Raw genomic sequence first — 56,558 nt, 5'->3', positions numbered from 1 at the left:
TCTACCTGGACGACGACGAGGCCGCCGAGGCCTGGGCGCGCATCGCGGGCCTGCCCGCCGAGCGGATCCAGCGCCTGGGCATGGAGGACAACTACTGGTCGACCGGCGCCCCGGGCCCGGCCGGCCCCTGCTCGGAGATCTACGTCGACCGCGGGCCCGAGTACGGCCCCGACGGCGGCCCGGCCGTCGACCGCGCCGGCGACCGGTTCCTGGAGATCTGGAACCTCGTCTTCATGCAGTACGAGCGGGGCGCGGGGGAGGGCAAGGACTTCCCCATCCTCGGCGAGCTGCCGAAGAAGAACATCGACACCGGCATGGGCCTGGAGCGGGTGGCCTTCCTGCTGCAGGGCGTCGACAACATGTACGAGATCGACGAGGTGGCGCCGGTGCTGCGCCGCGCCGCCGAGCTCGCCGGCGTGACCTACGGGGCCAAGCACGACGACGACGTCCGGCTCCGCGTGGTCGCCGACCACGTGCGCAGCGGGCTGATGCTCATCGGCGACGGCGTCACCCCCGGGAACGAGGGTCGCGGCTACATCCTGCGCCGGCTGCTGCGCCGCGCCGTCCGGTCGATGAAGCTGCTCGGCGTCGACGAGGCGACGCTGCCGGAGCTGCTGCCGGTCTCCCGCGACGCCATGGGCGCCAGCTACCCGGAGCTCGTCACCGACTTCGCCCGCATCTCCTCGGTCGCCTACGCCGAGGAGGAGGCGTTCCGGCGCACCCTGACCTCGGGCACCGCGCTGTTCGACACCGCGGTGCGCGAGGCCAAGAGCCAGGGGACGCCGTCGCTGTCCGGGGAGCAGGCGTTCTCGCTGCACGACACCTACGGCTTCCCGATCGACGTCACCCTCGAGATGGCCGCCGAGCAGGGCGTGACCGTCGACGAGGCGGGTTTCCGCGCGCTCATGCAGCAGCAGCGCGACCGGGCCCGCGCCGACGCCCGCGCCAAGCGCACCGGCTCGGTCGACGTCCTCGCCTACCGGCGCATCCTGGCCGAGCACGGGCCGACGGACTGGCTGGCCTACGAGACGCTGCGCACCGACTCCCGGGTGCTCGCCGTCGTCTCGGAGCTGACCGACTCCGATGGCGCGGAGACCGTCGCCGGGCCCGGCGAGGTCACCCGGGTCGTGCTGGACCGGACGCCGTTCTACGCCGAGTCCGGTGGCCAGGTGGCCGATGCCGGCGTCCTCACCTGGGACGGCGGCCGCGCCGAGGTGCTCGACGTGCAGCGGCCGGTCAAGGGCCTGGTCGCCCACCAGGTCCGCGTGCTCGAGGGCGAGCTGCGCGCCGGCGTGACCCTCACCGCCGAGGTCGACCGCGAGTGGCGGCTCTCGGCCTGCCAGGCGCACTCCGGCACCCACGTCGTCCACGCGGCGCTGCGCGAGGTGCTCGGCCCGCAGGCCCTGCAGTCCGGCTCGTACAACCGGCCCGGGTACCTGCGGCTGGACTTCGCCTGGCAGGGCGCGCTCAGCACCCAGCAGCGGACCGACATCGAGGACGTCGCCAACGCCGCCGTCCGGGCCGACCACGCGGTCAGCGCGAGCTGGATGACGCTGCCCGAGGCGCAGGCCATCGGTGCGCTGGCGCTGTTCGGCGAGACTTACTCCGAGCAGGTTCGCGTCGTCGAGATCGGCGGGCCCTGGTCCCGCGAGCTCTGCGGTGGCACCCACGTCCGCGGCAGCGCCCAGATCGGCACGCTCGCCCTGACCGGCGAGTCGTCGGTCGGCTCGGGCGCCCGCCGCGTCGAGGCTGCCGTCGGCCTGGAGGGGTTCCGCTACCTGGCCCGCGAGCGCGACCTGGTCCGGCAGCTCGGCGAACTGCTCAAGGCCCCCACCGACGGGCTCGTCGACCGGGTCAGCGGGATCCTCGCCCGGCAGCGGGAGACCGACCGCGAGCTGGCCGAGCTGCGCGCGCAGCAGTCCGTCGCGGCCGCGGGGACCCTCGCGGCCGGGGCCACGGACGTCGACGGCGTCGCCGTGGTCACCGGTGCCCTCGAGGGCCTGGACGGCGGCGACCTGCGCACCCTCGCCCTCGACGTCCGCGGCCGGCTGGGCGAGCGCCCGGCGGTGGTCTTGCTGGCCTCGCAGTCGGGGGGCAAGGTTGCCCTCGTGGCGGCTCTCACGCCGGCCGCGCAGGAGCGTGGGCTGTCGGCCGGGGACCTGATCAAGCAGACGGCGCCGGTCGTGGGCGGCCGTGGCGGTGGCAAGGCCGACGTCGCCCAGGGCGGCGGCACCGACCCGGGCGGCATCCCCGCGGCCCTGGCGGCCGGCGAGCAGGCGGTCGCGACCGCCGCACGGAGGTGAGCTGAGATGCCCGAGCAGCGTTGGGACCCCGAGGAGACCGGCCCGGTCGGCGAGCGGACGGTGCAGCGACCGGCCGTGCCGCCGACGCGGCCCAAGCCGCCGACGCAGGAGCAGCCGGCGCCCCATCCCACCACCGAGATCGACCTGCGGGGTGCGGGCTTCCCGCCGGTCCGCAACGAGACGACCGAGATCGACCTCTCCCGCGGCCTGCCCGCGGGCCTGCCGCCGCTCCCGCTGCGCCGCTCGCGCCAGGGCCGGCGGCTCGGGCTCGACGTCGGCACGGTGCGCGTCGGCGTGGCGCTGTCGGACCCGACCGGGATGCTCGCCAGCCCGCTCGAGACGGTCCAGCGGGCCCGGGACGAGTCGGACCTGGACCGCATCGCGGCGCTGGTCGTGGAACACGAGGTGACCGAGGTGATCGTGGGAGAGCCGAGGCACCTGTCGGGTGCGTCGGGCGCCTCGGCCAAGGAGGCGCGTGCCTACTCTCGGGCACTGGCCGGGCGCATCGGAGACGTGCCCGTGCACCTCGTCGACGAAAGGCTCTCCACCGTGACTGCAGCCGGGACCCTCCGGGCCCGCGGGCTCGACAGCCGCCAGCAGCGCCCCGTGATCGACCAGGAGGCGGCCGTCGTGATCCTCCAGACCTACCTGGACGCCCAGCGGAGCCGCTCGTGACGTTCCCGACCCCGCCCGGTGGGCGGGGCCAGGACGGCGGGTCGGCGCCGGCCGGGCAGTCGCTGAGCGCCTGGGCCGCCGGGCTCCCGCGCCAGCAGGCCCCGGTCCGCCCCGCGCCCGCCGAGTGGGCGCCGCCTCCGCCCGCCCCCGCCCGGCGCCGCGCCGGTGTGATCGACCGCCTCGACGCCCCCGACTTCCCGCTCGCGGACTACGCGCGCGCCTCCGCCGACGGCGCCGACGACGACCGCACCGGTCGGATGCCCGGTATCGGCGACGGCCCCCCGCCGCCCCCGCTGCCGGAGTCCACGACCCCCGGCGCGCCGCTGCCCCCGCGCCCCCGCAGCACCTGGTCGCGGATGCAGCGCCGCACCGACGCCGGGCGCCACGCGTCCCCCGACGAGGAGCCGACGGTCGCCCACCCGGCCGTCCCCCCGGCCGGCGGTGACGTCCGGGCCGCCACCGCGCACGACGACGACACCGAGGGTCACCCGCTCCTCGACGAGCAGACCGGTGGCCTCGACGTCATCGTCACCGACGACCGCGCGCGGCGGTCCCGCCGCTCGCGCCGCGCCGAGCACCACGACGAGCACGCCGACGAGCACGCCGACGACTCCGCCGACGACTCCGCCGACGACCACGACCACCCCGCCGACGACCACGGGGACTCCGCGCGTCCCCGCCGGCGTCGTCGTCCCGTCGCCGTCGTCCTGTCGCTGGTCGTCCTGGCCGCCCTCGTGGCCGGGATCGTGTTCGGGGGCAAGGCGCTCATCGACCTCGTCAACCCCGCCGACGAGGACTACACCGGCCAGGGCACCGGCAGCGTGCAGATCCGCATCGCCGAGGGCGACACCCTCAGCGACATCGGGAGCACGCTCGTCGAGGCCGACGTCATCGCCTCCGTCGGCCCGTTCGTCGACGCGGCCGAGACCCGGCCGGCGGCCACGGGCATCCAGCCGGGCGTCTACGGCATGCGGCAGCAGATGAGCGGCGCGGCGGCCCTGGACCTGCTCCTGGACCCGGCCACCCGGTTGTTCTCCCGCGTCACGATCCCCGAGGGCTTCACCGTGCAGCGGGTCCTCACCCGCCTGTCGGAGGAGACCGACACGCCGATCGAGGAGCTCACCGCCGTCGCGGCCGACCCGGTCGCCGTCGGGCTCCCGCCCTACGCCAACGGGCTGCTCGAGGGCTGGCTGTTCCCGGCCACCTACGACTTCGAGCCCGAGACCACGCCGCAGCAGGTGCTGCAGATGATGGTCGCCCGGTCGGTGCAGACCCTCGACGAGCTCGGCGTCCCCGAGGCCGACCGCCTGCGGGTGGTGACCGAGGCCAGCCTGGTGCAGGCCGAGGCCGCCTCGCCCGAGGACATGGCGATGGTGGCCCAGGTGCTGGACAACCGCCTGGCCATCGGCATGAAGCTGCAGCTGGACACCACGGTGAACTACGCCAGCGGCAAGAGCGGCATCACCACCACCGCCGAGGACCGGGCCAACCCGTCGCCGTACAACACCTACTACAGCGCGGGCCTGCCGCCGGGGGCGATCACCAATCCCGGTGAGGAAGCGCTGCGGGCGGTGCTGAACCCCACGCCGGGCGAGTGGCTGTACTTCGTCGTGGTGAACCCCGACACCGGGGAGACCCGCTTCGCGGTCACCGACGCGGAGCACGCCGCGAACGTGGCGCTGTTCCAGCAGTGGCTGCGGGAGAACCCGAGCTGATGCGGGCGGCCGTCCTCGGCCGCCCGGTGACGCACTCGCTCTCCCCACTGCTGCACCGGGCGGCGTACGCCGCGCTGGGCCTGACCGACTGGACCTACGACGCGCTCGACGTGGGCGCCGAGCAGCTGCCCGACCTCATCGCCGGGCTCGGCCCGGAGTGGCGCGGCTTCTCGGTGACCATGCCGTGCAAGCAGGCCGCCGTCCGTGCCGCCGACGAGGTGGACCGGCTGCCGGCGCTGCTCGGCGCCGCCAACACGCTGATCCGCACCGCGGATGGCGGCTGGCGGGCGGAGAACACCGACGTCGGCGGGGTCGGCATGGCTCTGCAGCTGGGCGGTGCGGAGCGGACACCACATGCGGCGATCCTCGGCGCCGGGGGGACGGCGGTCGCGGCCGCCGTCGCGCTCGCGTCGCTCGGTGCGGAGCAGGTGGACGTCGTCGTGCGCGACGCGGCACGCGCCGGGGAGGTCACCCGCGTGCTGGACGCGCTGGGCGTGGCGTCGGCGGTGCACCGGATGGCCGGCGCCGTGGTCACCGCCCCCGTGGTCGTGAGCACCGTGCCGATCGACGGGCAGCCGGACCTCGTCGACCTGGGCTGGCGCGGCGGGCAGACCGTGCTCGACGTGCTCTACGCCCCCTGGCCCACCCCGCTGGCCGGCGCCGTCACGGCCGCCGGTGGGCAGGTGATCAGCGGCCTGGAGGTCCTGTTCTGGCAGGCCACCGCCCAGGTCGAGCTCATGACCGGGCACCCGGCGCCGATCGAGGAGATGCGCCGGGCGCTGGAGTCGCGCCCGGGAGCGGGGCACTGAGCGCCCTGGGCACCCCCGGCGTGCCGCTCGAGCCGCCGGTGGTCGCGGCGGTGGCGGCGGGCTGTGCACTGGTGATCGGCCCCTGGCTCGCCCGGCGCGTCGTCCGGCTCTCCTCCGGCGACGAGGAGGCCCGGCCGCGGCCGGTGGGCACCCTCGCCGCCGTCGTCCTCCTCGGTGCGCTGGTCGCCGGGGTGGTGGAGCTGACCGGGGTCCGTCCCGCCGCGGTGGCGCTGGCCTGGGCGGCCGGTGCCGGGCTCGTCCTGGCGGGCGTGGACCTGGCGGTGCACCGGCTGCCCGACCGGGTGCTGCTGCCCGCGGTCGCCGCCTGCGCGACGGCGCTGCTGATCGACGCGGTCGCCACCGGCAGCTGGCCGGCGCTGGCCCGTGGCGCGCTGGCCGCCGGGGTGGCGTTCGTGCTGGCCGCCGCCGCCCGGATCGCCTCTCCCGAGGGGCTGGGCTTCGGCGACGTGAAGCTGCTCGGCCTGCTCGGGTTGCTGCTGGGCTGGGCCGGGTGGGGCGTGCTCCTGGCCGGGGTGTTCCTCGGTCTGCTGACCGGTGCGGTGGCCTCGCTGGTGCTCGTCGCCACGCGGCGGGCCGGCTGGCGGTCCGCCGTCCCGTTCGGGCCACCACTGCTGGCCGGTGCCGTCCTGGCGCTCGCGACGGCCGCCCCGGCCGGTCTCGGCTGACGGCGTCACTAGGATCGGCGGCATGTTGCGCTGGCTGACCGCCGGTGAGTCGCACGGCCCTCAGCTCACCGCCATCCTCGAGGGGCTGCCGGCCGGCGTCGCCGTGCAGACCTCCGACCTCGACCTCGACCTCGCCCGGCGTCGCCTGGGCCACGGCCGCGGCGCCCGGATGTCGTTCGAGCAGGACGAGGTCTCCCTCACCGGAGGGGTCCGCCACGGCCGCACGCAGGGTGGGCCGATCGCGGTCCAGGTCGGCAACACCGAGTGGCCGAAGTGGCAGACGGTGATGGCCGCCGACCCGGTCGACCCCGAGGTCCTCGCCGGCCAGGCCCGCAACGCGCCGCTGACCCGCCCTCGGCCCGGTCACGCCGACCTGCCCGGCATGCAGAAGTACGGCTTCGACGACGCCCGGCCGGTGCTGGAGCGGGCCAGCGCGCGGGAGACCGCGGCGCGGGTGGCGCTCGGGGCGATCGCCAAGGCGTTCCTCCGCCAGGCGCTGGACGTCGAGGTGGTCAGCCACGTCGTCGCCATCGGCCCGGTCGTCGCCCCCGACGGCGTCGTCCCCGGCCCGGGCGACAACCCGCGGATCGACGAGGACCCGGTCCGCTGCGCCGACCCGGCCACCAGCGCGGCGATGGTCGCCGAGATCGACGACGTCCGGAAGAACGGCGACACCCTCGGCGGGGTCATCGAGGTCGTCGTCCACGGCCTGCCGCCGGGCCTGGGCAGCCACGTGCACTGGGACCGCCGGCTGGACTCGCGTCTGGCCGGTGCGCTCATGGGCGTGCAGTCGGTCAAGGCCGTCGAGGTCGGCGACGGGCTGGAGACCGCCCGCCGTCGTGGCTCGGTGGCCCACGACGAGATCGTGCTGGCCCCCGGAGAGGGCGGCGAAGCCCGGATCCAGCGGCTGTCCGACCGCGCCGGCGGCATCGAGGGCGGCATGACCAACGGCGACGTCCTGCGGGTGCGCGCGGCGATGAAGCCCATCTCCACGGTGCCGCGGGCGCTGGCCACGGTCGACACCGAGACGCGGGAGCCGGCGGTGGCCATCAACCAGCGCAGCGACGCCTGCGCCGTGCCCCGCGGCTCGGTCGTGATGGAGGCGATGGTCGCCCTGGTGCTCGCCGACGCGGCGCTGGAGAAGTTCGGCGGCGACTCGGTGGCCGAGACCCGCCGCAACGCCCGGGCCTACCTCGACGCCCTCCCGATCCGGTGACGCGGCCGGTCCTCGTCCTCGTCGGACCGCCCACCTCGGGCAAGACGACCGTCGGCCGGGCCGTCGCGCGGGCGACCGGCGTGACGTTCCGCGACACCGACGCCGACGTCGAGGCCGCGACCGGCAGCAGTGTCGCCGACCTGTTCGTCGACCGCGGCGAGGCGTACTTCCGCGAGCTGGAGGAGGCCGCCGTGGCCCGCGCGCTCGCCGAGCACGACGGCGTGCTGGCCCTGGGCGGGGGCGCGGTGCTCTCCGACGCCACCCGCGCGCTCCTGGTCGCGCACGGCCGGGCCGGCGGCGCCGTCGTCCGCCTGGACGTCGACCTCGCGTCGGCGGCCCGGCGTGCCGGCTTCAACCGCGACCGCCCGCTGCTGGCGGTCAACCCGCGGGCGATGCTGCGCACGATGCTCGAGGCCCGTGACCCGCTCTACGCCGAGGTCGCCACCGCGACCGTGCCGACCGGCAACCGCTCACCCGAGGAGGTCGTCGCCGACGTGCTCGCCGTCCTGCCGAGAGAGGTGACCCGGTGAGGCGGGTGACCGTCCCCGGCGACAAGCCCTACGAGGTCGTCATCGGCCCCGGCGCGCAGACGGAGCTGGCCCTCCTGCTGGCCGGCACCGCGCGCGCCGTCGTCGTGCACGCCCCGCCGCTGGCCGCGCTCGCCGGCGCCGCGGTCGAGACGCTGCAGACCGCCGGCGTCGCGGCCGAGGCCGTCGTCGTCCCGGACGGCGAGGCCGCCAAGACCGCCGAGGTCGCCGCGGGTGCGTGGGAGGAGTTCGGCCGGCTGGGGCTGACCCGCACCGACGCGGTCGTCGGCGTCGGCGGCGGAGCGGTCACCGACCTCGCCGGGTTCCTCGCCGCGACGTGGGTGCGCGGCGTCCGCGTGGTGCACCTGCCCACCAGCCTGCTCGGCATGGTCGACGCCGCGGTCGGTGGCAAGACCGGCATCAACACCGGCGCGGGCAAGAACCTGGTCGGCGCCTTCCACCCGCCGGCGGGGGTGCTCGTCGACACCGACGTCCTCGCCGGCCTGCCCGACGCCGAGTTCGTCTCCGGGCTCGCCGAGGTGGTCAAGTGCGGCTTCATCGCCGACGGCCGGATCCTCGAGCTGCTGGAGGCCGACCCCACCGGCCGGCGCGACACCGCCGAGCTGATCGAGCGCTCCGTGCAGGTCAAGGCCGACGCCGTGGGCGAGGACCTGTTCGACACCGGCCGCCGCGAGTTCCTCAACTACGGGCACACCCTGGCCCACGCCATCGAGCGGGTCGAGGACTTCGGCTGGCGGCACGGCGAGGCCGTCGGCGTCGGGCTGGTGTTCGCCGCCGAGCTGGGCGCCCGGGCGGGGCTGCTGAGCCGGGCCGAGGCCGACCGGCACCGGACCCTGGTCGAGGCGATCGGCCTGCCCGTCCGGTACGCCGGCGACTGGGCGACGCTGCAGGGCGTCATGCGGATCGACAAGAAGGCCCGGGGCGCGTCGCTGCGCTTCGTCGTCCTCGACGGCATGGGCAACCCGCGCATCCTGACCGACCCCGACCAGGCATGGCTCGACGCGGCATGGGCCGCGGTCGCGGCCTGACGACCGAGACGGAGACAGCGTGACCATCCAGGTGCTCAACGGCGCCAACCTCGGCCGGCTCGGCACCCGCGAGCCGGAGGTCTACGGGACGACGACGCACGCCCAGCTGGTCGAGCTGGTCGAGGCCGCCGCCGCGCAGCTCGGGCTGCACGTGCAGGTGCGCCAGACCGACGACGAGGGCCAGCTGCTGCGCTGGGTGCACGAGGCCACCGACGCCGGCGACCCGATCGTGGTCAACCCCGGCGGCTGGACGCACACCTCCGTGGTGCTGCGCGACGCCCTGGCCGCGGCCACCGCGCCGGTGGTGGAGGTGCACATCAGCAACGTGCACGCCCGCGAGGACTTCCGCCGGCACTCCTACGTCTCGCCGGTCGCCTCCGGGGTGATCGCCGGGCTCGGGATCGACGGCTACGTGCTGGCGCTGCGCTGGCTGGCCGCCCGGGACGCGCGGTGAACACCGCCGGCCGCCGGGAGCGCCTCCGCGCGATCGCCGCCGAGCGCGGGCTGGACGCCGTCCTCGTCACCGACCTGCTCAACGTCCGCTACCTGACCGGGTTCACCGGCTCCAACGGCGCGCTGCTGCTGCGCACCGGGCAGCCCGACCTCTTCGGCACCGACGGTCGCTACACCACGCAGGCCGCCACCCAGGTCCCCGACGTCGAGGTCGTCGTCGAGCGCGGGACCGTCGCCGCCCTCGCCCGGGCCGCCGTCCGCGGGGGAGCGGGGCGGATCGGGTTCGAGAGCCACGTCGTCACCGTCGACGGGCTGGCCGGCCTGGAGGAGGTGCTGGCCGACGCCGCCGGCGGCACGGTGCCGGAGCTGACCAGCATCCGCCGCGCGGTGGAGCAGTTGCGCGCCGTCAAGGACGACGACGAGATCGACGCGCTGCGCCGTGCCTGCGCGGTCGCCGACGCCGCACTGGCCGAGCTGGCCGCCGAGGGGGCGCTGCGGCCCGGGCGCACCGAGCTGCAGGTCGGCCGCGAGCTCGACGCCCGCATGATGCACCTGGGCGCCGAGGGCCCGTCGTTCGAGACGATCGTCGCCGCCGGCGCCAACTCGGCCATCCCGCACCACCGGCCGGACTCGACGGTGCTGCGCGACGGCGACTTCCTCAAGCTCGACTTCGGCGCCACCGTCGACGGCTACCACTCCGACATGACCCGGACCCTGGTGCTCGGGCACGCGGCCGACTGGCAGCGCGAGGTGTACGAGCTGGTCGCCGCGTCGCAGGCGGCCGGTCGGGCCGCGCTCGCCGTCGGCGCGGACGTCGTCGCCGTGGACGCCGCCGCCCGCGACGTCATCGCCGCGGCCGGTCACGCCGAGCACTTCTCGCACGGTCTGGGCCACGGGGTGGGGCTGGAGATCCACGAGGCGCCGGGCATCGGCCCGCTGGGCGCGGGTACGCTGACCGTCGGCATGGCCGTCACCGTGGAGCCGGGGGTGTACCTCCCGGGCCATGGCGGTGTCCGGATCGAGGACACCCTGGTCGTCACGGACGACGAGCCCGAGTTGTTGACCCTCACGAGCAAGGAACTGCTGGTCCTCTGATGGCTACCACGAACGATCTGAAGAACGGCATGGTCCTCAACCTCGACGGCCAGCTGTGGGCCGTCACCGAGTTCCAGCACGTCAAACCCGGCAAGGGCGGCGCGTTCGTCCGGACGACGCTCAAGAACGTGCTCTCGGGCAAGGTCGTCGACAAGACGTTCAACGCCGGCACCAAGGTCGAGACCGCCACCGTCGACAAGCGGAACATGACGTACCTGTACAAGGACGGCGCCGACTTCGTCTTCATGGACGGCGACACATTCGACCAGATCCCCGTCCCCGAGGCCACGGTCGGCACCGGCGCGGACTACCTGCTGGAGAACACCGAGGCGGTCGTCGCGGTGCACGACGGGACCCCGCTGTACGTCGAGCTCCCGGTGACCCTCGAGCTCGTGGTGCAGCACACCGACCCGGGTCTGCAGGGCGACCGCTCCACCGGTGGCACCAAGCCCGCCACCCTGGAGACCGGCGCGCAGATCCAGGTCCCGCTGTTCATCAACACCGGCGACAAGCTCAAGGTCGACACCCGGGACGGCCGCTACCTCGGCCGCGTCAACTGACGCCGATCCGGACCGACCGCCCCCGCATGGCTGCCCGCAGCAAGGCCCGCAAGCGCGCCGTCGACGTCCTCTACGAGGCCGACCTGCGCGGTACCGACGCGCTGGCCGTGCTGCGTGACCGGATCGCCGAGGGTCAGCCGCCCGTGGCCGAGCACACCGTGCGGCTCGTCGAGGGGGTCGTCGAGCACGGCGCCCGCATCGACGGGCTGATCGACACCCACGCCCGCGGGTGGACCCTGCAGCGGCTGCCCGACGTCGACCGCGCGATCCTCCGGATGGCGACGTTCGAGCTGCTGTGGGCCGACGACGTCCCCGACGCCGTGGTCATCGACGAGGCCGTCGAGCTCGCCCGGACGCTGTCCACCGACGACTCGCCCTCGTTCGTGAACGGCGTGCTCGGGGCCATCCTCGACGCCGAGGTCCCCGCGTGACGCGAGGCTCTTCCGCGGCGGCGAGGGCATTGGTTGGCTGCGCCCGAGCCCGGCGCAGCGGAGCCCGGGCGCCCCGCGAGGAGGTCCACGTGACGCACAGACTGCTCGTCCAGTACGGCCGCCCCACCGATCCGGCTGCCTTCGACCGGCACTACCGCGACGTGCACGTGCCGCTGGCGCGGGCGATCCCCGGACTCGTGCGCTTCGAGCTGGGTCACGCCGAGGCGCTGGGCGAGGCCGCAGCCCCGTACCTGGTCGCCACGCTGGACTTCGAGTCCGCGGAGGCCTTCGCCGCCGGGATGCAGTCGCCGGAGGGAGCGGCGGCTGCGGGCGACGTCGGGAACTTCGCCACCGGCGGCGCGACCCTGAGCCACTACGACGTCGAGGACGTCACCGGCTGACCGCTGTACGTCAGAGGCCCGTTCCGCGCGTCGGAGCGGGCCTCTGGTGTTCAGCGCTCCGAGCGCGGGGTGGCGGCGGCGAGCATCGCGGCCAGCCGGGCGCTGGACTGCCGGCGGTGCGCCCGGCGCAGGGCGGCGCGGCGGGAGGCGGCCAGGTAGGCGTCGCGGTCGTCGAGGACCGGAGGGGTCAGGGGAGCGGGCACGGGAACTCCTCGGTGTCGCGGGCTGTGACTCACCGACGACGCTAGGTGCGCCCTCTGACAGTTCCCTGACCGTCCGCTGACGAACGGCTGATCCCTAGTGGAGGTCGCGGCGGGCGAACAACCAGGTGCCGACCCCGAGGACGACGACCGTGACCGCGGCGAGCAGGAGCGTCGCGTCGAGGTGGCTCACGAGGTGCTCGACGGGCTCGAAGGCGTCGTCGTCCCAGACCTGCACCGTGTAGCCGCCGTCCTGCACCAGGGCCACCGCGTTGGTGCTGAGCAGGTAGGGGTCCCAGTGCGGGCGCAGCGCGCGGACGGCGTTCTCGACCACCACCACGTAGACGAAGGCGATACCGAGCGCGGCGCCGGTGTTGCGCACCAGGTTCGCCAGGCCGAACCCGAGCAGGGCGGCGACCAGGGTGAGCCCGACGGCGCGGCCCTGGGTCTGCAGCAGCTCGCTCCAGAAGCCGGCGGGCAGCGGCTGGTCGAGGCCGGCGGTGGCGTGGAGGATGCCGGCCATCGCCAGCCACAGGGCCTGGGTGAGCACGCCGAACAGGACCGCCGCGCCGGCGAGGACGGCCACCTTGCTGCCGATGACCGACATCCGGCGGGGCACCCAGAACAGCAGCGCGACGATCGAGCGGGTCGACCACTCGGCACCGATCCAGGTGGCGCCGATGAGGAAGGCCAGCGCCGCGGACAGGGCGGCGACGGCCAGGGCGCCGCCGGTGCCGTCGGCGGCGAGGTCGAACGGTTCCCGGTCCAGGAACGCCTCGGGACCGCCGACGTCCTCGACGGTGAGCGCCGGTCCGCACCACTCCTCCGGCGGGACGTCGTCGGGGATGTCGGTGGCGTTCTCGAGGCACTCCTCCCGGAAGCCCTCCTGCTCGGCCACCACGCGTTCGGCCTCGGCGACCGCGTCGGCGTACTCGGCGTCGGTCGGGGTGCCGAGGTTGAGCAGGCCGATCAGCGTGGCCAGGGCGAACCCGACCACGGTCAGGGCGACCAGCACCTGGATGAAGCGGCGGGACCGGAAGCGGTGCACCTCGGCGCGCAGCAGCGCGGCGGTCCGCGGACGGGGCAGGTCCTGGTCCGGTGGGGCGTGCTCGACGACGGCGCTCACGCCGGGTCACCGGTGAGCGCGAGGAACGCGCTCTCGAGGTCGGCGGCCATCGGCGTGAGCTCCTCCAGGTAGATGCCGTGCAGGGCCAGGGTCCGGGTGATGTCGCCCGGAGCCGGGGCGGAGTGGACGAGCAGGGTGCGGCCGTCGGGCACGTCCGGCGGGGAGACGGCGAAGTCGGCGGCGCTCAGCACGCCCGCGGCGGCACCCGCGTCGGGCACCCGGATCCGGACCGCGCCGCTCGAGCCGCGGGCCAGCACCTCGGTGACCGGCCCGGTCGCCACGCAGCGCCCCCGGGCGAGGATCGAGACCGAGTCGCAGACCTGCTGGATCTCGGCCAGCAGGTGCGAGGAGAGCAGCACCGTCGTCCGCCCGTCCCTGCCCAGCCGGCGGATCAGCTCGCGGACGTCGCGGATGCCGGCCGGGTCCAGCCCGTTGCTCGGCTCGTCGAGGATCAGCAGCCGCGGCGACTTGAGCAGCGCCGCGGCGATGCCCAGCCGCTGCTTCATGCCGAGCGAGTAGCCCTTGAAGCGGTCACCGGCGCGGTCGCGCAGGTCGACGATCTCCAGGCACTCCTCGACGCGCGCGCGGGGCAGCCCGGCCGCCTCGGCCAGCAGCTGCAGGTTGAGCCGACCGGAGAAGCCGGGGAAGAACAGCGGCGTCTCCACCAGCGCGCCGACCCCGCCGATCACGTCCGGCAGCCCGGCGGGGACCGGCCGGTCGAGGAGGCGGATGTCGGGCCGGCCGTCGGGCGCCACCAGACCGAGCAGCACGCGGATCGAGGTCGTCTTGCCCGAGCCGTTCGGCCCGAGGAAGCCGTGCACCCCGCCGCTGTCGACCAGCAGGTCCAGGCCGTCGAGGGCCTTCTGCGCCGGGCGGCCGCGGCGACGGTAGGTCTTCGACACCGCGGTCATCTGCACGACGGGCATGCGGCACCCTGGCACAGCCCCGGCACGAGATCCGTGCTCCGCTGCGTGTCGCACCCGGAGACGACGGAGGGCCCCCGCCCTGGTGGCGGAGGCCCTCGACGTCGTCGGGTTCAGCGCGGGGTGCGGCGACGCTCCCAGTTCGGGTTGAGCTCCTCGTCGTCGTCCCCGCCACCGGCGAAGCCCTCCATGCCGGGGGAGAGGACGCCCCACTCGATGAGCCGGCTGGTCAGCTCGTCGGGGCTCATGTCGTAGATGATCGCCAGCGACTTGAGGTCCTCGGCGCGGATGCTGAGCACCTTGCCGTTGTAGTCGTGCCGCTGCGCCTGGATGGTCGACGCGTAACGGGCCAGCGGGCCGGCCTCGTCGGCAGGCAGCGAGCCCAACGACTCGAGGTTGAGCACGATCTTCGTCGTCGCCGTCACCGCGGAGCTCGGCCGCGGGTCGGGGAGCAGCTCCGAGACGGGCACGCCGTAGAAGACGGCCAGCTCGGACAGCCGCTGCACGGTCACGGCGCGGTCGCCGCGCTCGTAGGAACCGACCACGACCGCCTTCCAGCGACCGTGCGACTTGTCCTCCACGCCCTGCAGGGACAGGCCCTGCTGGTTGCGGATAGCCCGGAGCCGGGCGCCGAGGGCCCGCGAGTAGTCGGTGCTCATCCCGTGTCGCTCACTGTCCGTCGTCGTTCGTGGGCCTCTGTCGTCACTCACCGTACTGGCACGTCCGACGCGACGACAGGGGGCCACTCCTGGGTGGCACATCCTCCACCAGCGAGGACGCCTCCGGGGGGTTCGACGCGCGACGTCGGGGCGGGGTTCCTGCTGGTCGCGACCCGGATGGGCGAGCTGGGTCACTCCGACGGGTGCAGTACGGTGGTCGCCGGTCCAACCCACTCCTTTAACGACCCGTCCGGTGAGGCGGGGAAGGAGGCCTGATGGCCGGCTCGCCCCCTGCTGCCCCGAGCAGCCGAGACGCACGCGGCTCCGCATCACCCGGAGCGCTGCTCACCGCCCCCGACGTCGCCCGCGTGGTCGACCGGATGGCTCACCAGCTGATCGAGAAGGCCGGCAACGGCCTCGGCGATCTCGTGCTGGTCGGCATCCCCACCCGCGGCGCACCGCTGGCCCGCCGGCTGGCCGCCCGCGTCGAGGCGTTCTCCGGGACGCCGATCGACGTCGGCACCGTCGACATCACCCTCTACCGCGACGACCTGCGGCTGCGCGGGGTCCGGGCGCTGGAGGACACCGTCCTGCCCGGCAGCGGCATCGACGGCCGCCTGGTCGTGCTGGTGGACGACGTCCTCTTCTCCGGCCGCTCGGTGCGGGCCGCGCTCGACGCGCTGCGCGACCTGGGCCGGCCCCGCGCGGTGCAGCTCGCGGTGCTGATCGACCGTGGCCACCGCGAGCTGCCGATCCGCGCCGACTACGTGGGCAAGAACGTCCCGACGTCGCGCGCGCAGTCGGTCAAGGTGCGGCTGGCCGAGACCGACGGTGCCGACGAGGTCCGGGTGGAGGGCGAGTGAGGCGACAGGGAGTGAGCATCGCAGCGAGGTCTGCGAGCGAGGAGCGGAGCGACCGCGCAGCCGAACCGAGGGCATCGTGAAGCGCCACCTGCTCGAGGCCGACGACCTCGACCGGGCCGACGCCACGCTGGTGCTCGACACCGCTGCGCAGATCGAGGCCGCGCTGACCGGCCGCGAGGTCAAGAAGCTGCCGACGCTGCGCGGCCGCACCGTGGTCAACCTCTTCTACGAGGACTCCACCCGCACCCGGATCAGCTTCGAGCTGGCGGCCAAGCGGCTCTCCGCCGACGTCATCAACTTCTCCGCCAAGGGCAGCAGCGTCTCCAAGGGCGAGAGCCTCAAGGACACCGCGCTCACGCTGGAGGCGATGGGCAGCGACGCCATCGTCATCCGGCACGGCGCCTCCGGAGCGCCGCACCAGCTCGCGTCCTGGGTGCGCGGCAGCGTCGTCAACGCCGGCGACGGCACGCACGAGCACCCCACCCAGGCGCTGCTCGACGCGTACACGATCCGCGCCCGGCTGGGCCGGCTCGAGGGTGTCCGGGTCGCGGTCGTGGGCGACGTCCTGCACAGCCGGGTCGCCCGCTCCAACGTGCGGTTGCTGCACACCCTCGGCGCCGAGGTCACCCTCGTCGCCCCGCCGACGCTCCTGCCGGTCGGCGTGGGCAGCTGGCCGGCCGAGGTCTCCTACGACCTGGACGCCGTCCTGCCCAAGGCCGACGTCGTGATGATGCTGCGCGTCCAGGCCGAGCGGATGAATGCCTCGTACTTCCCCAGCGCGCGGGAGTACAGCCGCCGCTACGGCCTCGACGCCCGGAGGATGGCCGCGCTCGGCGACGACGCCATCGTCATGCACCCCGGCCCGATGAACCGCGGCATGGAGATCGCCGCGGAGGTCGCCGACTCGGTGCGCTCCACCATCGTCGAGCAGGTCGGCAACGGCGTCTCGGTGCGCATGGCCGTCCTGTACCTGCTGCTCGGAGGGGCTCCCTCGTGACCTCGTACCTGATCAAGGGGGCGCGCGTCCTCGGCGGCGACCCCGCCGACCTGCTCGTCACCGACGGCCGGATCGCCGCCGTCGGCGAGAGCCTGTCCGCGACCGGCGCGGAGGTGGTCGACGCCACGGGGCTGATCGCGCTGCCCGGCCTGGTCGACCTGCACACCCACCTGCGCGAGCCCGGCCGCGAGGACGCCGAGACCGTCGAGACCGGCAGCCGGGCCGCCGCGCTCGGTGGCTTCACCGCCGTCCACGCCATGGCCAACACCGACCCGGTCGCCGACACCGCCGGCGTCGTCGAGCAGGTGTGGCGGCTGGGCCAGGAGGCCGGCCTGGTCGACGTCGTCCCGGTCGGCGCGGTCACCGTCGGCCTGAAGGGGGAGCGGCTCGCCGAGCTCGGCGCGATGGCCGACTCCGCCGCCCGGGTGCGCGTCTTCTCCGACGACGGCATCTGCGTCAGCGACCCGGCCCTGATGCGCCGGGCCCTGGAGTACGTGAAGGCCTTCGACGGCGTCGTCGCCCAGCACGCCGAGGAGCCGCGGCTCACCGTCGGCGCCCAGATGCACGAGGGTGATCGCTCGGCGCGGCTCGGCCTGACCGGCTGGCCGGCCGCCGCGGAGGAGGCGATCATCGCCCGCGACGTCCTGCTGGCCCAGCACGTCGGTGCCCGGCTGCACGTCTGCCACGTCTCGACCGCCGGATCTGTGGAGATCCTCCGCTGGGCGAAGGCCCGCGGGGTCGACGTCACCGCCGAGGTGACCCCGCACCACCTGCTGCTCACCGACGCCTGCGCCGAGGGCTACGACCCGGTGTTCAAGGTGAACCCGCCGCTGCGCACCGACGAGGACGTGACCGCCCTCCGCGCCGGGCTGGCCGACGGGACGATCGACTGCGTCGCCACCGACCACGCACCGCACGCCGTGGAGGACAAGGAGTGCGAGTGGGCGCAGGCCCGGCCCGGGATGCTCGGGTTGGAGCAGGCGCTGGCGATCGTGCAGGACACGATGGTGGAGACCGGGCTGCTGGACTGGGCCGGCGTCGCCGACCGCATGTCGGTCCGCCCGGCGGCCATCGGCCGCCTCTCCGGACACGGCCGGCCGATCGCCCCCGGCGAGCCCGCCAACCTGGTGCTGCTGGACCCCACCGCACGGTCGGTCGTCGACCCCGCCGCGCTGGCCAGCCGCAGCCGCAACAGCCCCTACACCGGCCGGGAGCTCCCCGGCCGCGTGGTCGCGACGTTCCTGCGGGGCGTCCCGACCGTTCTCGATGGAAAGGCAACACGGTGAGGCGACAGCGAGCGAGCATCGCAGCGAGCTCTGCGAGCGAGGAGCGGAACGAGCGCGGAGCCGAACGGAGTGCAGAGTGAGTGACGCGATCCTCGTGCTCGAGGACGGCAGGACGTTCCGGGGGAACACCTACGGCGCGACGGGGACGACGGTCGGCGAGGCGGTGTTCGCCACCGGCATGACCGGCTACCAGGAGACGCTGACCGACCCCAGCTACGCCGGTCAGATCGTCACCATGACGGCGCCGCACATCGGCAACACCGGCGTGAACGGCGAGGACGACGAGAGCCGCCGCATGTGGGTGGCCGGGTTCGTCGTCCGTGACCCCGCCCGCCGGCCGGCCAACTGGCGGGCCACCGGCAGCCTGGACGACGAGCTGGTCGCGCAGGGCGTCGTCGGCATCAGCGGCATCGACACCCGAGCGCTGACCCGCCACCTGCGGGAGCGCGGCGCGATGCGGGCCGGCATCAGCACCGAGCTGGGCGCCGAGGAGCTGCTCGCCCGCGTCCGGTCGGCCGAGGGCATGACCGGCGCGGACCTGGCGCCCACGGTGAGCACCGGCGAGGCCTACGTCGTCCCGGCGGTGGGGGAGAGGCGCTTCACCATCGCCGCGCTCGACCTCGGCATCAAGACCGCCACACCGCGGCACCTGGCCGCGCTCGGGGTCGAGACGCACGTGCTGCCCTCGACCGCGACCGCCGAGGAGCTGCTGGCGGCGGGCCCGGACGGCGTCTTCCTCTCCAACGGGCCCGGCGACCCGGCCGCGGCCGACTACGCGGTGCGGGCGGTGCAGGGCGTGCTCGACGCGGGCCGGCCGCTGTTCGGCATCTGCTTCGGCAACCAGATCCTCGGCCGCGCGCTGGGCCTGGGCACCTACAAGCTGCGCTTCGGCCACCGCGGGCTCAACCAGCCGGTGCTGGACCGGGTCAGCGGCACGGTCCGGGTGACCAGCCACAACCACGGCTTCGCCGTCGACGCCCCGCTCGACCGGCCCACCGACACCCCGTACGGCCCGGTCGAGGTCAGCCACGTCGGGCTCAACGACGACGTCGTGGAGGGCCTGCGGCTGACCGGGGCGCCGGCGTTCAGCGTCCAGTTCCACCCGGAGTCCGCGGCCGGGCCGCACGACGCCGCGCCGCTGTTCCAGCGGTTCGTCGACCTGATGGAGACCACGCGCAACGGCGGGGAACCCGTCAGCCCGCCCACCACGGTGCAGTCGAGCACGGGGGAGACCAACTGATGCCCAAGCGCACCGACATCGAGCACGTGATGGTGATCGGCTCCGGCCCGATCCTCATCGGCCAGGCCGCCGAGTTCGACTACTCCGGCACCCAGGCCTGCCGGGTCCTCAAGGCCGAGGGCCTGCGGGTCAGCCTGGTCAACAGCAACCCGGCGACGATCATGACCGACCCGGAGATCGCCGACGCCACCTACGTCGAGCCGCTCACCCCGGAGTTCGTCGAGCGGGTCATCGCCAAGGAGCGCCCCGACGCGCTGCTGGCCACCCTCGGTGGGCAGACCGCGCTGAACATCGCGATCGGGCTGTACGAGAACGGTGTCCTCGAGAAGTACGGCGTGCGGCTCATCGGCGCCGACGTCGACGCGATCAACCGCGGCGAGGACCGGCAGATGTTCAAGGACATCGTGCGGTCCATCGGGGCCGACGCCCCCCGCTCGCGGGTGTGCGCGAGCATCGAGGAGGCACTGGAGACCGCGGCCGAGGTCGGCTACCCCGTCGTCATCCGGCCCTCGTTCACCATGGGCGGCCTGGGCTCCGGCTTCGCCACGGACGAGGCGATGCTGCGCCGCATGGCCGGGCACGGCCTGGCCGACTCCCCGGTGCACACCGTCCTCATCGAGGAGTCGGTGCTGGGCTGGAAGGAGTACGAGCTCGAGCTGATGCGCGACCGCAGCGACAACGTGGTCGTCATCTGCTCCATCGAGAACATCGACGCGATGGGCGTGCACACCGGCGACTCGGTGACCGTCGCCCCGGCGATGACCCTCACCGACGTCGAGTACCAGGAGATGCGCGACGTCGGGATCGCCGTGCTGCGCGAGGTCGGCGTCGACACCGGTGGCTGCAACATCCAGTTCGCGGTCAACCCGGTCGACGGCCGGCTCGTGGTCATCGAGATGAACCCGCGGGTCTCCCGGTCCTCGGCGCTGGCGTCCAAGGCCACCGGCTTCCCGATCGCGAAGATCGCCGCGAAGCTGGCCATCGGCTACACCCTCGACGAGATCACCAACGACATCACCGGGGTCACCCCGGCGGCGTTCGAGCCGACGCTGGACTACGTCGTGGTGAAGATCCCGCGGTTCGCGTTCGAGAAGTTCCCCGGCGCCGACCCGCGGCTGACCACGACGATGAAGAGCGTCGGCGAGGTCATGTCGATGGGCCGCAACTTCCCCGAGGCGCTGGGCAAGGCCATGCGGTCCACCGAGACGAAGGTCGCGGGCTTCTGGACCGGGCCCGCCGAGACCCGGTCGGCCGAGGAGCTCCTCGAGGTGCTGCGCACGCCGGTCGACGGCCGGCTGTACGTCGCCGAGCAGGCGCTGGCCGCCGGCGCGACGGTCGAGCAGGTCGCCGAGGCGAGTGGGTTCGACCCGTGGTTCGTCGACCAGATCGCGCTGGTCCAGGAGGTCGCCGCCGAGGTCCGCGACGCCCCGGCGATCACCGCGGCGCTGCTGCGCCGGGCCAAGCGGCACGGGCTGAGCGATCGGCAGATCGCCGCTCTGCGCCCGGAGCTCGCCGGCGAGGACGGCGTCCGGACGCTGCGCTGGCGGCTCGGGATCCGGCCGGTCTACAAGACCGTCGACACCTGCGCCGCCGAGTTCGCCGCCCGCACGCCGTACCACTACTCGTCCTACGACGAGGAGACCGAGGTCGAGCCGCGGGAGAAGCCGGCGGTCCTGATCCTCGGCTCGGGTCCTAACCGGATCGGCCAGGGCATCGAGTTCGACTACTCCTGCGTGCACGCCGTCATGGCGCTGCAGGACGCCGGCTTCGAGGCGGTGATGGTCAACTGCAACCCCGAGACCGTCTCCACCGACTACGACACCGCCGACCGGCTGTACTTCGAGCCGCTCACCTTCGAGGACGTTTTCGAGGTCGTCGAGGCCGAGCGCGCCGCCGGCCCGGTCGCCGGGGTGATCTGCACCCTCGGCGGTCAGACGCCGCTGGGCCTGGCGCAGCGGCTCAAGGACGCCGGCGTTCCGGTCCTCGGCACCTCGCCCGAGGCGATCGACGACGCCGAGCACCGTGGCGCCTTCTCCCGGGTGCTCGCCGACACCGGGCTGCAGGCGCCCAAGCACGGCACCGCGACCACCTTCGCCGAGGCCCGCGCGATCGCCGCGGAGATCGGCTACCCGGTGCTGGTCCGCCCGTCCTACGTGCTCGGTGGGCGGGGGATGGAGATCGTCTACGAGGAGGCGACGCTCGAGGCCTACATCGCCAAGGCCACCGACGTCAGCCCCGCGCACCCCGTGCTGGTCGACCGCTTCCTGGAGGACGCCGTCGAGATCGACGTCGACGCCCTCTACGACGGCGCGGAGCTGTACCTGGGCGGGGTCATGGAGCACATCGAGGAGGCCGGCATCCACTCCGGCGACTCGGCGTGCGCGCTGCCGCCGATCACCCTCGGCGACGCCGACATCGCCAAGATCCGGTCGGCCACCGAGAAGCTCGCCGCCCGGATCGGCGTCCGCGGGCTGGTGAACGTCCAGTACGCGATCAAGGACGACATCCTCTACGTCATCGAGGCCAACCCCCGGGCCAGCCGGACGGTGCCGTTCGTGTCCAAGGCGACGGCGGTGCAGCTGGCCAAGGCCGCGGCCCGGATCGCGGTCGGCGAGTCGATCGCCGACCTCCGGCGGGCCGGCGTGCTGCCCCCCACCGGCGACGGCGGCGACCTCCCCGAGGTCATGCCGATCGCGGTCAAGGAGGCGGTGCTGCCCTTCAACCGGTTCCGCACCGTCGAGGGCCAGAACGTCGACACGGTCCTCTCGCCGGAGATGAAGTCCACCGGCGAGGTCATGGGCCTGGACACCGGCTTCGGGACGGCGTTCGCGAAGTCCCAGGCCGCCGCCTACGGCTCGCTGCCCACCGAGGGCACGGTCTTCGTGTCGCTGGCCAACCGGGACAAGCGGTCGGCGATCTTCCCGGTCAAGCGGCTGGCGGACCTCGGCTTCCGCATCCTCGCCACCGCCGGCACCGCGCAGGTGCTGCGGCGCAACGGGGTCGACTGCGAGGTGGTCGGCAAGTACAGCGAGGGCCCCGGGAACTGCGTCGAGCGGATCCTCGCCGGCGACGTCGACATGGTGGTCAACACCCCCTTCGGGTCGCCGGGCAACAGCGGCCCGCGCCTGGACGGCTACGAGATCCGCGCCGCGGCCATCAGCGCCGGCGTCCCGAGCATCACGACCGTGCAGGGGCTGGCGGCCGCGGTGCAGGGCATCGAGGCGCTGCGCGCCGGCGACATCGGCGTGCGGAGCCTGCAGGAGCTGCACGCCGCCCTGGCGGCCGACCGGTGAGCACTTCGCGCGCGAAGGGCTCGTACCTGACGCAGCCGGCGCCGAAGGCGTCGCAGCCGCCGGTGCAGCGGGAGGTCGAGGTCGTCTCCGCGCGCCCGGTGGGGGCGTACGTGGAGCTGACCCTCGCCGCGCCGGAGGTCGCCCAGCGGGCGCAGCCGGGCCAGTTCGTCGCGTTCGCCGTCGGCGGGCCGATGACGGCGAACCTGCTGCGCCGGTCCATCGCGATCGCCGGCACGGGGGAGGGGACCGTCACCGTCGTGGTCGCCCCGCACGGCCCCGGGTCCACCTGGCTGGCCGAACGCCGGGCCGGGGACACCGTGGACGTCGTCGGCCCGCTCGGCCGGCCGTTCCCGCTGCCCGGGTCCGGGACGACGGCGCTGCTGGTCGGCGGCGGCTACGGCGCCGCGGCGCTGGTCGGGCTCGCCGGGTTGCTGCGCTCGCACGGGTCCCGGGTGCTGGCCGTGACCGGCGCGGCCGACGCCGCCCGGCTCTGCTCGGTCGAGGAGCTCGGTGCGGTGGCCGACCGGGTCGAGGTCACCACCGACGACGGCAGCGCCGGTCGGGCCGGACGGGTCACCGTCGCGGTCGACGAGCTGATCGGGGAGTCCGGCGTCGCCTACGCGTGCGGGCCGATGCCGATGCTGCGCGCGGTCGCCGACGCCGCCACCGCGGCCGGGGTGCCGTCCTACGTCGCCGTCGAGGAGTCGATGGCCTGCGGGATCGGGGTCTGCATGACCTGCGTGCTGCCCGTGGTGGGGTCCGACGGGCAGACCCGGTTCTCCCGGTCCTGCACCGAGGGACCGGTTTTCGGCGGGGACCGGGTGCGCTTCGCCGACGTCGGCTCGCTGCCGTGGGACGTCGTCGGCGCCGACGCGATGGGGGTGGTGCGGCCGTGACCGTTCTGGACACCGCCGTCGACATGACGACGGCGCTCGGGTCGGTGCCGCTGGTCGGCCCGGTGCTCACCGCGTCGGGCTGCTCGGCCTTCGGGCAGGAGCTCGAGCCGTTCGTCGACCTGACCGCGCTCGGGGCCGTCGTCACCAAGTCCGTGCAGCTGCGGCCGCGGTCGGGCAGGCCGACGCCGCGGATGGCCGAGACCCCGAGCGGGATGCTCAACTCCATCGGCCTCCAGGGCCCCGGCATCGACGGCCTGCTCGCCGGCGAGCTGCCGTGGCTGGCCGAGCGCGGCGTCCCCGCCTTCGTGTCGATCGCCGGCACCCGCGTCGAGGACTTCGCCGAGCTGGCCACCCGGCTGCGCGGCGTCCCGGGCGTGCTGGGCCTGGAGGTCAACATCAGCTGCCCGAACGTGGAGAGCCGCGGCGAGGTGTTCGCCTGCGACCCGCTCGCCGCCTCCGACGTGATCGCCGCCGTGCGCGCGGCCGCCGACCCGGCCCAGCCGGTCTACGCCAAGCTTAGCCCCGACGTCACCGACATCGTCTCCGTCGCCCGCGCGGTGACCGAAGCCGGCGCCGACGGCCTCTCGATGATCAACACCCTGCTCGGGCTGGTGATCGACCCGGACACGATGAAGCCGGTCCTCGGAGGCGTCACCGGGGGGCTGTCGGGCCCGGCCGTCCGCCCGGTCGCCGTCCGCTGCGTGTGGCAGGTGCACCAGGCCCTGCCCGAGGTGCCGATCCTGGGCATGGGCGGCATCCGGTCCGGCCTCGACGCCCTGCAGTTCGTCCTGGCCGGCGCCTCGGCGGTCAGCGTGGGGACGGCGGTCTTCCACGATCCGTCCGCGACCGCACGGGTGCACCGCGAGCTGGCCGCGGCCCTGGCGGAGCGCGGGTTCTCCTCGCTGCGCGAGGCCGTCGGGTACGCGCACCGATGACGGGCACGTTCGGGGAGCGCCTCGCGGACGCCGTCGCGGCCCGCGGCCCGCTCTGCGTCGGCATCGACCCGCACGTGCCGCTGCTCGAGCGGTGGGGGTTGCCCGACTCCCCGGAGGGACTGGCCCGGTTCACCGACACGGTGGTCGACGCGCTCGCGGGAACGGTCGCCGTCCTCAAGCCGCAGCTGGCGTTCTACGAGCGGCACGGGTCACGGGGGATCGCCGTGCTGGAGGAGGCCGTGGTGCGGGCGCGGGCGGCGGGGGCGCTCGTGCTGCTCGACGCCAAGCGCGGCGACATCGGCTCCACGATGGACGCCTACGCCGGCTACCTGCGCCCGGACCACCCCCTGGCCGTCGACGCGCTCACCGTGAGCCCGTACCTCGGGCCGGGTTCCCTGCAGCCGGCGGTCGACACCGCCCGGCAGCACGGCGGCGGCCTGTTCGTCCTCGCCCGCACGTCGAACCCGGACGCCGGCACCTTCCAGCACGCCGTGGTCGACGGTCGCTCGGTGGCCCAGCGGGTCGTGGACACCGTCGCGGCCTGGAACGTCCCGGAGCAGCCCGGCCCGGGCTCGTTCGGCGTGGTGGTCGGGGCGACCCTGCGCGAGCTGGACGTCGACCTGAGCGGCCTCGGCGGTCCGGTGCTGGCGCCGGGTCTGGGCGCGCAGGGCGGCTCGCCGGAGGACCTGCGCCGGCTGTTCGGCCGCGACGCCGTCGTCGTCCCCACGGTCTCCCGCGACGTCCTCGCCGCCGGCCCGGACCCGGCCGGCCTCCGATCGGCCGCCGACCGCTGGGCCGCGGCGCTCGCGTGAGGCGCGTCCTGCCCTGGGCGACCGCGGGTCTCGCGGTGGCGCTGGTGGTCGCCGGGGCCCTGGTGTCCGCCGCGACGCAGCCGGCGATGCCGGTCGACGTCGGCTGGTACGCCTACACGCCGCTGTCGCCCCAGCAGGAGGTGTACTCGAGCACCCTCGACCTCGCGTTCGACGGCGGGACCGTGGTGTGGAGCCGCGGCGGGCTGGTCGGTGCCGCGCTGGTCGTCGCCGGGCTGCTCGTGCTCGCCGTCCTGACCGGCTGGGCGGTCGGCCGCCGGGGGCGCGGTCGCTCCGCTCCGACGCCCTGACCTGCACGTCGTCCGGCGTGTCGGATGTGGCTCACCGGCGTGTCGCTCGCCGGGTCTCGTCGCGCGCCTCGCGGAACGACATCAGATCGGAAACCCCCTGACCTGGGGACATGACGGACCGTCATCCCGGTGGTGGACAGAGGGTGAACTCGGCTGGCACCGGATGCCGGGAAAATGTGCGGAGGAGGGGCGTGACCTGCGCATACGCCGGTTACTAGGTTGGCCGTCAGGCTCCGCCCGGAGCACCACGACCGAGCACATGCCACCAGCCGGGGTCCACCGTCGCCGGCGACGACACGATTGGGTCGCAACGATGCCCCTTCCCAGCCTCTCTCCCGAACAACGCGCCGCCGCCCTCGAGAAGGCGGCCGCGGCCCGCAAGTCCCGTGCCGAGCTGCGCGAGAAGCTCAAGAGCAAGGGCGCCACCGTCGGCGACGTCCTGCGACAGGGCGAGACCGACGAGGTCATCGGCAAGATGCGCGTCAGCGCCGTCCTGGAGTCCCTCCCCGGAGTCGGCAAGGCCCGGGCTGCGAAGATCATGGAGCGCCTGGAGATCTCCCCGACCCGGCGCGTGCGCGGCCTCGGTGCCAACCAGCGTCGCGCGCTGGAAGCGGAGTTCGGTGGGGACCAGGTGTCGGCCGACCAGGTGCCGGCGGACGCCACCAACTGAACCGCACGACCCCGGACGAGGACGACGACGAGTGGTGCCCGATGCTCCTGCCTGCCCGCCCCCGGCGCGACTGACCGTGCTGTCCGGTCCCTCGGGGGTCGGGAAGGGCACGGTCGTCGCCGAGGTGCGGCGCCGGTACCCCGAGGTGTGGCTCTCGGTGTCGGTGACCACCCGTCGTCCTCGGCCGGGGGAGACCGACGGCGTGCAGTACCACTTCGTCGACGACGCCGAGTTCGACCGGCTCGTGGCCACCGACGGTCTGCTGGAGTGGGCCGAGTACGCGGGCAACCGGTACGGCACCCCGGTGGCGCCGGTCCGCGAGCGGCTGGCGGCCGGGGCCCCGGCACTGCTGGAGATCGAGCTGCAGGGCGCGCGACAGGTGCGCAGCCGCGACGCCGAGGCACAGCTGGTCTTCCTGGCCCCACCCTCGTGGGCCGACCTGGTCAGCCGGCTGGCCGGCCGCGGGTCCGAGCCGCCGGAGGTCCAGGAGCGCCGGCTGGCCATCGCGCAGGCCGAGCTGGACGCCGCGGGGGAGTTCGACGTGGTCGTGGTGAACGACGACATATCGCGGGCCGCGGACGAGTTGGTAGGATTGCTGACTGCGCCGTCGCCCGACCTCTGCCGGGGAGGCGCACAAGAGTGAGTTCGGCCCACCGGCCGCCACTCCCGCTGATGATCTGAGGAGCACGCCCACCCGTGTCCGGAGTCGCACCCGCCCCCGAGGGCATCACCAACCCGCCGATCGACGAGCTGCTCGAGCGCACCAGCAGCAAGTACGGCCTGGTGATCTTCGCCGCCAAGCGTGCGCGGCAGATCAACGCCTACTACAGCCAGCTCTCCGAGGGCCTGCTGGAGTACGTCGGCCCGCTGGTCGACACCGCGCCCCAGGAGAAGCCGCTCTCGATCGCGCTCCGCGAGATCAACGAGGGCCTGCTGACCCACACCGCCGGCGAGAACTAGAAAGACCCTCGCCCCCACCGCTCGCGAGCTCGCGGCGGGCCCCTGCGAGGGGGCCGTTCCAGCAGCACTTTGTGATGACGCCTCCGGTTCCTTGACCGGGGGCGTCGTCATGTCTGGGGGAGGATGAGCGCATGAGCAGCATCGTGCTGGGCGTCAGCGGTGGCGTGGCCGCGTACAAGGCGGCCCTCCTGCTCCGCGCGCTGACCGAGTCCGGCCACGACGTGCGGGTCGTGCCGACGCCGAGTGCCCTGCACTTCGTCGGGGCCGCGACCTTCGAGGCGCTGTCGGGGAACCCCGTCACGACCGACGTCTGGTCCGACGTCCCCGAGGTCGCGCACGTGCGCATCGGGCAGAACGCCGACCTCGTCGTCGTCGCCCCCGCGACGGCCGACCTGCTGGCCCGCGCGGCCGCGGGGCGGGCCGACGACCTGCTGACCGCCACGCTGCTGACCGCGCACTGCCCGGTCGTCTTCGCCCCGGCGATGCACACCGAGATGTGGCTGCACCCGGCCACCCAGGACAACGTCGCGACGCTGCGCCGCCGCGGCTCGATCGTGCTGCCGCCCGCGGTCGGCCGGCTCACCGGCCCGGACTCCGGCCCGGGCCGGCTCCCCGAACCCTCGGACATCGCCGCCCTCGCGCAGCTGGTGCTGGACGCCGGGCCGGGCGCGCTCGCCCAGGACCTCGCCGGCCGCCGCGTGCTGATCAGCGCCGGCGGGACCCGCGAGCCACTGGACCCGGTGCGCTACCTGGGCAACCGCTCGTCTGGTCTGCAGGGCCTCGCCCTGGCCCGCGTCGCGGCCGCGCGCGGGGCCGAGGTCGTGCTGGTCGCCGCCAACGTCGACGCGCACGCCCCGTTCGGTGTCCGGGTCGTCCCGGTCGGTACCGCCGAGGAGCTCCGGACGGCGATGCGCGCGGAGGCCAAGGAGGCCGACGTGGTCGTCATGAGCGCCGCCGTCGCCGACTTCCGGCCGGAGTCGGCGGCCACCACCAAGCTCAAGAAGGGCAGCGCCGCGGAGCCGTCGGCGATCCCCCTGGTGCGCAACCCCGACGTGCTCGTGGAACTCGTCGCGGACCGGGGCCCCGGCCAGCTGGTGGTGGGCTTCGCCGCCGAGACCGGCGATGCCGAGGGCGACGTCCTCGCCCACGGCCGGGCCAAGCTCGCGCGCAAGGGCTGCGACCTGCTGGTGGTGAACGACGTCTCCGGCGGGCGGGTGTTCGGGCGTCCGGACAACGCCGCCGTCGTGCTGGGGTCCGACGGCGCGGCGACCGAGCTGCCGCCGGGCAGCAAGGACGCCGTGGCGGCCGGCATCTGGTCCGCGGTCGTCACCCGACAGGGCTGACCCCTCCTCCTCCGTCACCGTGCGCGGTGCCCCGCCGGTACCGTGCACGGCGACACCGTCTGTCGAGATCCTCCATCGAACCCCTGGGAGTGCCCGTGCCACGCCGCCTCTTCACGTCCGAGTCGGTGACGGAGGGCCACCCGGACAAGATCGCCGACCAGATCAGCGACGCGATCCTCGACGCGATGCTGACCCAGGACCCGCGCAGCCGGGTCGCGGTCGAGACGCTGATCACCACCGGCCAGGTGCACATCGCCGGTGAGGTCACGACCGCCGGCTACGTCGACATCGCCTCGATCGTCCGCGACACGGTGCTGCGGATCGGCTACGACTCCTCCCGCAAGGGCTTCGACGGCGCCTCCTGCGGCGTCAGCGTCTCGCTCGGCGCCCAGTCGCCGGACATCGCCCAGGGTGTCGACACCGCCTACGAGGCGCGCACCACCGGCGCCACCGACGACGAGATCGAGCGCCAGGGCGCCGGTGACCAGGGCCTGATGTTCGGCTACGCCACCGACGAGACCCCCGAGCTCATGCCGCTGCCGATCGCGCTGGCCCACCGGCTCGCCCGGCGCCTGTCCGCGGTCCGCAAGGACGGCTCGGTGCCCTACCTGCGGCCCGACGGCAAGACCCAGGTCACCGTCGTCTACGAGGACGGCCGCCCGGTCGGCGTCGACACCGTCGTCGTCTCCTCCCAGCACGCCGAGGACATCTCGATCGAGCAGCTGCTCGCCCCCGACATCAAGGAGCTCGTGGTCGAGCCGGAGCTGCAGGCCCTGGGCCTGCCCACCGGCGACTACCGGCTGCTGGTCAACCCGACCGGCAAGTTCGTCATCGGCGGCCCGATGGGCGACGCCGGGCTGACCGGCCGCAAGATCATCGTCGACACCTACGGCGGCATGGCCCGCCACGGCGGCGGGGCGTTCTCCGGCAAGGACCCGTCGAAGGTGGACCGCTCGGCGGCCTACGCCATGCGCTGGGTGGCCAAGAACGTCGTCGCGGCGGGGCTCGCCAAGCGCTGCGAGGTGCAGGTGGCCTACGCCATCGGCGCCGCGCACCCGGTCGGCCTGTTCGTCGACACCCACGGCACCGGCACCGCGCCGGACGACGTCCTGGAGAAGGCGATCACCACGGTGTTCGACCTGCGCCCGGGCGCCATCGTGCGCGACCTCGACCTGCTGCGCCCGATCTACGGCCCGACGGCGGCCTACGGCCACTTCGGCCGCACCGACGTCGACCTGCCGTGGGAGCAGACCGACCGGGTCGAGGCCCTGCGCAGCGCCTGCGGCGTCTGAAGAAGGACCCCCTTCCTCCCCACCCTTCGCAAGCTCAGGGCGGGCCCCTGGAAGGGGGCCGTTCCAGCACGTCACCAGATGTCGGACGCGGCGGAGAGACTGAGGCCGTGCTGATCGCCCGGGTCGTCGTGGACGTGCCGCTGGCGCACCTGGACCGCCCGTTCGACTACGCCGTGCCACCGGAGCTCGCCGACGAGGTGCGGCCCGGCTGCCGTGTGCGGGTGCGCTTCGCCGGCCAGCTGGTCGACGGCTTCGTGCTCGAGCTGGGCTCCACCACCGAGCACCAGGGGAAGCTCGCCTCGCTGGCGAAGGTCGTCTCGTCCGAGCCGGTGCTCACCCCACAGGTCGCGGCGCTCGCCCGGGCGGTCGCCGACCGCTGGGGCGGCACCTTCTCCGACGTCCTGCGGCTGGCGATCCCGCCCCGCCGCGCGTCGGCCGAGAAGCGCCCACCCGCTCAGGCGCCGCTCCCGCCGGAGCCCCCGGACCCGGCGGGCTTCGCCCGGTACCCGGCCGGTCCCGCGCTGCTCACCGCCCTGGCGGAGGGCCGGCCGGCCCGCGCGGTGTGGACGGCGCTGCCCGGTGAGGACTGGCCGGCCCGGCTGGCCGAGCTGTGCCGGGCCGCGCTGTCGGGCGGCCGGGGCGCGCTCGTCGTCGTCCCCGACGGCCGGGATCTCGACCGGCTGGAGGCCGCGGCCGGCGCGGCGCTGCCGAAGGGCTCGTTCGTCGTCCTCCGGGCCGACGCCGCCCCCGACGCCCGCTACCGGCGGTTCCTGGACGCCGCGCGCGGCAGCGCGAAGGTCGTCCTCGGCACCCGGGCAGCGGTCTACGCGCCGGTCGCCGACCTCGGCCTGGTCGCCATCTGGGACGACGGCGACGACCTGCACGCCGAACCCCGCGGCCCCTACGCCCACGCCCGCGACGTGCTGGTGCACCGCGCCCACCTGGGGGGCTGCGCCGCCGTCGTGGCGGCCACGGCCCGCACCGCCGAGGCCGCGCTGCTGCTGGAGAGCGGCTGGGCGCACGAGCTGGTCGCCGATCGCGCGTCCCTGCGCGCCGCGGCACCGCGGGTGCAGGCGCTCGGCGCGGACTCCGAGCTGGCCCGTGACCCGGCCGCCCGCACCGCCCGGCTCCCGAGCCTCGCCCACCGCGTCGCGCGGGAGGCCCTGGCCGCCGGCGCTCCGGTGCTGGTGCAGGTCCCGCGGTCGGGGCACACGCCCGGCCTCGCCTGCGACCGCTGCCGGGCGCCCGCGCGCTGCGCCGTCTGCTCCGGGCCGCTGGGCATCTCGGCGACCCCCGGTCCCGGCGGTTCCCGGGTGCCGGCCTGCCGCTGGTGTGCCCGGCCGGCCGCGACCTTCGACTGCCCGCACTGCCACGGGACGAAGCTGCGGGCCTCCGTCGTCGGCGCCTCGCGGACCGCGGAGGAGCTGGGCCGGGCGTTCCCCGGCGCCGCCGTCCGGGTCTCCGGCCGGACCTCCGGGGTGCTCTCCGACGTGCCGGCCGGGCCGGCGCTGGTCGTGGCCACACCGGGTGCGGAACCGGTCGCCGAGGGTGGCTACGGCGCGGCGCTGCTGCTGGACTCCTGGGCGCTGCTGGGCCGGGCCGACCTGCGCGCAGGGGAGGAGACCCTGCGGCGCTGGATGAACGCGGCGACCCTGGTGCGGCCGGCGTCGGCCGGCGGCCAGGTCGTCGTCGCCGCCGACGCCGCCCACCCCGTCGTCCAGGCCCTGGTCCGCTGGGACCCGGGCTGGCTGGCCGAGCGGGAGCTGGCCGACCGCCGGGAGCTGGGGTTCCCGCCGGCCACCCGGATGGCGTCCCTGTCGGGGTCGCCCGAGGCGCTGGCGGACTTCCTCGCCGCCGCGCGGCTGCCCGCCGACGCCGACCTGCTCGGCCCCGTGCCGGAGCAGCCGAGGCCCGGCCAGGAGGGCGTGCGCGAGCGGTACCTGGTGCGCACCCCCCGCGGCGAGGGCGCCGCCCTGGCGCACGCGCTGGCCGCGGTGCAGGGCGTCCGCAGCGCGAAGAAGGCCGCCGAGCACGTCCGGGTGCAGCTGGACCCGACCGAGCTGGTCTAGCCCGTGACCTGGTCGGTTTACGTTGTAAGCGGCTCGGGGTAGAGGGCACCCGCCCCCGTCGCGGGGAGCGCGTGGCCGCCGGCGTCGGGTCGGGGTCGCGGATCTCGTCGTGCCGCTCCTCCGCGCGGTGCCCGGTCCCCAGGAGTTGCCGAGTGAGTGAGTCACGTCCCCCCACGTCCACGGGCGCCCCGCGCGGCGCGACGCCGATCGGCGCCGGCGGGTCCGGCGGCCGCAAGAAGGGCCTGCTGCTGGGCACTCTGCTCCTGGTCGCGCTGATCGCCCTCTTGCTGCTGCTCAGCCAGTGCGGCGGGGACGACGACGACTCCGAGGGCAACGCCGCCGACAGCACCTCGGAGAGCACGCAGAGCTCCTCCTCGCCGTCGTCCACCGGCTCCGGATCGGGTTCGTCAACGAGCGGTTCCCCGTCGGCCGGCGCGGGCGACGCCGAGGCCGGGCAGCCCGGGTCCGTCGTCGCCGGTGGGCAGTCCGTGCTGCCGCTGGCCACCGCGGCCGACCCGGCCGCGGCCCTCGCTGCCGTCACCGGTCAGCAGGCCACCGGCACGGCCGTCCAGGTCCTCTCCGTCCCGGCGGACGAGGGCTTCTGGGTGGGTACCTCCGACACCGACCGCGTGTGGGTGCAGCTGACCGGTGAGGCCGGCGAGTCGCCCTACCAGGTCCAGGAGGGCGACACCGTCGACTTCGAGGGCACCGTCGTGGCCCACGACGCGGGCTTCGCCGGCCAGGTCGGGGTCGACCCGGCCGAGGGCGCCGACCAGCTGACCCAGCAGGCGCAGCACATCGAGGTCGCCAAGTCCGCGGTCCGGCTCTCCGCCTGACCCGGTGGTCCGGCCGTCGCACGGCGACCCGATCTCCTCCGGCTCCCACCGGGCTGGCGAGATCGGCGCCGTGCGGACGATCGGGCTGCTCGGCGGCATGAGCTGGGAGAGCAGCGCGCCGTCGGCCCCGTCCCGAGGCTCGCCCCGAGCCGGCGAGGGGTGAGGAGGACGGGGTTGTGCCGCTGCTGCACATCGGTGACGTCACCGCCGACGCCGTCCGTGCGGGGGGCCTGACCCCGTGGGGCTGCTCGGCACGGCCTTCACCATGGAGCGGCCGTTCCTGCGCGAGCGGCTCGCCGGGCACGGCCTCGAGGTCGTCGTACGCGGGCCTGGGGACCGGGCGCTGGTGCACCGGGTGATCTACGAGGAGCTGTGCCTCGGGATCGTGCGCGAGGACTCCCGGGATGCTGTCCGGGACGTGGTGTCCCGGCTGGCGGGGGAGGGCGCGCAGGGCGTCGTCCTGGGCTGCACCGAGCTCGAGCTGCTCCTGGGCCCGGACGACGTCGACCTGCCGCGCTTCCCCACCACGCAGCTGCACGTCGCCGCCGCGGTGGCGGCCGCGCTGGACTGAACGGGCCGCCGCCTACGATCGACCGGTGAGCGTGTCCCCCATCCGGCTGTACGGCGACCCGGTGCTGACCACCCCGGCCGCGCCGGTGGTCGACTTCGACGCCGAGCTGCGCACGCTGGTCGCCGACCTCGTCGACACCATGCACGCCGCCGGCGGAGCGGGGCTGGCGGCTCCGCAGATCGGTGTCGGGCTGCGGGTCTTCACCTGGCACGTGGACGGCGAGGTGGGCCACCTGGTCAACCCCGACGTGCAGCTGGTCGGCGAGGAGGAGCAGGACGGGCCCGAGGGCTGCCTGTCGATCCCGGGCTACGCCTACGACTGCCGCCGGCACCTGCACGTGGCCGCGACCGGCTGGAACATGCACGGCGACCCGGTCCGCATCGAGGGCTCGCACCTGCTCGCCCGCGCGGTCCAGCACGAGGTCGACCACCTCGACGGCGTGCTCTTCGTCGACCGGCTCGACCCGGCGGCGCGCGAGGCGGCCCTCGCGGCGCTGGCCGAGGCCGAGTGGGCCGGCATGGGCGCCTGGGTGCCGCGCGTGGAGGTGAGCCCCCACTGAGGCTCCTCTTCGCCGGTACGCCGGCGCCCGCCGTCCCGTCGCTGGACCTGCTCCTGGGGTCCGACCACGAGGTCGTCGCCGTCCTCACCCGGCCCGACGCGCGCAAGGGCCGGGGCCGCTCGCTCAGCCGCTCACCGGTGGCGGAGCGGGCCGACGCCGCGGGCATCCCGGTCCTGCAGCCGCGCTCGCCGCGGGAGCCCCAGTTCCTCGAGCAGCTCGCCGACCTGGCGGTCGACTGCGCGCCGGTGGTCGCCTACGGGGCGCTCGTGCCGCAGGCCGCGCTGGACCTGCCCGCGCACGGCTGGGTGAACCTGCACTTCTCCCTGCTGCCCGCCTGGCGGGGCGCGGCGCCGGTGCAGCACGCGCTCATGGCCGGTGACGAGATCACCGGCGCCTGCACCTTCCGGCTGGAGGCCGGCCTGGACACCGGCCCCGTGTACGGCACGCTCACCGAGGCCATCGGACCGCGCGACACCGCCGGTGACCTGCTCGACCGGCTCGCGGTGAGCGGCGCCCAGCTGCTGCTGGCCACCCTCGACGGCATCGCCGCCGGCGCGCTGGAGCCCCAGCCGCAGCCGACCGACGGCATCAGCCTGGCGCCGCGGATCGAGGTCGCCGACGCCCGGGTCGACTGGGCGCTGCCGGCGCACGTCGTCGACCGCCGGGTGCGCGGGGTGACGCCGGCGCCGGGCGCGTGGACGACGTGGCGCGGCGACCGGCTCCGCCTCGGACCGGTGGAGCCGCTGCCGACGTCGCTGGGCCTGGAGGCCGGCGAGCTGTCGGTGGGGTCCACCGGTGTGCTGGTCGGCACCGGCCGCGGCGCGGTGCGGCTGGGCGAGGTGCAGCCGGCGGGCAAGCGGATGCTGCCGGCGGCGGACTGGGCGCGCGGTGCGCGTCCGGTGCCCGGCGAGCGGGTGGGGACGTGAGCGGTCCGCCCCGGCGCGGCGGCCGGTCCCGGCCCGGCGGGCGGCCGAAGGGCCATCAGGGACAGCGTCCGCGCGCCCAGCTCGACGGCGCCCGGCTGACCGCCTACGACGTGCTCGACGCGGTCTCCTCGCGGGAGGCCTACGCGAACCTGCTGCTGCCGCAGTTGCTGCGCGAGCGGCAGCTCGACCCGCGGGACGCCGCCTTCACCACGCAGCTGGCCTACGGCGCGCTGCGCGCCCAGGGAACGCTGGACGCCGTCCTCGCCACGCTGGTCGACCGGCCGCTGACCGAGCTCGATCCGCGGGTGCTCGACCTGCTCCGGCTGGGCGCCTACCAGCTGCTCGACCTGCGGGTGCCGGCGCACGCGGCGGTGGACACGACCGTCGACCTCACCCGTGCGATCGTCGGCGCCGGGGCCTCGGGCCTGGTGAACGCCGTCCTGCGCAAGGTCGCCGCCGGCGGTGACCGGGCCGCTTGGCTGGAGCGGCTCGGTGCCGACGGCGACCAGCGGCTCGCCCTGGCCACCGACCACCCGCGCTGGGTGGTCGAGGCGTGGCGCGACGCGCTGGGCGACGAGGCGGAGCTGGAGCCGGCGCTGCTGGCCGACGACGCGGCCCCCGAGGTCCACCTCGTCGCCCGCCGGGTGCCGCGCGAGGAGCTGGTGGCGGAGTCCGGCGGCGAGCCGGGACCGTGGTCGCCGTACGCGGTGCGCCTCGGCGGGGGAGACCCCGGTCGCCTGGCCGCGGTCCGCTCCGGCGCCGCGGCCGTGCAGGACGAGGGCAGCCAGCTCGCCGCGCTGCTGCTCGCCCGCGCTCCGCTGGAGGGCCCCGACGCTGCGTGGCTGGACATGTGCGCCGGCCCGGGTGGGAAGTCCGGCTTGCTGGCCGCCGTCCGTCCGGAGGGTGTGCGGCTGACGGCCGCGGACCGCGCGCCGCACCGCGCCGAGCTGGTGCGTCAGGCGCTGGGCGACGAGTCCGACGTCGAGGTGCTGGTGGCCGACGGACGGGAGCCGCCGTGGGCGGCCGGGTCGTTCGACCGGGTGCTGCTGGACGCGCCGTGCACCGGGTTGGGGGCGCTCCGCCGTCGGCCGGAGGTGCGGTGGCGGCGGACGGCCGAGGACGTCGCGCCGCTGGCCGAGCTGCAGTCGGAGCTGCTCGACAGCGCGCTGGCGTCGGTGCGGCCCGGGGGAGTGGTCGCCTACGTGACGTGCTCGCCGCACGCTGCGGAGACCGAGGCCGTCGTGGCTGCGGCGGCCGCGCGCGAGGACGTCGAGGTGCTGCCGGTGGCGCCGCTGTTCCCCGAGGTGCCCGGCGTCGAGCGCGGGCGGTACGGACAGCTGTGGCCGCACCGGCACGGCACCGACGCGATGTTCATGGCCCTGCTGCGCCGCACCCGCTGAACGCGCCGGCGGCTACGGTGTCCGCCCGTGACGTGGCTCCCCGACGACTTCGTCCACCCGCTGCGCGCCGACCTGCCGACCGGCCAGCACCTGCGCCCGATCCGCGAGTCCGACACGGCGATCGACTTCCCGGTCGTGATGGCGAACCGGGAGCGGCTGTGGGCGGTCTACGGCGCGGCCTGGGGCTGGCCACCGGAGACGATGACCGAGGAACAGGACCGGGAGGACCTCGCCCGGCACGAGCGCGAGATCGAGGCGCACGAGAGCTTCAACTACGCGCTGGTCGACGAGGGCGAGACCGAGCTGCTCGGCTGCGTCTACATCGACCCGCCGGAGAAGACCGGTGATGCCGACGCCGAGGTCTCGTGGTGGGTGGTCGAGCGGCTGGTCGGCACCGAGGTCGAGGCCGCGCTGGACGCGTTCGTGCCCCGCTGGCTGGCGGTCGAGTGGCCGCTGCGCCGTCCCCGCCACGTCGGCCGCGACCTCAGCTGGTCGGACTGGATCGCCCTGCCCGACCGCGCCTGACCCCCGTCGAGATCTGCACGGTCGTCGGCATCAGGCGTTGACGGTGACGACCGTGCAGATCTCGTCGAGGGAGCTCAGAAGGGGAACTGGCGCTTCGTGTGCTGGACGCTCACCCAGTGGTCGGTGGTGAACTCGTCGATCGCCCACTCACCGCCGAAGCGGCCCAGGCCCGACTCCTTCTCGCCGCCGAACGCGGTGTTGTTCTCGTCGTTGAGCGGCGAGTCGTTCACGTGGGTCATGCCGGCCTCGACGCGCAGCGCGAACCGGACACCGCGCTCGGTGTCCTCGGTGAACACCGCCGACGACAGCCCGTACTCGGTGTCGTTGGCGATGGCCAGCGCGTCGTCCTCGTCGCGGGCCCGGATGATCGTCACGACCGGACCGAACATCTCGTTCCGCGCGCTCGCGACGTCGTTCGTGCCCAGCAGCACGTGCGGTGGCAGCACCGACCCGATCGGGCCGGTCGGGTCGCCGCCGAGCAGCTGCTCGGCGCCGTCGGACCGGGCCTGGTCGAGCTTCTCCTGGATGCCCTCGAGCTGCTTGCCGTTGATGATCGGCCCGATGACGGTGTCGTCCTCCTGCGGGTTCCCCGCCTTCAGCGACCGCGCCCGCTCGACGTAGCGGTCGACGAACTCGTCGTGCACGGAGGAGTCCACGACGATCCGGTTGGTGATCATGCAGACCTGGCCCTGGTGGAAGAACTTCCCGAAGATCGCCGCATCGACGGCGTAGCCGAGGTCGGCGTCGTCGAGCACGACCAGCGGGCCGTTGCCGCCCAGCTCCAGGGACAGCTTCTTCAGCCCGGCCTTCTCGGCGATGCCCTTGCCCACCGGGGTGGAGCCGGTGAACGACACGACCCGCGGGGTCGGGTGGGAGACGATCGCGTCGCCGATCTCGCTGCCGGAGCCGATGACCACCGAGAGCAGACCCTCCGGCAGGCCGGCCTCCTCGTAGACCTTCGCCAGCAGCAGGCCGCCGGTGACCGGGGTGTCGCCGGCCGGCTTGAGGACGACGGCGTTGCCCAGCGCCAGCGCCGGCGCGACCGAACGGTTGGACAGGTGCATCGGCACGTTCCACGGGCTGATGACGGCGACCACGCCCACCGGACGGCGGTAGACGCGGCTCTCCTTGCCCTCGATGTCGGCCGGCAGGATCCGGCCCTCGACCCGGTACGGGTAGGACGACGCCTCGTGGAAGTCGCGCACCGTGATGGCGAACTCGAACGCCGCCGCCGGGGCCGCGGCGCCGCTCTCCCGGATGTGCCAGTCGACGATCTCGTCCTTGCGGGCCTCCATGATCGCGGCGGCGCGGCGCATCACCTCGGCGCGCTCGCTGGGCAGCCGGCCGGCCCAGTCCCGCTGCGCCTCCTTCGCCTTGGCGTAGGCCTGGTCGAGGTCGTCGGCGTTCGCGAGCCGGATCTCGGTCAGCGTCTCGCCGGTGTAGGGATCGGTGTCGGTGGCGGTCTTCTCGGAGCTGCCGGGGCGCCAGGTGCCGGCGATGGGCATGCGGTCGAAGCCGTCGTAGCGAGCGGGGGTGGTCGAGGCCATGGGTCGTGCCCTACCCGGTGGCGCCTCACGGACACGCCGCCGAGCCTCGGCCGGGAGGGTGGAGCCGCGCCGTCGTCGCCCGGGCCGGGCCACGACGCGGCTCAGGCGACGGCCGAGTGGGTCAACCCCCGCCCGGAGGCGGCGGGACCGGGTGCATCGCCCGAAAGGGGAGGGACGTCGCTGCTTAGACTCAGGCCCCGTGCCCAGGACCCCGCTGATCGCCCCGAGCCTGCTGGCGGCCGACTTCGCCCGGATCGCGGAGGAGACGCAGCGCGTGGCGGACGCCGACTGGCTGCACGTCGACGTCATGGACGCGCACTTCGTGCCGAACCTGACCCTGGGCGGCCCGGTCGTCGAGGCGATCCAGGCGGTGAGCCCGATCCCGCTGGACTGCCACCTGATGATCGAGGCGCCGGAGCGCTGGGCCCCCGGCTACGCCGAGCTCGGCGCGAAGAACGTCACCGTGCACGCCGAAGCCTGCACCGGCGACCCCCGCGGCGTCGCCCGTGACCTCCGGGCCGCCGGCGCCCTCGCCGGTCTGGCGATCAAGCCGGGCACTCCGCTGGAGGACTACGTGGAGATCCTCCGCGACTTCGACACCCTGCTGGTCATGACCGTGGAGCCCGGCTTCGGCGGCCAGTCGTTCATCGCCGACGTCCTGCCCAAGGTCCGCCGGGCCCGCGAGCTCGTCGACGCCGGCCACCTCCAGGTGTTCGTCGAGGTCGACGGCGGCATCAACGCCGACACGATCGAGCAGGCCGCCGAGGCCGGTGCCGACGTGTTCGTCGCGGGCTCGGCGGTCTACGGCGCCGACGACCCCGCCCGTGCCATCGCCGCTCTGCGCGCCCAGGCCGCCGCGGCCCTGACCGGGTGACCGCCCCGTTCGCCGAGCGCCTGGCCATGGCCCGCGCGCTCTCCCTCGGCTCCGCCGTGCTCGGCACGACCAGCCCCAACCCGCCCGTGGGCGCCGTGATCCTGGCCGCCGACGGGACGCCGGTGGGGGAGGGCGCCACCGCGCCGGCCGGGGGTCCGCACGCCGAGGTGGCCGCCCTGGCCGAGGCCGGCGAGCGTGCGAGGGGCGGCACCGCCGTCGTCACCCTCGAGCCCTGCGCGCACACCGGCCGCACCGGCCCGTGCGCCGACGCGCTGCTCGCCGCCGGGATCGCCCGGGTGGTGGTCGCCGTACCCGAGCCGACCGGGCTGGCCGGCGGGGGCGCGCAGCGGCTGCGGGACGCCGGCGTCGACGTGGAGATCGGCCTGGAGCGGGACGCCGCCGAGGCCGGCGCCCTGGCCTCCTGGCTGACCGCGGTGCGCACCCGCCGCCCGTTCGTGCTCTGGAAGGTGGCCGGCACCCTCGACGGGCGGGTCGCCGCCGCCGACGGCTCCAGCCGCTGGGTCACCGGCCCGGAGGCGCGCGAGGCGGTCCACCGGCTGCGCGCCACCTGCGACGCGGTCGTGGTGGGTTCCGGGACGGCGCTCGCCGACGACCCGCAGCTCACCGTCCGCCGTCCGGACGGGACCGACGCCGAGCGCCAGCCACTGCGGGTCGTCGTGGACCGGCGGGGCCGGCTGCCCGCCATCGCCCGGGTCCGGGACGACGCCGCGCCCACGCTCGTCAGCACCGCGGCCGGCCCCGCGGAGCTCCTCGCCGACCTGTACGACCGGAACGTCCGCCGGCTGATGCTGGAGGGCGGCCCCACGCTGACCGCGGCCTTCCTGCGCGAGGGCCTGGTCGACGAGGCGGTCCTGCACCTGGCGCCGAAGCTGCTCGGTGGCGGTGCTCACCTCGTGGGGGACCTGGGAATCAGCTCCATCGGCGACGCGCTGTCCTTCTCGGTCACCGACGTTCTCCAGCGGGGCCGCGACGTCGAGATCCGGCTGCGACCGGACGGGAGGAGCTGACCGTGTTCACCGGCATCGTCGAGGAGGTCGGCACGCTGGTCGCCCGCCACGAGCAGACCGACGCCGCGCAGCTCGCCATCCGCGCCCGCACCGTCCTCGGAGGCGTGGCCCTGGGCGACTCCATCGCGGTCAACGGCGTCTGCCTCACCGTGACCGGCGTCGAGCCGGAGGCCGACGGCGGCGTCTGGACCACCGACGTCATGGCCGAGACCCTGAGCCGCAGCAGCCTGGGCGCACTCTCCGCCGGCGACGGGGTGAACCTCGAGCGGGCGGTCACCATGCAGACCCGCCTGGGCGGGCACCTCGTGCAGGGCCACGTCGACGGCGTCGGCGCGGTGCAGACCCGCACCCCCGGCGAGCACTGGGAGGTCGTCCGCATCGGCCTGCCCCCCACGCTGGCCCGCTACGTCGTGGAGAAGGGGTCGATCACCGTCGACGGCGTGTCCCTCACCGTCAGCGCCGTCAGTGCCGCGGACGACCCCGAGCCGTGGTTCGAGGTCAGCCTGATCCCGACCACCCTGAGAGAGACGACATTGGGCACCCGCACCGTGGGGAGCCCGGTCAACCTGGAGGTCGACGTGGTCGCGAAGTACGTGGAGCGGCTGCTGGGAGCGCAGCGATGAGCGTGGGCGTGCGGCTGGACGGCGTCGAGGACGCCATCGCCGCGATCAAGGCCGGTCGCGCCGTCGTCGTGGTCGACGACGAGGACCGCGAGAACGAGGGCGACCTCATCTTCGCCGCCGAGCTGGCCACCCCCGACCTGCTGGCCTTCATGGTCCGCTACACCTCCGGCTACGTCTGCGTGGCCGTCACCGAGGACGACGCCGACCGGCTCGACCTGCCGCCGATGTACCGGGTCAACCAGGACCGGCACGGCACGGCCTACGCCGTCACGGTCGACGCCCGCGAGGGCGTGACCACCGGGATCTCGGCCGCGGACCGCGCGCGCACCGTGCAGATGCTGGCCGACCCGGCCACCACCCCGACCCAGCTCTCCCGGCCCGGGCACGTCGTCCCGCTGCGCGCCAAGGACGGCGGGGTGCTGCGCCGTCCCGGGCACACCGAGGCCGCCGTCGACCTCGCCGTCCTGGCCGGACTCCGGCCGGCGGGCGTGCTCTGCGAGCTCGTCAGCGAGGAGGAGCCCACCCGCATGGCCCACGCGGCCGAGCTGCGGACCTTCGCCGACGAGCACGACCTGGTCATGGTGTCCATCGCCGACCTGATCGCCTACCGCAAGCGCTTCGACAAGCTGGTGGAGCGGGTGGCCGAGGCGATCGTGCCGCTGCCGGCGGGCACCTTCACCGCCGTGGGCTACCGGAGCTCCTACGACGAGCGCGAGCACGTCGCCTTCGTGACCGGCGACATCGGCGACGGCGAGGACGTGCTGGTCCGCGTGCACTCCGAGTGCCTCACCGGCGACGTCTTCGGCTCGCTGCGCTGCGACTGCGGCCCGCAGCTGCAGGCCGCGCTGGCCACCGTGGCCGAGGAGGGACGCGGCGTCGTCCTCTACGTCCGCGGGCACGAGGGCCGGGGGATCGGCCTGCTGCACAAGCTGCAGGCCTACCAGCTGCAGGACCGCGGAGCCGACACCGTGGACGCCAACCTCGACCTCGGGCTGCCCGCCGACGCCCGCGACTACGGCACCGGCGCGCAGATCCTCGTCGACCTCGGCATCCGGACCATGCGGCTGCTCACCAACAACCCGGCCAAGCGCGCCGGGCTCGAGGGCTACGGGCTCAAGGTCGTCGGCCGGGTGCCGCTGCCGAGCCACGTCACCGCGGAGAACCTCGACTACCTGCGCACGAAGAGGGACCGGATGGGCCACCTGCTCGACATCCTCGAGCCCGACACCGAGCCGGGGCCGGACACCGTCCCCACGGTGCCGGGCACCGACGTCCCGCTGGGCCAGACGGAGCAGCGACTGTGAGCGGTCAGGGGGCGCCCGAGGCCGCGCCGGTCGACGCCGCGGGGCTGTCGCTGGGCATCGTCGCGACGACGTGGCACGCGGAGATCACCGGCGCGCTGCTCGACCGTGCGGTCGCCGCGGCCGTCGCCTCCGGGATCCCGGAGCCGACCGTCGTCCGGGTGCCGGGCGCGGTGGAGCTGCCGGTGGTCGCCCAGGCGCTGGCCGAGCGGCACGACGCGGTCGTCGCGCTCGGCGTGGTCATCCGCGGCGGCACACCGCACTTCGAGTACGTCTGCGACGCCGTGACCGCCGGGCTCACCCGCGTCTCCCTGGACGCCGGCCGGCCGGTCGGCAACGGCGTCCTCACCTGCGACACCGAGCAGCAGGCCCGCGACCGCGCCGGCCTGCCCGGCTCGGCCGAGGACAAGGGCTGGGAGGCCGCCGTCGCGGCCCTGGCCACGGCACTGACCCTGCGCGCCCTGCGCGCGCCCCAGCGCACCACCGGGTTCACCGCGACCCCGGCCCCGGGAGGACGAGCGTGAAGACCTTCGACGAGCTGTTCGCCGAGCTGTCGGCCAAGGTGGCCGACGGCGACCCGGCGTCGGGCACCGTGACCGCGGTGCGCGACGGCGTGCACGCCGCGGGCAAGAAGGTGGTCGAGGAGGCCGCCGAGTCGTGGATGGCCGCCGAGCACGAGGGCGAGGAGCGGACGGCGGAGGAGATCGGCCAGCTCCTCTATCGGGTGCAGGTCCTCATGCTGGCGCGGGGTCTGACCCTGTCCGACGTCTACGCTCACCTCTGAAAAAGGACCCCCGAGCCCCCTACGACACGCTCCGCGCGCCGTGGGCCCCTGCTCGGGGGCCGCCCTGTCATCCCACGTCGGAGGAGACCTCCAGTGCTGCGCGTCGCCGTCCCCAACAAGGGCGCCCTGAGCGAACCGGCCGCCGAGATGCTCGCCGAGTCCGGGTACCGGCAGCGGCGCAGCACCAAGGACCTCGCCGTCTACGACCCCGACAGCGACACCGAGTTCTTCTACCTGCGGCCGCGCGACATCGCCGTCTACGTCGCCGCCGGCACGCTGGACGTCGGCATCACCGGCCGGGACATGCTCCTGGAGACCGCGCCCGCCGAGGGCGCGGGGGAGTCGGCGGTCGAGGTCATGCCGCTGGGCTTCGGGCGCTCGTCGTTCCGCTTCGCCAGCCCGGTCGAGTCCGGGATCGAGAAGATCGAGCAGCTGGCCGGGAAGCGGATCGCGACGGCCTACCCGGTGTTGCTGCGCCGTTACCTGGACGAGAACGGCATCGACGCCGGCGTGGTCAAGCTCGACGGCGCGGTGGAGACGGCCTGCCGGCTGGGCGTGGCCGAGGCCGTCTGCGACGTCGTGGAGACCGGGACGACGCTGCGGGCCGCGGGGCTGCACATCATCGGTGAGCCGGTCCTGGACAGCGAGGCGGTGCTGGTGCGCCGCGGCGGCGCCGAGGAGAACCCGGCGGTGGCCCAGCTGCGCCGTCGGCTGCGCGGAGTCCTGGTGGCCCGGCAGTACGTGCTGCTGGACTACGACTGCCCCAACGACCTGCTCGAGCGCGCGACGGCGATCACGCCCGGCCTCGAGGGGCCGACGGTGAGCCCGCTGCAGACCGAGGGCTGGTCGGCGGTGCGCGCGATGGTGCGGCAGTCGGACACCAACCGGCTGATGGACGAGCTCTGGGAGCTCGGCGCGCGCGCCATCCTGGTCACGAGCATCCACGCCTGCCGCATCTAGGCCGTCAGGCGGGGCGGGTCGCCTTCCCGTCCAGCCAGAGCGTGTCGGAGTCGTCGCGGTGGGAGCCGGTGCTCCCGACGTGCCTGCTGCTGATCCCGGGCCCGTTCTTGATCACGTGCACCAGGGCCATGCCGTGCCCGCGACCGAGTCCGTACTCCTCGGCCAGCCAGGCCAGCACCGGCCCGGCCTTGGTGTCGGGGCCGTCGAAGCCCCGCTCCCGGGCCTGGTCGACCAGCTGACGGGGCGTGAGTCCGGTCCTGTCCTCGATCGCGTCGAGGTAGGCCTGGAAGGACACGAGGGCTCCTGAGGTCAGCGGGGGCGCGTGGTGCGGTCGACGAGGTCGATCGCGGTGCACAGGCCCAGCGCCAGCGCCCGACCGCTGGTCGAGCCGGTGGCCATCAGCCCGGCGATCGCCGGTCCCAGCGGGCGCTCGCCGACGAGCCCGTGCAGGACGGCGGCGTACTCGCCGCTGACCCGTCCCGCCATCGCGTGCCGGAGCAGCGCCCGGGAGAGCTCGGTGGTGCGGCCGGCGGCCAGGGTGTGCACGCCGCTGGCGAACCGGCCGGCCGCGGGGTGGCCCAGGAGCACCAACCCGGCGATGGTGCCGGCCATGACGTCGTCCCCGGCCGGCGTCAGCCCGGGGCCCAGGCCGACGAGCCGGGTCGCGGTGCGGAGGGCGGCGTCCAGGTCGGCCCGGCGGACCGCGCCCCGCAGCGCGGCCAGCGGGCCGCCGGGGCCGCCCGGCAGGCCGGGCAGGTTGAAGGCGCTGTGCGGGCCGTCGCCGTACAGGGCGGTGCGCAACTGGCGGACGCCCTCGGGCAGCAGGGCCGGCCGGGGGCTGGGCAGCTTCGGCCGGGGGTCCCACCAGGCGGCGGCGCTGACGGCGAGGTCGCCGACGACGATGCGGCCGCCACCCACCTCCGCCGGGGCGCCGGCGGGCAGGGCCACCAGCGGCCGCCCGTTGCTCGGCCGGAAGAGGACGCAGCCCAGCGGGAGGCGCGCGGCGTCGCTGGTGAGGATGCCGACGACGTCGGCGCCGCGGTCGGTGGAGACCTGCAGGTAGACGGCGGCGGGGGCGCTGAGCAGCACGCGGGCGGGCCGGACGGGCCCGCGCAGCAACTCGGCCACGCCGGTGCTGGCCGAGGCCGGCACCGCGCTGGCGGCGCGGGACACGGGGGCGGTGCGCGCGGTGGCCCGCGCGGACTCGGAGGGGAGCGGGATCGTGGGGACGCCGGCCCGGGCAGCTCTGCCCCGGGAGGACGCCGAACCGGCCGCGGTGGAGGTGCTGTCGTCGATCGTGCGCATCGGAGGCCCTTCCCCGAGGGTGTGGCAGGAGCTCCCCCTGACCGGTGCTCCTGCCCGGTGCCGTCCCGTCCGCCGGGGGTCAGGACACCGGGGAAGCGGTGGCCACCTACCATCCAGCGGGCGGGGTGGATCCGGAGTTCGAACGTATTCGGCGCGTCGCGGGCCGAAATATGGCGGATCTCGCCAAGAATGACCAGTGTCGGACGGGGACTCCTGACAGAATGGCGTCAATGGTGGGACGACACCAGCAACGCTCCAGATCGGGACGCTTGCACACCGTCATGGCTCGCGGAGGGGGATCACCCGGAGTGACAGCAGGACTCCGCAGCGTCAGTGGAATGTCCGGGGCTACCCCGGGTGGACGATGCGTAAACACGCGTCGTCCGGACGGAGGGGGAGTCGTCCGGTGACCGAGGTCCGACCCCAGCACGCGAGCTGGCAGGAGCGCTCCGGCCTCACCCTCGACGAGGCGCTGACCCTCCCCGGGCTGGCCGGCACCGAGGTCGTCGCCGGCGGCGGTGGCCGGTCGCGGCTGGTCCGCCACATGGTCGTCGACGACCCGGCGGACCCGCTGGCCGTGGCCGGTGCCGACGTGCTCGTCGTCCTGGGCGGGCGGATGCCGGCGGCCGACGCCGCCAACTGCCGCGCGCTGGTCGAGCGGTTGGTCTCCATGGGCACCGCGGCGTTGGCCTACCGGCGCGCCGAAGGGCCATCCCCGGTGCCGCCCGAGGTGCTGGCCGAGGCCGACCGCCGTGACTTCCCCGTCCTGGCCATGCCCGCCACGACCCGGCTGGACGAGGTCGTGTCCGAGGTCCTCGGCGCCGTCGTGGCCAAGCAGGGCGACGCGCTCGCGCTCTCGCTGCGGATGCACGACCAGTTCATCGACGTCGCGCTCAGCGGCGGGGGCCTCGCCGAGGTCACCGACCAGCTGGCCAGCTACCTGGAGGGCGCCGCCGTCCTCGGGCTCGGCCCCGACCGCGAGATCGTCACCAGCGCCGGCCCGCCGGCCGACGTCACCGAGATCAGCGACTGGCTCTGGCTCCTGGACGCCGCCGCCGACGACCTCATGGCCGAGATGGCCCCGGCCCGGCGGATCTCCGGGCAGCGCGCCGTCCAGGCCGCGGTCACCCCGGCCGAGGTGCTGGCCGACGCGGACCTGTCGCCCGCCGACGGCATCCTGCTCGTCCCCGGCCACCACGAGCTGCCCGGCGGGGTGGGGGAGTACGCGGTCGCACCGATCGTCGCCGGAGAACAGCGGCAGGGCTGGCTGGTCGCCGTCCACCGGACCGGGTCGCTGCTCTGGGGAGCGGGCGGTGTGCTGGAGCGCGCCGCGGTCGTGGCCGCGCTGTCGGTCATCCGCCAGCAGGCCGTCCACTCCGTGGAGCTGCGCTTCCAGGGTGACCTGGTGCGCCGGCTCGTCGCGGGGTCGCTGCGGCACACCGAGCGGGTGCTCGCCCAGACCCGCTCGTTCGGCTGGCGGCTCGACGGCGCGGTGATCGTGCTCGTCACGGCGACCGAGACCGCCGCCGACCCCAACGCCGATCCGACCCGCGCCCTCGACGTCCTCGACCGGCTCGCCGACGGCTGGCGCTCGGCGCTGGAGGGCGAGGTGGCCGGTGCCGCCGTCGCGGGCCTGTCGACCGAGATCGTCACGGTGCTCCCGCTCGACGGTCGCAGCCCCGAGGAGATCAGCTCGCTGGTCGCCGCGGTGACCTCCCGGGTCAACGCCAGGGTGCGGCGGGTGGGCCGGGTCCTCGCGACCGGCATCGGCCGGCCCGCCGGGTCGCTCTCGGCCGTCGGCGAGGCCTACCAGCAGGCACAGCGGGCGCTCGGCGTCGGCCAGGAGATCCATGGCCCCGCCGCGGTCACCCACTTCGACCAACTCGGCGTGTTCCGGCTGCTGTCGCTGATCCCCGACAGCACCGAGCTGCGGTCCTACGTCGACGAGGTGCTGGGCTCGCTGGCCGACGCGTCCGACGCCGACTCCGCCGACCTCCGCGAGACGCTGCGGGTGCTGCTGGAGACCAACCTCAACGTGGCCGAGTCCGCCCGCCGGCTGCACTTCCACTACAACACGATGCGGTACCGCATCGGCAAGCTGGAGCGGCTGCTCGGCCCGTTCACCACGGACCCGACACTGCGGCTGAACCTGCTGCTGGCGCTGCACGCGGCGCGGATGCGGGGCCTGGACCAGCCGCACCGCCCACCGGTGGACGCCGGGCTGCTCCCGCCGGACGACGGTCTGGACGCGCTGATCTGAGCGGGCCGGTCGACGCGCTGCTGGCGCGGATGGAGGGGCTGCTCGCGCCCATGGAGGCGACGGCGGACCCGGCGCGGCACTTCCTCGGCACCTACCTGCGGACCACGCGGGCGGTCGGCGCGGCCATCGACGCCGGCCTGTTCGAGGACCCGGCGTGGGTCACCGCCTGGGACGTCGACTTCGCCGGCCTCTACCTCGACGCGCTGGAGGCCCACCGGCGGGATCCGGGCCTCGCGCCCGAGCCGTGGCGGGAGGCGTTCGGGACCCGGGCGGAGGCCCGGCCCGAGGCGCACGTGCTGCTCGGCATGAACGCGCACATCAACTTCGACCTCCCGCAGTCGCTCGTCCGCGTGATCCCGCCGGAGGACTTCGCCGACGAGAGCGTGCTCGCCGCCCGCCGTCGGGACCACGAGCGGATCGACACCGTGCTGGCCGGGCGGGTGGCCGAGGAGGACGCCGCGCTGCAGGCGGCGGGCAGCCGGCGCACCGTCGTCGACCGGCTGGCGGTGGGGCTCAACCGCGGATCGGCCCGGGTGCTGCTGCGGGAGTCCCGGCGCAGGGTCTGGGCCAACACCTCGGCGCTGCACGCCGCCCGGCTGCGCGGGCCGGCGGCGCTGGCGGCCCGTGTGGCGCAGCTCGAACGGCTCAGCGCGGCCCGGGTGGCCGACCTCCGCCGTCCGGGCCCGGTGCTGCTCCGGCTCGCGGTCACCGGCTTCGGCGTCACGCTCCCGCCGGACCGACCCCGCTGAGCCAGGCGTCGATGCCGGCCCGCAGCCGGGCCCTCGTCGCCGCGGGCGCGAACGAGGCGTCCACCGACGCGCGGGCCAGCCCGGCGAGGACGTCGTCGTCCCACCCGAAGGCGTCCCGCACGGCGGCGTACTCCCCGGCCAGCGTCGCCCCGGTCGCGGACGGGACGTCGGTCGAGAGCGTGACCACCAGGCCCGCCGCGAGCATCTGCGGTAGCGGGTGACCGGCGAGCGAGGGGACCAGCCCCAGCGCCACGTTGGAGGACGGGCAGACCTCCAGGGGCACCCCGCGGTCGCGCAGTTCCGCCACCAGCCCGGGGTCCTCGAGGGCGCGGATGCCGTGGCCGATCCGCTCGGCGCGCCCCACGTCGAGGGCCTCGCGGATGCTCGCCGGCCCGGCGGTCTCCCCGGCGTGGTGGACCAGGTGGACGCCGGCCCCGACCGCGTCGGCGAGGACGTCGGCGAACGGGGACAGCGGGTGCTCCTCCGCCCCGGCGAACCCGATGGCGACCACGCCCCGGTCGGCGTACCGCAGGGCGAGGTCGAGCGTCGCCCGGAAGCGCTGGACCGACCGGCGGCGCGGGTGGTCGAGGACCACGCGGACCTCGATCTCGTGCGCGGCCTGCCCGGCGGCCAGCCCGTCGAGGACGGCGGCCAGCGGCATCTCCGGGTCGCCCAGCCGCTCGCCGTGTGCGGCCGCGGTGACCGTCACCTCCGCGTAGCGGACGCCCTGGGCCGCCTGGTCGGCGCAGAACTCGCGGGCGACACGGGCGAAGTCCTCGGGACGGCGCAGGCAGTCCCGGACGGCACCGTTCACCGCCGCGAACGCGGCGAAGCCGTCGTAGGCCGCCGGAGCCGGAGGCAGGACGACGCCCGCGGCATCGGCGAGCTAGGCCACCGTCCCCGGCCGCAGCGTGCTCTCCAGGTGCACGTGCAGGTGCGCCAGCGGCAGCCCCGTCAGCTCACGCGAGGTGGCCACGTTCCTCGCCGAGGTCCGCCCCCTCGCAAGGTCCCGTCGCGAGCCCGCGAGTGACGGGGGGCGAGGCGGTCCTTCTTCAGTCGTGGAAGACCTCGATCGAGGCGCCCATCTCGACCAGGCGCTCGTAGAGGTGCTCGTAGCCGCGGGCGATGATGTCGACGTTGCGCAGCACCGACGTCCCCCGGGACGCGAGCATGGCCAGCAGCAGGCACACGGCCGGCCGCAGCGCGGGCGGGCAGACCACCTCGGCCGCGCGCCACCGGGTCGGGCCGCTGACCAGGACCCGGTGCGGGTCCATCAGCCGGACGTCGGCGCCGAGCCGGGTCAGGTCCGAGAGGTGGATCGCCCGGTTGTCGTAGACCCAGTCGTGGATCATCGTCGCCCCCTCGGCCGCCGCCGCGATCACCGCGAAGAACGGCAGGTGGTCGATGTTGAGGCCGGGGAACGGCATCGGGTGGATCTTGTCGATCGGCGCCCGCAGGTCCGAGGGCAGGATCGTGATGTCGGCCAGCCGGGTGTGCCCGTTCGCGGCCCGGTACTCCGGAGAGAGCGTGTAGCGCAGCCCCATCTCGGTGAGGACGGCGAGCTCGATCTCGAGGAACTCCATCGGTGCCCGGCACACCGTCAGCTCCGAGCGGGTGACGATGCCGGCGGTGAGCAGGCTCATGGCCTCCACCGGGTCCTCGCTGATCGTGTAGTCGACGTCGGCGTCGAGCACCGGCCGGCCGCGCACGACCAGCGTCGTCGTCCCCAGGCCCTCGATCCGCACGCCCAGCAGCTGCAGGTACAGGACCAGGTCGTGGACCATGTAGTTGGAGCTGGCGTTGCGGATCGTGGTGGTGCCGTCGGTCCGGGCGGCGGCCAGCAGCGCGTTCTCGGTGACGGTGTCGCCGCGCTCGGTCAGCACGATGGTGCGGTCGGCGGTGGTCGGCGGGGCGACGGTCGCCTGGTACTCGCCGGCGTGCGCCTCGACCTCCAGGCCGAACCGGCGCAGCGCGATCATGTGCGGCTCGACGGTGCGGGTGCCGAGGTCGCAGCCGCCGGCGTAGGGGAGCCGGAAGGTGTCGGCGCGGTGCAGCAGCGGGCCCAGGAACATGATGATGCTGCGGGTCCGGCGGGCGGCGTCGGCGTCGATCCCGTCCAGGTCCAGCTCGGCGGGGACGACGAGCTCGAGGTCGTGGCCCGAGGCGTCCCAGACGGCCGAGACGCCGATCGAGCGCAGCACGTCGAGGATCCGCTCCACCTCGACGATGCGGGCGACGTTGCGCAGGGTCGTGCGGCCCCGGTTGAGCAGGGCGGCGCACAGCAGGGCGACCGCGGCGTTCTTGGACGACTTGACGGTGACGCTGCCCTGCAGCGGGGTGCCGCCGGTGACGCGCAGGTGGGTGGGGCCGGTGGGCCCTACGGTGATGAGCTCGCTGTCGAGCGCCTCGGAGAGCCGGCCGAGCAGCTCCAGTGTCAGGTTCTGGCCGCCCTGCTCGATGCGGGCGACGGCGCTCTGGCTGGTCCCGAGCCGCTCGGCGAGCTGGGCCTGGGTGAGGCCGCGGTGCTGGCGGGCATCGCGGACCAGCGCCCCGATCTTGTGCATCGCCGTGTCGAGGGGCTGATCCATGAGCGTCACGAGAACGACCGTATCTCGCATGTGAGATAGCGCTGTCGCGGCACGCCGGGCCCGCGGACGGACCGGTCCCGCCAGAATGGCGCCGTGGACATCCTCGTGACGGGGGCCTCGAACAGACTGGGCCCCTCCCTGGTGGAGGCACTGAGGCGCGACGGCGACCGGCTGCGGCTGATGTCGCGGAGAGGCACCGGGCCCGGCGGCGTGCGCGGGGACCTGGCGACCGGGTTCGACCTGCCCGACGCCCTCGCCGGCGCCGAGGTCGTGGTGCACGCGGCGAGCGATGCGCGCAACGCCTGGGAGGTCGACGTCGCCGGCACCCGGAGGCTGGTGCAGGCCGTGGACCGCGACCGGCTGCGGCACCTGGTCTACGTGTCGATCGTCGGGGTCGACCGGATCCCGTGGTCCTACTACCGGGCCAAGTACGCCGCCGAGCAGGTGCTGCTCGCCTCGGGCCTCCCGGTCACCCTCGTGCGGATCACCCAGTACTTCGGCTTCGTCGACGAGCTCCTCGAGACCGCCCGCAGGGGGCCGGTGCTGCCCGTCCCGATGGGCTGGCGTGCCCAGCCCGTCGACGTGCGGGACGCCGCGGCGTACCTCGCCCGGGTCGCCCGGCAGCCACCGACGGGGGGCGTCGTGGAGTTCGGCGGACCCGAGGAGCTCGCCGTCGCCGACATCGCCCGTGCGTGGGTGGCGGCCCGGGAGAGCGGTGGCCACGTGGTGTCCACGCCGGTGCCGGGGCGGCTCAGCACCGCCTTCCGGGACGGCGCGGCGCTGCCCTCCGGCGGCGAGCGCGGGCAGCGCACCTACGCCGCCCACCTGCGCGGATAGGGACACCGTCGGCCGGCGCGCGGTGTCCGGAAACCGCCGGAGGAGTGTCGGGCCCCCGCCCTAGGCTCCGGGGGTGCAGAACTCGTCCGCCCGCGCCCTCCTGGTCCCCGCCGCCGTCGTCGTCACGGTGCTGGCATGGGCGTCGGCATTCGTCGGCATCCGGGCGGTGGGCGAGGACCTCTCCCCGGGCGCGCTGGCCCTGGGCCGGCTGCTGGTCGGCACCGTCGTCCTCGCGCTGCTCGCGCTGGGCCGCGGCTGGGTGGCGCCGACCCGTCGCGAGTGGTCGCTGCTGGCCGTCTGCGGGGTGGGCTGGTTCGCCGTCTACAACGTCGCGCTGAACGCCGCCGAGCAGCACCTGGACGCCGGGACGACGTCGCTGCTGGCCAACGTCGGCCCGATCCTCATCGCCGTCTTCGCCGGGCTGTGGCTGGGCGAGGGGTTCCCGCGCTGGCTGGTCGCCGGCATCGCGGTGGCCTTCGCGGGGGTGCTGCTCATCGGGCTGTCGACCAGCGGTGGTGAGGCGGACGTGGTGGGCGTCGTCTTCTGCCTGGTCGCCGCGGTCGGCTACGCGATCGGCGTGGTGGCGCAGAAGGTGGTGCTGCGCCGGCTGCCCGCCCTGCAGGTCACCCTGACCGCCTGCGCGATCGGCGCGCTGTGCTGCCTGCCGTGGACGGGCGTGCTGGTCGACGACGTCGCCGACGCGCCGCTGTCGTCGGTGCTGGGGATGGTCTACCTGGGCGCGGTGCCGACCGCGATCGCCTTCAGCACCTGGGCCTACGCCCTGGCGCGGACCGATGCCGGCCGGCTCGGCGTGACCACGTACCTCGTGCCGCCGCTGGTCATCGGCTTCGCCTGGATCCTGCTCGACGAGGTGCCGCCGGTGCTCGCGGTCGTCGGCGGTGTGGTCTGCCTGGCCGGGGTCGCGGTCTCCCGGCGCCGCGACCGGGCTCCCGCGATGGCGTCGCAGGAGGCCGCGGTCGCGGGCTGACCGGTGCTCAGCCCTCCCGGGCGGGGGGCACGACCAGGACCGGCCGGTGGGCGCAGTGCAGCACCTCGCGGGCGACGCTGCCCAGCAGCAGCTCGTGCCCGGTCGACAGGCCACGGCTGCCCACGGCCAGGACGCCGGCGTTCCGCTCCCCGGCGAACCCGGCCAGCGCCGCCGCGGTCGCCCGCTCGCTGCCCGGCCGGCCGTGCCGCGGGACGGTGATCAGCTCGGCGCCGTCGGGGGCGGACGGGCCGGGGCCCTCGCCGGGCTCCTCCACGGCGACCAGCAGCCGCTCGCGGTCGGGGAACAGCCGGGCGACGGCCTCGGCGGTGCGGCCGGCCGTGTCCGACCCGTCGGTGCCGACGACGACCGGGCCCGACGCCGCGGCCGTCCACTCGACGGTGGTCAGCGGGTGCGGGACGACGAGGACCGGTACCGGGCTGACGTGGACCACGAGCTCGGAGACGCTGCCCATCGCGGCCTTGAGACCGGTCAGCCCGCGGGAGCCGACGACCACCAGGTCCGCGCCCTGCTCCTCGGCGGCGCGGGCGAACTGGTAGCCGTCGCCGCCGAACGCGCGGAGGACCGAGGCGTCGGCGGTCCAGCCGGCGGCGCGGGCCAGCGCGACACCGTTGCCGGCCAGCCGCTCGGCCTCGGCCTGCCCCTCCCGCTCGAGCAGCTCGCCGAGCTGCTCGAGGTCGGCGGCCCGGCCGGCCAGCCGCTGACGCAGCTGCGGGGAGGTGAAGGGCGGCTGCCACAGGTGCAGGACCGTCGCCTCCGCGGAGGGGACCAGGCGGGCCGCCGCCTCGATGGCGGTCACGGCGCTCGGCGACCCGTCGTAGCCGACCAGCACACGCAGCTTCTGCGGAGACGTCATGGGCACATCCTCTCGGGTCCCTCCCCGATCCGCCGCGAGGGGCCCTCCCTCAGAGGTAGGCGCGGGGGTCGACGGCGGGCGGGAGCTCACCGGGCACGATCCGCCGCCCGGTGACCTCCTGCGGGATGAGCCGCAGCCAGTGGCCGTGTTCGCCGGGCGCCCAGGGCTGCGCGCCGCTGGCGTGGGTGCGCGCCACGAGCTCGGCGCGGTGGTCGTCGCCGACCTCCTCGGCCAGCGCCCGGACCAGCACGCTCCATCCGCTGCGGGTGCGGCGGTCGACGTCGTCGACCTCGAACACCACGTTGGCGTGCCGGGCGGCGGTGAGCTTGCTGCCCGGCTGGGTGCGGATCACGATCGTCGTCCCGTCCAGGGCGTAGTTGACGGGGACGACGATCGGGAAGTGCTCGGCGTTGATCCCCAGCCGCCCGAGCTCGTGCGTACCGAGCAGGCGGTAGCACTCGTCGACCGGGATGACGTGCATCGTCGCGGAGTCCTCGGCGCTCATGCGCCCATCCTGGGTCAGGTGTCGCGACGGCGGCGAGGCGTGGCCCACGGGTCGTCGGGGTCGAAGTCGTCCGTGGCTGACGCGTCGTCCTGGGCCGGGGGAGCGTCCGGGTCGGCGTCGGGGCGTCCGGTCGCCGCGGCACGGGCGGCAGCCGCCTCGAGTGCCTCGTCGCGCTCGCGGGCGCGCCGGATCCGCTCGGCGCGGGCCTGCTCGCGCAGCGCCCGGCGGCCGGTGGCGGCCTCCGAGACCGGCCGGTCGACCACGACGAGGAGGCCGATCCCGGCGATCACCAGCCCGAGGGGGAGCGGGTAGGCCGCGGCCCGCTCGGTGCCGCCCTCGCCGAGGTACCCCGTGACCCCGGCCAGGTAGAAGACGGTCATCGCGGTGGTGAACAGGCCCAGCAGGGCCAGGACGGTGCCCAGGGCCTCCGACCGGGGGCGCACCGCGTACGCCGTCCCGATCAACCCGATGCCGCTGCCCAGCAGGTACAGGAAGGCCCCGAACCGGTGGGCGGTGTCGTCGTCCCCGAGGGGGAACAGGCCGACGACGACCACGCCGACCGCCGCCGCCGTCAGCATGGCGGTGGCCACCTGCCCGCCGCGGCCCGGCAGCGCCGGGCGCAGCAGCACCAGCCCGGCGACGATCAGCACGCCCTGCGCGACGAACGAGGCGTTCATCAGCGTCTGGCCGCTGGAGGCCGACGAGCCCAGGAGGCTGATGACGTCGTCCACCCGGGAGTAGGCCAGTTCGTACTGCGCCTGGACGACGGTCTCGACCACGAAGAACTGCAGGGTGAGCAGCCAGAGGAGGGCGCCGAGGCGCAGCCGGGTGCGGGTCACGGCAGCCATGGTCCCAGCCGGTCCCGGGCCGACGACGGCAGCGCCACCCGGGCGCGGACGACGGCGAACTGGTCGGGGGACAGCCACGAGGGGTTGCTGCCGGCGGGCATCCGCAGCACCTCCGCGCCGGCGGCGACCGGATCGGCGAGCAGCTCCGCCCGCGGCACCGGATCGGCGAGCAGGGTGAGATCCAACGCCACCTCCGGACCGCCGGTGGCCTCGGCGGGCCCGTCGGCCAGGACGCCCACGGCGTGCACCCCGGGGGCGGTCCGCCCACTGACCCACAGCAGGCAGGGGTCGCCGGCGCGCATGAGGTCCAGCCGGTAGGACCGGCGCAGGCAGCGGTCCAGCCGGCGCGCGGAGCCGGCCTCCCACGCCGGGTCGATCTGCTCGGGCGGCCGGCTGCTCTTGACCACCCAGCAGGCGACGTCGGCCGGGGAGAGGCGGGTCACCGGCCCAGCCAAGCAGGCCGCCGACCCCGCGGAGGACCATGGGGCCGTGACCTCCGCCGCGCCGCCGCCCGGGCGCGCGGTGGCCGACCGGCCGCCGGAGCAGCTGCCCGAGGGGCACCGCGCCGGCTCACCCGGGCTGCGCCGGGCATCGGGAGCGGTGTTCCTGGCCGGGCTCGCGGTGTTCGCGATGCTGTACGAGCCGCAGGTGCTGCTGCCGGAGCTGACGCGGGCGTTCGGGGTCGGCCCGGAGGCCGCCACCCTCGCCGTCTCCGTGGCGACGGCGGGCCTGGCCCTCGGGCTGCTCGTGCTGGGGCCGGTCTCCGACCGACGGGGCCGCACGGCGATCCTGCGCTCCAGCCTGGTGGTCTCGGTGGTGCTGGCCGCGCTGCTCGCGGTGGTGCCCAGCTGGGAGCTGCTGCTGGTCGTCCGCGCGCTGCAGGGGTTCGCGCTGGCCGGGCTGCCCGCGGTCGGCGTCGCCTACCTGCGCGAGGAGCTGCACCCGTCGGTGTCCTCCCGCGGCATCGGCCTGTACGTCGGCGGGACGGCGATCGGTGGGCTGTCGGGGCGGGTGCTGGGCGGGCTCCTCGCCGACCTCGGCGGCTGGCGGACGACGATGGCCGGCATCGCCGCCCTGGCGGCGGTCTGCGTCGCCGCGGTGTGGGTCCTGCTGCCGCCCTCGCGCCGGTTCCGGCCGGTCCCGCGCACCGGCCGGCTGCTGCGGCAGCTGGGCGCGGCCTTCACCGATCCGGTCCTGCTCGGCCTGTACGCGGTGGCCGCCCTGCTGATGGGCGGCTTCGTGGCGGTCTACAACGCCGCGACGTTCCGGCTGGAGGAGCCGCCGTACGGGCTGGCGCCGTCGGTCGCGGGCCTGGTGTTCCTCGCCTACCTGCTGGGCTCGGTCAGCTCCCCGGCGGCCGGCGCGCTGGCCGACCGGTGGAGTCCGCGGCTCGTGGTGCCGCTGGCCGCGGCGGTGATGGCCGGCGGGGTGGTGCTGACGCTCGCCGCGCCGCTGTGGGTGTTCGTCGTCGGGTTGTGCGTGCTGACGACGGGTTTCTTCGCCGCGCACGGGGTGGCCAGCTCGTGGGTGGCCACGCGGGCGGCGTACGGGGCCCGGGCGGTCGGTCAGGCCGCCTCGCTGTACTCGTTCTGGTACTACGTCGGCTCGTCGGTCGGCGGCACCGTCGCCGGCCGGGCCTGGGCCACGGGTGGGTGGCCGGCGGTGGTGTGGCTGGCCGGCGGGACGAGCGCCGCCGCCCTCGTGCTGACCGTCGTCCTCGGTCGCACCCGGGCGCTCGCCCCGCCCGCGCCCTAGTGGTCCTGCCTGTTAGTTCGGCGGTGTATGCGGCTGCCGCCAGATGGTGGGGTCGCTGAGGTAGAGGCCGCAGGCGCAGTCGAGGGCTTCCTCGGGGCTGCCGGTGGTGTCTCCGGTGGGCAG

General features: G+C 75.0%; 59 protein-coding genes (1 of these 59 running past the window's edge). 46 read left to right on the top strand and 13 right to left on the bottom strand.

Annotated elements, in window-relative coordinates; all coding sequences use genetic code 11:
* The 13 genes from alaS to DQ240_RS05550 all read left to right on the top strand — a co-directional run.
* A protein-coding gene (gene alaS, locus DQ240_RS05610) for an alanine--tRNA ligase (protein WP_113838645.1) crosses the window boundary here: on the top strand, positions 1-2,303 show its 3' portion. Its footprint begins 382 nt before the window's first position; only the last 2,303 of its 2,685 coding nucleotides appear in the window; the start codon falls outside the window, past its left edge; its stop codon occupies positions 2,301-2,303.
* Positions 2,304-2,309: 6 nt separating this feature from the next.
* Positions 2,310-2,978: a Holliday junction resolvase RuvX gene (gene ruvX / locus DQ240_RS05605; protein WP_199589094.1), complete on the top strand. Its 669-nt coding sequence runs from the start codon at positions 2,310-2,312 to the stop codon at positions 2,976-2,978.
* Entirely contained in the window at positions 2,975-4,693 is a 1,719-nt protein-coding gene (gene mltG / locus DQ240_RS05600; RefSeq protein ID WP_113838644.1) for an endolytic transglycosylase MltG, read from the top strand. Before ruvX ends, mltG begins: the two co-directional genes overlap by 4 nt.
* On the top strand, positions 4,693-5,502 hold the full coding sequence (locus tag DQ240_RS05595; protein ID WP_113838643.1) for a shikimate dehydrogenase: 810 nt from the start codon (positions 4,693-4,695) through the stop codon (positions 5,500-5,502). The genes mltG and DQ240_RS05595 overlap by 1 nt, the downstream gene beginning before the upstream one ends.
* Positions 5,503-5,522: 20 nt before the next feature.
* Positions 5,523-6,188, top strand: a complete 666-nt coding sequence (locus tag DQ240_RS05590; RefSeq protein ID WP_113838642.1) for a prepilin peptidase — start codon at positions 5,523-5,525, stop codon at positions 6,186-6,188.
* A 22-nt stretch (positions 6,189-6,210) separates the two neighbouring features.
* Positions 6,211-7,404 (top strand): chorismate synthase, encoded by a 1,194-nt coding sequence (gene aroC, locus DQ240_RS05585; protein WP_113838641.1) that lies wholly within the window; start codon positions 6,211-6,213, stop codon positions 7,402-7,404.
* Positions 7,401-7,934 carry a shikimate kinase gene (locus tag DQ240_RS05580; RefSeq protein ID WP_113838640.1) on the top strand — a complete coding sequence of 178 codons (534 nt, stop codon included), beginning with the start codon at positions 7,401-7,403 and terminating at the stop codon, positions 7,932-7,934. The genes aroC and DQ240_RS05580 overlap by 4 nt, the downstream gene beginning before the upstream one ends.
* Complete coding sequence (gene aroB, locus DQ240_RS05575) at positions 7,931-8,980, top strand: 3-dehydroquinate synthase (RefSeq protein ID WP_113838639.1); 1,050 nt, start codon at positions 7,931-7,933, stop codon at positions 8,978-8,980. The genes DQ240_RS05580 and aroB overlap by 4 nt, the downstream gene beginning before the upstream one ends.
* Before the next feature lie 19 nt (positions 8,981-8,999).
* Positions 9,000-9,434: a type II 3-dehydroquinate dehydratase gene (gene aroQ, locus DQ240_RS05570; RefSeq protein WP_113838638.1), complete on the top strand. Its 435-nt coding sequence runs from the start codon at positions 9,000-9,002 to the stop codon at positions 9,432-9,434.
* Positions 9,431-10,528, top strand: a complete 1,098-nt coding sequence (locus DQ240_RS05565; protein ID WP_113838637.1) for a Xaa-Pro peptidase family protein — start codon at positions 9,431-9,433, stop codon at positions 10,526-10,528. The genes aroQ and DQ240_RS05565 overlap by 4 nt, the downstream gene beginning before the upstream one ends.
* Positions 10,528-11,088 carry an elongation factor P gene (gene efp, locus DQ240_RS05560; RefSeq protein WP_113838636.1) on the top strand — a complete coding sequence of 187 codons (561 nt, stop codon included), beginning with the start codon at positions 10,528-10,530 and terminating at the stop codon, positions 11,086-11,088. Before DQ240_RS05565 ends, efp begins: the two co-directional genes overlap by 1 nt.
* Before the next feature lie 26 nt (positions 11,089-11,114).
* Complete coding sequence (nusB, locus tag DQ240_RS05555) at positions 11,115-11,519, top strand: transcription antitermination factor NusB (RefSeq protein ID WP_113838635.1); 405 nt, start codon at positions 11,115-11,117, stop codon at positions 11,517-11,519.
* 89 nt (positions 11,520-11,608) lie between these two features.
* A complete protein-coding gene (locus tag DQ240_RS05550; RefSeq protein WP_113838634.1) occupies positions 11,609-11,920 on the top strand; it encodes an EthD family reductase in 312 nt (103 codons plus the stop codon).
* A gap of 50 nt (positions 11,921-11,970) precedes the next feature.
* On the opposite strand, the gene DQ240_RS23205 is transcribed toward DQ240_RS05550, so the two are convergent.
* The 4 genes from DQ240_RS23205 to DQ240_RS05535 all read right to left on the bottom strand — a co-directional run bounded on the left by DQ240_RS23205 (position 11,971) and on the right by DQ240_RS05535 (position 14,828).
* Positions 11,971-12,123, bottom strand: coding sequence for a hypothetical protein (locus tag DQ240_RS23205; protein ID WP_158548546.1), 153 nt, complete (start codon positions 12,121-12,123; stop codon positions 11,971-11,973).
* Positions 12,124-12,217: 94 nt separating this feature from the next.
* Positions 12,218-13,246: an ABC transporter permease subunit gene (locus tag DQ240_RS05545; RefSeq protein WP_113838633.1), complete on the bottom strand. Its 1,029-nt coding sequence runs from the start codon at positions 13,244-13,246 to the stop codon at positions 12,218-12,220.
* The gene (locus tag DQ240_RS05540; RefSeq protein ID WP_113838632.1) at positions 13,243-14,172 is read right to left on the bottom strand and encodes an ABC transporter ATP-binding protein; all 930 of its coding nucleotides are present in this window, start codon (positions 14,170-14,172) and stop codon (positions 13,243-13,245) included. Before DQ240_RS05540 ends, DQ240_RS05545 begins: the two co-directional genes overlap by 4 nt.
* A gap of 110 nt (positions 14,173-14,282) precedes the next feature.
* The gene (locus DQ240_RS05535) at positions 14,283-14,828 is read right to left on the bottom strand and encodes a transcriptional regulator (protein WP_113838631.1); all 546 of its coding nucleotides are present in this window, start codon (positions 14,826-14,828) and stop codon (positions 14,283-14,285) included.
* A gap of 275 nt (positions 14,829-15,103) precedes the next feature.
* Between DQ240_RS05535 and pyrR the strand changes: the two genes are divergently transcribed.
* The 21 genes from pyrR to DQ240_RS05430 all read left to right on the top strand — a co-directional run bounded on the left by pyrR (position 15,104) and on the right by DQ240_RS05430 (position 36,609).
* The gene (pyrR, locus tag DQ240_RS05530; RefSeq protein ID WP_113838630.1) at positions 15,104-15,691 is read left to right on the top strand and encodes a bifunctional pyr operon transcriptional regulator/uracil phosphoribosyltransferase PyrR; all 588 of its coding nucleotides are present in this window, start codon (positions 15,104-15,106) and stop codon (positions 15,689-15,691) included.
* A 76-nt stretch (positions 15,692-15,767) separates the two neighbouring features.
* Positions 15,768-16,688 (top strand): aspartate carbamoyltransferase catalytic subunit, encoded by a 921-nt coding sequence (locus DQ240_RS05525; RefSeq protein ID WP_113838629.1) that lies wholly within the window; start codon positions 15,768-15,770, stop codon positions 16,686-16,688.
* Positions 16,685-17,974, top strand: a complete 1,290-nt coding sequence (locus DQ240_RS05520) for a dihydroorotase (RefSeq protein WP_113838628.1) — start codon at positions 16,685-16,687, stop codon at positions 17,972-17,974. The genes DQ240_RS05525 and DQ240_RS05520 overlap by 4 nt, the downstream gene beginning before the upstream one ends.
* A gap of 76 nt (positions 17,975-18,050) precedes the next feature.
* A complete protein-coding gene (carA, locus tag DQ240_RS05515; protein WP_113838627.1) occupies positions 18,051-19,214 on the top strand; it encodes a glutamine-hydrolyzing carbamoyl-phosphate synthase small subunit in 1,164 nt (387 codons plus the stop codon).
* Complete coding sequence (gene carB, locus DQ240_RS05510) at positions 19,214-22,507, top strand: carbamoyl-phosphate synthase large subunit (protein ID WP_113838626.1); 3,294 nt, start codon at positions 19,214-19,216, stop codon at positions 22,505-22,507. The genes carA and carB overlap by 1 nt, the downstream gene beginning before the upstream one ends.
* Positions 22,504-23,403 (top strand): dihydroorotate dehydrogenase electron transfer subunit, encoded by a 900-nt coding sequence (locus tag DQ240_RS05505; RefSeq protein WP_233498526.1) that lies wholly within the window; start codon positions 22,504-22,506, stop codon positions 23,401-23,403. Before carB ends, DQ240_RS05505 begins: the two co-directional genes overlap by 4 nt.
* Positions 23,400-24,338 carry a dihydroorotate dehydrogenase gene (locus DQ240_RS05500; protein WP_233498525.1) on the top strand — a complete coding sequence of 313 codons (939 nt, stop codon included), beginning with the start codon at positions 23,400-23,402 and terminating at the stop codon, positions 24,336-24,338. Before DQ240_RS05505 ends, DQ240_RS05500 begins: the two co-directional genes overlap by 4 nt.
* Positions 24,335-25,150 (top strand): orotidine-5'-phosphate decarboxylase, encoded by an 816-nt coding sequence (pyrF, locus tag DQ240_RS05495; protein WP_113838625.1) that lies wholly within the window; start codon positions 24,335-24,337, stop codon positions 25,148-25,150. The genes DQ240_RS05500 and pyrF overlap by 4 nt, the downstream gene beginning before the upstream one ends.
* Entirely contained in the window at positions 25,147-25,458 is a 312-nt protein-coding gene (locus DQ240_RS05490) for a hypothetical protein (protein WP_113838624.1), read from the top strand. Before pyrF ends, DQ240_RS05490 begins: the two co-directional genes overlap by 4 nt.
* Before the next feature lie 313 nt (positions 25,459-25,771).
* Positions 25,772-26,128 (top strand): integration host factor, actinobacterial type, encoded by a 357-nt coding sequence (gene mihF, locus DQ240_RS05485; protein ID WP_113838623.1) that lies wholly within the window; start codon positions 25,772-25,774, stop codon positions 26,126-26,128.
* Positions 26,129-26,162: 34 nt separating this feature from the next.
* Positions 26,163-26,771 carry a guanylate kinase gene (gene gmk / locus DQ240_RS05480; protein WP_199589093.1) on the top strand — a complete coding sequence of 203 codons (609 nt, stop codon included), beginning with the start codon at positions 26,163-26,165 and terminating at the stop codon, positions 26,769-26,771.
* A gap of 53 nt (positions 26,772-26,824) precedes the next feature.
* Positions 26,825-27,088: a DNA-directed RNA polymerase subunit omega gene (gene rpoZ / locus DQ240_RS05475; RefSeq protein WP_012949163.1), complete on the top strand. Its 264-nt coding sequence runs from the start codon at positions 26,825-26,827 to the stop codon at positions 27,086-27,088.
* 131 nt (positions 27,089-27,219) lie between these two features.
* On the top strand, positions 27,220-28,431 hold the full coding sequence (gene coaBC / locus DQ240_RS05470; protein WP_113838621.1) for a bifunctional phosphopantothenoylcysteine decarboxylase/phosphopantothenate--cysteine ligase CoaBC: 1,212 nt from the start codon (positions 27,220-27,222) through the stop codon (positions 28,429-28,431).
* Positions 28,432-28,526: 95 nt separating this feature from the next.
* Entirely contained in the window at positions 28,527-29,723 is a 1,197-nt protein-coding gene (metK, locus tag DQ240_RS05465; RefSeq protein WP_113838838.1) for a methionine adenosyltransferase, read from the top strand.
* A 107-nt stretch (positions 29,724-29,830) separates the two neighbouring features.
* Complete coding sequence (locus tag DQ240_RS05460) at positions 29,831-31,792, top strand: primosomal protein N' (protein ID WP_233498524.1); 1,962 nt, start codon at positions 29,831-29,833, stop codon at positions 31,790-31,792.
* A 152-nt stretch (positions 31,793-31,944) separates the two neighbouring features.
* Positions 31,945-32,628: a hypothetical protein gene (locus DQ240_RS05455; RefSeq protein ID WP_113838620.1), complete on the top strand. Its 684-nt coding sequence runs from the start codon at positions 31,945-31,947 to the stop codon at positions 32,626-32,628.
* Between the two features lie 238 nt (positions 32,629-32,866).
* On the top strand, positions 32,867-33,199 hold the full coding sequence (locus tag DQ240_RS05450; RefSeq protein WP_199589090.1) for an aspartate/glutamate racemase family protein: 333 nt from the start codon (positions 32,867-32,869) through the stop codon (positions 33,197-33,199).
* 25 nt (positions 33,200-33,224) lie between these two features.
* Positions 33,225-33,758 (top strand): peptide deformylase, encoded by a 534-nt coding sequence (gene def, locus DQ240_RS05445; RefSeq protein WP_113838619.1) that lies wholly within the window; start codon positions 33,225-33,227, stop codon positions 33,756-33,758.
* The gene (fmt, locus tag DQ240_RS05440) at positions 33,707-34,684 is read left to right on the top strand and encodes a methionyl-tRNA formyltransferase (RefSeq protein ID WP_233498523.1); all 978 of its coding nucleotides are present in this window, start codon (positions 33,707-33,709) and stop codon (positions 34,682-34,684) included. The genes def and fmt overlap by 52 nt, the downstream gene beginning before the upstream one ends.
* Positions 34,681-36,084 carry an RsmB/NOP family class I SAM-dependent RNA methyltransferase gene (locus tag DQ240_RS05435; protein WP_113838618.1) on the top strand — a complete coding sequence of 468 codons (1,404 nt, stop codon included), beginning with the start codon at positions 34,681-34,683 and terminating at the stop codon, positions 36,082-36,084. The genes fmt and DQ240_RS05435 overlap by 4 nt, the downstream gene beginning before the upstream one ends.
* Before the next feature lie 27 nt (positions 36,085-36,111).
* Positions 36,112-36,609, top strand: coding sequence for a GNAT family N-acetyltransferase (locus DQ240_RS05430; protein WP_113838617.1), 498 nt, complete (start codon positions 36,112-36,114; stop codon positions 36,607-36,609).
* A 74-nt stretch (positions 36,610-36,683) separates the two neighbouring features.
* Here the strand turns inward: DQ240_RS05430 and DQ240_RS05425 are convergent, their stop codons facing one another.
* Complete coding sequence (locus tag DQ240_RS05425; protein WP_113838616.1) at positions 36,684-38,156, bottom strand: aldehyde dehydrogenase family protein; 1,473 nt, start codon at positions 38,154-38,156, stop codon at positions 36,684-36,686.
* A gap of 199 nt (positions 38,157-38,355) precedes the next feature.
* Here DQ240_RS05425 and rpe point away from each other — a divergent pair, with 199 nt between their 5' ends.
* The 7 genes from rpe (at position 38,356) to hisG (ending at position 43,726) form a co-directional block, all read left to right on the top strand.
* Entirely contained in the window at positions 38,356-39,030 is a 675-nt protein-coding gene (gene rpe, locus DQ240_RS05420) for a ribulose-phosphate 3-epimerase (protein ID WP_113838615.1), read from the top strand.
* Positions 39,027-40,058 carry a bifunctional diaminohydroxyphosphoribosylaminopyrimidine deaminase/5-amino-6-(5-phosphoribosylamino)uracil reductase RibD gene (ribD, locus tag DQ240_RS05415; protein ID WP_233498522.1) on the top strand — a complete coding sequence of 344 codons (1,032 nt, stop codon included), beginning with the start codon at positions 39,027-39,029 and terminating at the stop codon, positions 40,056-40,058. Before rpe ends, ribD begins: the two co-directional genes overlap by 4 nt.
* Positions 40,059-40,060: 2 nt before the next feature.
* On the top strand, positions 40,061-40,681 hold the full coding sequence (locus tag DQ240_RS05410; RefSeq protein ID WP_113838614.1) for a riboflavin synthase: 621 nt from the start codon (positions 40,061-40,063) through the stop codon (positions 40,679-40,681).
* Positions 40,678-41,985, top strand: a complete 1,308-nt coding sequence (locus tag DQ240_RS05405) for a bifunctional 3,4-dihydroxy-2-butanone-4-phosphate synthase/GTP cyclohydrolase II (protein ID WP_113838613.1) — start codon at positions 40,678-40,680, stop codon at positions 41,983-41,985. Before DQ240_RS05410 ends, DQ240_RS05405 begins: the two co-directional genes overlap by 4 nt.
* Positions 41,982-42,506 (top strand): 6,7-dimethyl-8-ribityllumazine synthase, encoded by a 525-nt coding sequence (ribH, locus tag DQ240_RS05400; protein ID WP_113838612.1) that lies wholly within the window; start codon positions 41,982-41,984, stop codon positions 42,504-42,506. The genes DQ240_RS05405 and ribH overlap by 4 nt, the downstream gene beginning before the upstream one ends.
* Positions 42,503-42,766 (top strand): phosphoribosyl-ATP diphosphatase, encoded by a 264-nt coding sequence (locus DQ240_RS05395; protein ID WP_113838611.1) that lies wholly within the window; start codon positions 42,503-42,505, stop codon positions 42,764-42,766. The genes ribH and DQ240_RS05395 overlap by 4 nt, the downstream gene beginning before the upstream one ends.
* A gap of 93 nt (positions 42,767-42,859) precedes the next feature.
* Positions 42,860-43,726 carry an ATP phosphoribosyltransferase gene (gene hisG / locus DQ240_RS05390; RefSeq protein ID WP_113838610.1) on the top strand — a complete coding sequence of 289 codons (867 nt, stop codon included), beginning with the start codon at positions 42,860-42,862 and terminating at the stop codon, positions 43,724-43,726.
* A 4-nt stretch (positions 43,727-43,730) separates the two neighbouring features.
* On the opposite strand, the gene DQ240_RS05385 is transcribed toward hisG, so the two are convergent.
* Both DQ240_RS05385 and DQ240_RS05380 read right to left on the bottom strand, forming a co-directional pair.
* On the bottom strand, positions 43,731-44,021 hold the full coding sequence (locus DQ240_RS05385; RefSeq protein WP_113838609.1) for a DUF4287 domain-containing protein: 291 nt from the start codon (positions 44,019-44,021) through the stop codon (positions 43,731-43,733).
* A 14-nt stretch (positions 44,022-44,035) separates the two neighbouring features.
* Positions 44,036-45,031, bottom strand: a complete 996-nt coding sequence (locus tag DQ240_RS05380) for a DUF2877 domain-containing protein (RefSeq protein WP_113838608.1) — start codon at positions 45,029-45,031, stop codon at positions 44,036-44,038.
* Positions 45,032-45,437: 406 nt separating this feature from the next.
* Between DQ240_RS05380 and DQ240_RS05375 the strand changes: the two genes are divergently transcribed.
* A complete protein-coding gene (locus tag DQ240_RS05375; protein WP_233498521.1) occupies positions 45,438-47,291 on the top strand; it encodes a PucR family transcriptional regulator in 1,854 nt (617 codons plus the stop codon).
* On the top strand, positions 47,288-48,040 hold the full coding sequence (locus DQ240_RS05370) for a DUF5995 family protein (RefSeq protein ID WP_113838606.1): 753 nt from the start codon (positions 47,288-47,290) through the stop codon (positions 48,038-48,040). The genes DQ240_RS05375 and DQ240_RS05370 overlap by 4 nt, the downstream gene beginning before the upstream one ends.
* On the opposite strand, the gene add is transcribed toward DQ240_RS05370, so the two are convergent.
* Positions 48,012-48,902: an adenosine deaminase gene (gene add / locus DQ240_RS05365; RefSeq protein ID WP_255410875.1), complete on the bottom strand. Its 891-nt coding sequence runs from the start codon at positions 48,900-48,902 to the stop codon at positions 48,012-48,014. The two genes, DQ240_RS05370 and add, sit on opposite strands and share 29 nt — an antisense overlap.
* A 190-nt stretch (positions 48,903-49,092) precedes the next feature.
* Entirely contained in the window at positions 49,093-50,628 is a 1,536-nt protein-coding gene (locus tag DQ240_RS05360; RefSeq protein WP_233498553.1) for a UDP-N-acetylglucosamine 1-carboxyvinyltransferase, read from the bottom strand.
* A gap of 93 nt (positions 50,629-50,721) precedes the next feature.
* On the opposite strand from DQ240_RS05360, the gene DQ240_RS05355 reads away from it, so the two are divergent.
* Entirely contained in the window at positions 50,722-51,465 is a 744-nt protein-coding gene (locus tag DQ240_RS05355; RefSeq protein ID WP_113838605.1) for an SDR family oxidoreductase, read from the top strand.
* Positions 51,466-51,538: 73 nt separating this feature from the next.
* A complete protein-coding gene (locus tag DQ240_RS05350) occupies positions 51,539-52,453 on the top strand; it encodes a DMT family transporter (RefSeq protein WP_113838604.1) in 915 nt (304 codons plus the stop codon).
* 7 nt (positions 52,454-52,460) lie between these two features.
* Here DQ240_RS05350 and DQ240_RS05345 read toward each other — a convergent pair whose 3' ends face one another.
* From DQ240_RS05345 to DQ240_RS05330, 4 genes are read right to left on the bottom strand one after another with little or no spacing between them, the layout of a single operon-like run.
* Positions 52,461-53,327, bottom strand: coding sequence for a universal stress protein (locus DQ240_RS05345; protein ID WP_113838603.1), 867 nt, complete (start codon positions 53,325-53,327; stop codon positions 52,461-52,463).
* A 49-nt stretch (positions 53,328-53,376) separates the two neighbouring features.
* Positions 53,377-53,832, bottom strand: a complete 456-nt coding sequence (locus DQ240_RS05340) for a pyridoxamine 5'-phosphate oxidase family protein (protein WP_113838602.1) — start codon at positions 53,830-53,832, stop codon at positions 53,377-53,379.
* 14 nt (positions 53,833-53,846) lie between these two features.
* Positions 53,847-54,680, bottom strand: coding sequence for a DUF998 domain-containing protein (locus DQ240_RS05335; protein ID WP_113838601.1), 834 nt, complete (start codon positions 54,678-54,680; stop codon positions 53,847-53,849).
* Positions 54,668-55,123: a hypothetical protein gene (locus DQ240_RS05330; protein WP_113838600.1), complete on the bottom strand. Its 456-nt coding sequence runs from the start codon at positions 55,121-55,123 to the stop codon at positions 54,668-54,670. The genes DQ240_RS05335 and DQ240_RS05330 overlap by 13 nt, the downstream gene beginning before the upstream one ends.
* A gap of 46 nt (positions 55,124-55,169) precedes the next feature.
* On the opposite strand from DQ240_RS05330, the gene DQ240_RS05325 reads away from it, so the two are divergent.
* Positions 55,170-56,435: an MFS transporter gene (locus tag DQ240_RS05325; protein ID WP_233498519.1), complete on the top strand. Its 1,266-nt coding sequence runs from the start codon at positions 55,170-55,172 to the stop codon at positions 56,433-56,435.
* Positions 56,436-56,558 lie beyond the last annotated feature (123 nt).

Origin of the sequence: Blastococcus sp. TF02A-26, from assembly GCF_003319125.1 — a bacterium.
In the GTDB taxonomy this organism is placed as follows: domain Bacteria; phylum Actinomycetota; class Actinomycetes; order Mycobacteriales; family Geodermatophilaceae; genus Trujillonella.
The sequence above is the reverse complement of the archived record's forward strand: the minus strand, read 5'-3'. Positions and strand labels throughout refer to the sequence as shown.

What these genes read in the sequence shown, in the direction of transcription:
- ruvX (WP_199589094.1), top strand. Translation starts at nt 2,310, where the DNA reads ATGCCCGAGCAGCGTTGGGACCCCGAGGAGACCGGCCCGGTCGGCGAG.
- DQ240_RS05595 (WP_113838643.1), top strand. Translation starts at nt 4,693, where the DNA reads ATGCGGGCGGCCGTCCTCGGCCGCCCGGTGACGCACTCGCTCTCCCCA.
- aroC (WP_113838641.1), top strand. Translation starts at nt 6,211, where the DNA reads ATGTTGCGCTGGCTGACCGCCGGTGAGTCGCACGGCCCTCAGCTCACC.
- efp (WP_113838636.1), top strand. Translation starts at nt 10,528, where the DNA reads ATGGCTACCACGAACGATCTGAAGAACGGCATGGTCCTCAACCTCGAC.
- nusB (WP_113838635.1), top strand. Translation starts at nt 11,115, where the DNA reads ATGGCTGCCCGCAGCAAGGCCCGCAAGCGCGCCGTCGACGTCCTCTAC.
- DQ240_RS05540 (WP_113838632.1), bottom strand. Translation starts at nt 14,172, where the DNA reads ATGCCCGTCGTGCAGATGACCGCGGTGTCGAAGACCTACCGTCGCCGC.
- DQ240_RS05535 (WP_113838631.1), bottom strand. Translation starts at nt 14,828, where the DNA reads ATGAGCACCGACTACTCGCGGGCCCTCGGCGCCCGGCTCCGGGCTATC.
- pyrR (WP_113838630.1), top strand. Translation starts at nt 15,104, where the DNA reads ATGGCCGGCTCGCCCCCTGCTGCCCCGAGCAGCCGAGACGCACGCGGC.
- carB (WP_113838626.1), top strand. Translation starts at nt 19,214, where the DNA reads ATGCCCAAGCGCACCGACATCGAGCACGTGATGGTGATCGGCTCCGGC.
- pyrF (WP_113838625.1), top strand. Translation starts at nt 24,335, where the DNA reads ATGACGGGCACGTTCGGGGAGCGCCTCGCGGACGCCGTCGCGGCCCGC.
- mihF (WP_113838623.1), top strand. Translation starts at nt 25,772, where the DNA reads ATGCCCCTTCCCAGCCTCTCTCCCGAACAACGCGCCGCCGCCCTCGAG.
- coaBC (WP_113838621.1), top strand. Translation starts at nt 27,220, where the DNA reads ATGAGCAGCATCGTGCTGGGCGTCAGCGGTGGCGTGGCCGCGTACAAG.
- DQ240_RS05425 (WP_113838616.1), bottom strand. Translation starts at nt 38,156, where the DNA reads ATGGCCTCGACCACCCCCGCTCGCTACGACGGCTTCGACCGCATGCCC.
- DQ240_RS05405 (WP_113838613.1), top strand. Translation starts at nt 40,678, where the DNA reads ATGAGCGTGGGCGTGCGGCTGGACGGCGTCGAGGACGCCATCGCCGCG.
- DQ240_RS05380 (WP_113838608.1), bottom strand. Translation starts at nt 45,031, where the DNA reads ATGCGCACGATCGACGACAGCACCTCCACCGCGGCCGGTTCGGCGTCC.
- DQ240_RS05360 (WP_233498553.1), bottom strand. Translation starts at nt 50,628, where the DNA reads ATGGATCAGCCCCTCGACACGGCGATGCACAAGATCGGGGCGCTGGTC.
- DQ240_RS05345 (WP_113838603.1), bottom strand. Translation starts at nt 53,327, where the DNA reads ATGACGTCTCCGCAGAAGCTGCGTGTGCTGGTCGGCTACGACGGGTCG.
- DQ240_RS05340 (WP_113838602.1), bottom strand. Translation starts at nt 53,832, where the DNA reads ATGAGCGCCGAGGACTCCGCGACGATGCACGTCATCCCGGTCGACGAG.
- DQ240_RS05335 (WP_113838601.1), bottom strand. Translation starts at nt 54,680, where the DNA reads ATGGCTGCCGTGACCCGCACCCGGCTGCGCCTCGGCGCCCTCCTCTGG.